Origin of the sequence: Vibrio sp. SALL6, assembly GCF_002002385.1 — a bacterium.
Taxonomy (GTDB): domain Bacteria; phylum Pseudomonadota; class Gammaproteobacteria; order Enterobacterales; family Vibrionaceae; genus Vibrio; species Vibrio parahaemolyticus.
Genome location: NZ_MQVK01000006.1, coordinates 57672 through 113665, shown reverse-complemented (window position 1 = coordinate 113665; position 55994 = coordinate 57672). Strand labels below are relative to the sequence as shown.

Here is a 55994-nt window from a genome sequence, read left to right as displayed (position 1 = left end):
CAAAGCCAACCTGATATTGCCTTTCTCGATATTCGTATGCCCGTGTTAGATGGCATGAGTTTGGCGCAAAAACTCAATCGTTTGGCCAACCCGCCTTTGATCGTGTTTGTTACTGCTTATGATGACTATGCCATTAAAGCGTTTGAGCAAAATGCGGCAGATTACCTGCTCAAACCCATTTCCGACGCTCGTTTGCAGACGACCTGTGAACGAGTCAAAGCTCGACTCAGCCAACGAGGAAGCCACAACAGCCATGTTCAGATGAATAGTTTGTTGGAACAACTGCAACAGTTGTCTGCGCCTCAAACACCGCAATACTTACAGTGGATAAAAGCCACGCAAGGTGACGATATTCATCTCATCGCGACGTCTGATGTGCTGTATTTCAAAGCGGAAGAAAAATACGTTTCGGTGTATGCACAGCAAGGGAAGGGGGAAGTGCAAGAATATTTGATCCGCACATCGCTCAAAGAGTTGATTGGGCAGCTAAACCCAGAGCAGTTTTGGCAAGTGCATCGCTCAAGCGTGGTGCAAGTGTCTAAAATCAGTAAAGTAAACAAAGACTTTGCAGGAAGAATGTTTGTTTATGTTGGTGAAAATAAGCTGCCAGTGAGCCGCGCTTCTCAAAGTTTGTTTAAAGGCATGTAACTTTTCCCTAATCCGTTGCTGCTCACTCTTTACACTGTAAACTCGCCCCACATCATCTAAATTATCAAGGAAGATAAATGAGTTATCGTGTGACTTTATTAAATGCGACGGGAGCGTTGTCTCCTGTTGCTGACTATTTGTATGAACAGCTGAATAGCCTGAGTCTGCAACTCGCCGATCATTTTGAACTGACCAATATTGATGTCACCATCAGTCCATTTGGTCACGGTGATGCGCCGCAAAGTGGCATTGGTGGTTACTGCTTGAGCCCCTATCGAGTTGAAGTTTTGCTAGACACTCAGCGCACGGATATAAAAACCGTCATTGAAAACGAACTGGCTGCAGTGCTCGCGCATGAATTGCATCATCTGTTTCGGATGCGAGCGGGAGAAAATGGGCTCACTCTGGGAGAGGTGTTGATCATGGAAGGCTTGGCTTGCCATTTTGAACGTCAGGTCAACGGCGGCATCATTCCGAGTTTGTTTGAGTTGATAAAAGACCGCGACTGGCGGCCGTTTTACACAGAGATGAAAGATAAGTTAACGAGCTTGGATTACAACTTTGATGCTTACTTTTTGGGAAGCGATGAAAGCCGCTGGCCGAAGTACATGGGGTATTGGGTGGGGTATAACCTAGTCGCGGAATACCTAGCTAATTTTCATGGTTCTGAACTCGATTTGGTCGGTGCCAAAGCCGAGATTTTCTATCAATAATTCTATCTAATCCAAGAATTCCTACTAATCATCAACACAAAAAAAGCGCCTAAGTCAGAAGAGATTAGGCGCTTTTTCTTATCTTGGAGCGGATAGAGGCGACTATTCGCTGATCGTCACTTTTTCAATAATGATAGGTTCGCATGGCACATCATCGTGACCCTGCTTTGATGTCGTTTTCACTTTCGCGATGCGATTAACCACATCCATGCCTGCTGTCACTTTTCCAAATACCGCGTAGCCCCAACCCAAGTTGGTGGTGGCGGTGTGATCTAAGAAATCATTGTCTTCCAAGTTAATGAAGAACTGCGCAGTTGCTGAGTGCGGCGCGTCGGTACGTGCCATCGCAATTGTGCCGACGGTGTTTTTTAGGCCACGGTTCGCTTCGTTTGCGATTGGTGCGCGGGTTGGTTTTTCTGTCATGTCCTCAGTGTGACCGCCACCTTGAATCATAAAACCGTCGATAACGCGGTGGAAAATCGTGCCGTTGTAGAAGCCCTCTTCACAGTATTTTTTGAAGTTTTTTGAGCTTACTGGCGCTCGTTCCAAGTTCAGTTCAATTTCGATGTCACCGAAATTGGTGGTCATAATAATCATGTCGATTTGCCCTTGTGGGTGCTAAGTTGGCGGCATTATAGCGAAGTCGTTTCTAGGCCGTAACAAAAACAGCGACGTCATGGCGTCGCTGTTTTTATTTGTCGGTTAGCCTGTTGGATTAAACCGTGAAACGACCAACCAAGTCGTAGAGCTCGTTGGCTTTGTGATTGAGGTTTTGGCTTCCCGAGCGGTTTTGGTTGGCAAGGCTTGCCGATTGACTACTTTGCTGCGAAATGACCTCAACACGTTGAGAGATTTCTTGTCCCACTTGGCTCTGTTCTTCGGTTGCAGTGGCGATCAGCGTGTTCATGTCCATAATGTTGGCAATCGCTGCTTGAATGTCTTGCAACGCAACCGAGGCGGCGCGCGCCTCTTCTACCGTTGCTTCACCGCGCGCTTGGCTTGATTCCATCGCACGTACAGCGGCATCTGAGCCAGATTTTAGTTGCTCAATCATTTTATGGATATCGCCCGTACTGTCTTGAGTGCGGCTTGCAAGCTTGCGGACTTCATCTGCTACTACCGCGAATCCACGCCCTTGTTCGCCAGCTCGCGCAGCTTCAATCGCGGCGTTTAGCGCAAGCAAATTAGTTTGCTCGGCAATATCTTGAATCACTTCTAAAGACGATGAGATGTTTTGAACGTCGCTTTCTAAACGGGCAATCACAGTGCTCGCCTCTGAAACTTCGCTTGCCAGCTCTTCGACAGAATTCGCAGCGGAATCGACGATGTGTTTCGCTTGTTGAGCGTTTTCATCGGCGTGTCGCGCTGATTCTGCTGCTTGGTTAGCGTTGTTCGAAATCTCATGCGCGGTGGCTGTCATTTCCGTCATCGCTGCGGCAACTTGCTCGGTTTCTTCACGTTGACCGCCAGCGAGTTCGTCGACTTGAGAGGCGCGTTGCGACATGTTGTTGGTTTCTGCGACGACTTCTTCACCAACTTGAGTCACGCTCTTGATGATGCCCTGTAGGCTTTCAACAAAGATATTGAAGTTGTGCGCTAACTGTTTGAACTCAGGTACGTTGGATTCGTGCATGCGCGCCGTAAGGTCGGCATCGCCTTGCGCGAAGGATTGGATCGAGGCATCAAACTGTTCGATTGGTCGCATGATGCTACGATTCACAAACACGGCGAAGATAGCAACTACGGCAGCGATAGAAACGCAGAACAGCGCGATGGCCACTAGAGTCGTGTTGAGCGCGTCATGGGCTGAGGCTTCCATTTCTGCAATGACGGCATCAATGTCATCAGTGTAGAAGCCGGTACCGATCATTAAATCCCACTCAGGAATGAACATTGAGTAGCTCAATTTCGGTAGCGCCTCTGTTTGTCCTAGTTTCGGGAAGTAATAGGTAGTGAATTCACCCGTTTTGGCGTTTTTCAGCAAGTCTTGAATCAGGTAATTACCTTTCTTGTCTTGCAGGTTATAGAAGTTTTCACCGATGCCTTTGTCGTTCTTGCCGACCACAACACGGACGCCTTTGGAGTTGTAACCGAAGATGTAGCCCGTTTCACCAAATTCCAGCTCTCGTAAAACGGGAAGAGCTTCTTCTAATGTCGCATTTTTCTTGAGTAGCGGTTCAATCGCCGAGCGAGCCATCTGAACATAGTTTTTCAGCTCGGCTTTTTTCATCGCCATCATGGTGGTGTGGGTCTGATCAATTTGCTGTTGGTTATAAGCGTTAGTTTGCAGGTAGGTGAACCACATCATACCTAGTGCAATGGTGAGTACTGGAATGATGGAAAGAATATACAGTCGCTTTCTTATGGTTAGATTCATAGAGACTTCCTTACTTCTCGGCGCAGCGTTACGAAAAGGCAAAATTCAATCGATTTGCCGGATAAATATATGGCTATTTATTTTTGTAGTGATTGCAGATTAACCGACTTAGTAGGAGAGAAGTACTGGAAATGCACGATTTATCGCGAGCGTATTAACATTTTCAAGCGTGATCACAATTACCGAGAGCAGCGGCCAGAATTACAACGAGAAGTGCCCGTTAACCAATATGAGATGCGATACCTATTTTGGGCGAAGCGCAGATAAAGCCAGTCCGCAACAGGTCTAATGAGTGGCCAGCGCAGTGGTGCATACAACCAACCTCGTCCAACAAGCTGCCAAGCTCTGTAGGTCACATCCAGCCCGAGGAGTAAATTCCCGTGGTTGTCCAAGGCATGCAGAATGGTGTTGGCACGATCAGGGTCGATTTGCGGGTAGGCCGAAAAAGCGTCGCTGTAAATATCAACGGTGTTTATCTCTTGCTTATGATCGTGTTGGCGTAATGCCTTCATCTCTTTGGCGCACAGTGGGCAAGTGCCGTCGTAGAAAATAGTCAGTTTAGTCATATCAATTCGTCATTGCATTGGGGCTGCTTGATGGTTTCTCGCTGTTTTTACGTGGCGATGCTTCTTTGGGTTCATTGTGCTGCAGGTAGTGCTGCCAGTTAGTGCGAATGTTTTCGTAATTGTATTGGCAGAAGTCTTTGCGATCTCGAAGGTAGTCTTTTTCTACTTCGTCGAGTAACGATTTGTACTGTTCAGGATCGCTGCCATACACCAAGCACAAAGTGGAGAAGTAACGCTGTAGGTCAAAACTGTGTTCGTCAATGTACTCGCCGAAATCGTAATAGTCGGGTCTGTCATCGGACTCAAACGCAAACATGTCGGCGGCACTGATGGCCATATCGGCGCCATCGTCTAAATAGTCGATCAGTAAAATAGTGGCGAAATTGTCAACGGCATCTTCTTCTTTCCCCAACACAGGGATGCTTTGATCCTCGATGTACGCATGCCCAGCTTCATGCAGCAAAGTGTGTAATAAGGTATCTAATGCACCAGTCTTTGGCGATTTTCCGTAGCGATCTTCATATTGGTTGTTGGAGAAGTAATTGAGCGACTCCAAGTAAAACGTATAAGGAATATGGATGGTGTGCGTGTCGGGATCGTACATAGGGCCATCTTCGCCGCCATAAATCAGAGTGAGCGGTTTACGAAAAGGGAAGTAGGCTTGAGAAAGTCGAACAAAAATCGGGTTCACATCGCTGCTTTGAATGGATTGCTCGGCAAGTTTGTCATGGGTTGTTTCTGCGGGCATGTACTCGATACGAATATTGTTCGCCGCGTTGGCAGAAGCGGCACAGAGTAATAGCGCAGGGAGAAGCGATAGAATTTTCATGTTGAGCTCTTGTTATTTGAATGGCTTGCATAAAAATTATACATGTTTTTGGCGAATGAATAATCGGGATTGGCGTTTGTCACTCTGCGCCAATTCGTTTTATAGTTCGCCTAAAGGAGATCACTATGCCTAATCCACTGTTGTTACAACCCCGAATCCAATAGGCGTTGTTGACTGAGAACGCAGCAACAACGCCACGAGAAATCGTTCCGTGGCAAAATTTTACTCTCTATTGAAGAGGCAAATGCCATGACTAAACATTGGTCTAAAGTTCAGTATCTGCACCAAGTGGTGCAAAACGCCAACATCCATATTAAAGGTACTCACAGTTATTACAGCGATTGCTGGGATAATGGTTTTGAGCAATCCGTCGTTCGTTATCTGCTGGGGGATGAAATCAGCAAGCAGTGGCAACCCCGTTGGGAAGTCGACCAACTCTATATTGGTGATTATGTTTGTATCGCCGCAGAAGCGGTGATTTTAATGGGTGGCAACCACAATCATCGAACCGATTGGTTCTGCTTGTATCCGTTTCTTGATGATGTCGAACGTTCCTATCAAAGCCGGGGCGACACGATTATCGGAGATGCTGTTTGGATTGGAATGCGCGCGATGATCATGCCAGGTGTTACGATTGGAGAGGGCGCGGTGATTGCCGCAAACAGTGTCGTGACGAAAAACGTGCCGCCGTACACCGTGGTAGCGGGCGCTCCTGCTAAGCCGATCAAAACTCGTTTTGACTCAGAGACGATAGATAAGTTATTGGCTCTTAAGATGTATTCTTGGGATGAGGCTAAGTTTAACGCGCTTCGCTCTTTTATCTGTGGAAATGATATTGAGCAGTTAATCATTGCGGAAAGTAACTATAAAGATGGCGAATGTCACTGAAATGAGGAAAATTATCAGCGATATGTTATAATCTCGCTCCGTTGTGACGAAAACTATTGTTGCAGCTTGTGCGTTTCCTTGGCATCGATTCGTTTAAATCACCATGAGTCAGAGTTGAAAAACTACGATAGGAACAAGCAAACTCAATTGTTTGAACGCGATCTCGGCGTTTTGACGGTTACAGCGGGAAGGAACTTTGTTCGATAGTAATCGACGCATTCTGTTTAAGTAAGGGAGCCCATTGCGCGGTTCAGAAAGTGTCACTAGAACTTACTCACAACATTATACCCGGCGCATTGACCACGCGTTTTTGGTTGAGGCAAAGGGCATTTGAAGGAGCTGTAAAGGCTCCTTTCACATTTAAGGGCGGCAAACAGCAAACCATTGGCACAATGCTTAACAAGCGCCCTTAAACTAGCCTAAGGCGCATGACACCATCTAATGAGTATTTTCGGAAATAAAGCGAGAAAATTTGCTATTGAATGAAGGTTAAACTAACACTCAATCATTACGGAGGATGAAGAGAACAATAATAAGAGGCGATATGAATCATTTAATATCTGTAGGTGCACTGGAATCCTTCTTGGTTGCGATCAGTGTGCTTTTCTTGGGGCATTTTATTAATGCTAAGTTACCGATTTTAAAGAAGTTCAATATACCTGAGCCGATTGTAGGTGGCCTTATCGTAGCCTGCATCATTACTGCTCTTCATTTTAACGGTGTCGACTTAGAGTTTGATCTACCGTTACAAAACACCTTTATGCTGATGTTCTTTGCCACGGTTGGTTTAGCGGCAAACTACACTCAGTTGATGAAAGGAGGCGCGAAGGTTTTTATCTTCTTAGCGGTCGCGTCTTTCTATATCATCATTCAAAACGGTGTCGGCGTGTCACTTGCGGCGGCATTGGGTTTAGACCCATTAATGGGGTTAATCGCGGGTTCGATTACTCTGTCTGGTGGTCACGGCACGGGGGCGGCGTGGTCACAAACTTTCCAAGACGTGTACGGATTAAATAACGTTCTGGAAATCGCGATGGCATCGGCCACTTTTGGTTTGATCATCGGCGGTATCATTGGTAGCCCAGTGGCTCAACGCCTAGTGGAAAAACATGGTATCGAATCTGAGTACGGTCGTGGTGGTAGAGATGCCAAAACCCACGAGAAGTTCCCAGAGCTGGTGACGTACAACGAGTACGAAGAAGACAAAGTAACGGCGAAAAAGGTCGTGGAAAAACTCTTCTTCTTACTGATTTGTGTGACGGGTGCGAAGTACGTTGAACAGTGGGTGAGTACCTACGAAATTTCTTGGTTGATGATTCCTGATTTCGTTTATGCACTCTTCATTGGTGTGATTATTACGAACTTCTTAGAGGTGACTAAGATTCGTAAGCTGGACGCTGAAACCGTCGATATGCTCGGTACGGTGTCGCTGTCTCTGTTCTTGGCAATGGCTCTCATGAGCTTGAAGCTGTGGAACATCTTTGATTTGGCGATCCCATTCTTAGTGATTCTGGCGATTCAGTCGGTGATTTTGGCCATCTTCACCTATTACGTGACCTTTAAGGTAATGGGCAGCAACTACGATGCGGCGGTTATCTCGGGTGGTCACTGTGGTTTTGGTTTGGGTGCGACGCCAACAGCGGTGATGAACATGGGTTCTATCGTTAACCGTTTTGGTCCTTCACCTCAGGCATTTATGGTGGTACCAATTGTTGGCGCATTCTTTATCGACATCGTCAACTTAATCATCTTGCAAGGTTACATTTCTTTCCTTGGCTAGACGATTGGATAGATGAGCCCCTAAGGGTAAAAAATAAAAACGGTCACAACGCAGGTTGTGACCGTTTTTTTTATGTCTCGATTTTTGTTCGAGCCGTTGTTTATTGAATGGTTCGGCTGAACTTCAAACTTGCCGTCCACGCCAGTATCCCAATAAAGGCGTAGATGCCGACGTTGGCCCAACCCGCTTCAGGAATCGCACTGAATGGGTTAGAGGCGATGATCGCATGCAGAGGCAAATAGAGCACGGCTGAGAAGAACTGATCCAACCCGTAGTAACCAAACATCGCAATTGGCATCCAACGTAGCGCATAAATCGCGATGAAGAGAATCACCAACGGCGAGTTTACCTTCTGCGAAATTGCCATTGCGCAAAGTGCTAGTGGCAGCATCAACACGCCTGCGAGCGCCATTCTTGCTAAGAACTCCACCCAGTGCAGCAGCACGTAACCAAGCGAAGTTTGACGATAGAGCAAAGCCAGTTGTTGGTCGGTCGAAATATTGAGTAACCACAGCATAAAATCAGCCGCCAAAACGAGGCCAGAACACACCAGCGGGATCACCAACAAACCAAACGTCAGTTTCACGAGGTGCGTTTTTAGATCGCTAACTGGCATACTGCGCCAAAACATAATGCTGCCTTCGGCACGCTCTTTACGCAGCGTTCTAGGGAAGTACTGAATGGCAAGCAACATAGACAGCAAACCAGCGCCACCTGTGATCAGCATGTTGACGTCATCCCCAAGTTCTTTGTGAATATCACTCACATCGCCACCGAGGCTCATTTCGAAAAACATATTGTGTTGCAACGTGGTGTTACTCATCAAACTAATAAAAAGCAACGCTCCACACGCCAACATAAACAAAGGTAAGCGCAATACTAGTGGGTTTTCTAACCACTCTTTACGCAACATTGCGACGACAGAGCGCATTATGCTGCCTCCTTTTGTAACGCTAAAAACAGATCCGCCAGTTTTACACCATGCACATCGCCAAGCCCTGCCGCTTGATCAGCGTATTGTGAAGACAATAGCCATTTCGTTGTGCCCAATCCTTTTTGAGAAGAGAGTGGGTGCATCGCTTCAATTTGCGCACGGTGTTCGTCATTGGCATCGAGAATAAAGTAGTCTTCACTGATGCTGTCCATTGAGGTTTGCAGCACCGGGCGACCGTGTTTAAGAATCAACACATCGGTTAACAGATGCTCGATCTCGGAAACTTCATGGCTGGTGATGATAAGAACGCGTTCACCATCGTGAAACCATTCCAGTAAATGACGGTAGAAGGTGTCGCGGTAAACCAAATCCAAACCAAGAGTTGGTTCATCCAAAATCAGGATTTGTGTATTGGTTGCGATAACAATGGCAAGGTGCAATTGCACTTTCATCCCTTTCGAAAGGGCTCTGATTTTCGCACGTGGTTTGATGTCGGTTTGACGAAGCAGCGCATCCGCTTTGCTGCGATTGAAACCCGGGTGAACCCCTTCGGTATAACTCAGAAGCTGAGAGACCGTCATCCAATCTGGCAAAACATTCACATCCGAGATGTACGACAAATTCTGCATGATCTTGTCACGCTGCATCATGGGCTCGAAGCCATTGATACGAATAGTCCCTTCGTAGTCGTGGGCGCCGAGTAGGGCGTTAATAAGCGTCGACTTACCCGCGCCATTGTGGCCGAGTAAACCAAGCACTTGACCAGCATGTAAGTCAAAACTCACATCATGAAGCGCCTCTCCTTGTTGGCGGTACTGCTTGGAGACGTTTTTTACACTGACTAATGCGCTCATTGGTCACCTTTCATATGGGGGTTGAGTTGCTGGACAAGTTCATCAACTGACATGTCCAGACGTTGTAATGTATCGGCTATTTGAGGAATTTGCTGTTCAAGAAAGCGAGCCTTTTCCGCAGAGCGCAATTGTTGAATTGCCCCTTGTGCGACAAACATGCCTTGGCCACGTTTTTTCTCCACCAGTCCTTCATCAACAAGTAACTGATAGCCTTTCATGACGGTAAGGTGGTTAATTTTCATATCGGCAGAGATGCTGCGGACAGAGGGTAAAGCCTCGCCTTCTTTCCAGACGCCCTGCAATATTTGTTGGGTGATCTGATCAGCCAACTGGCGAAAAATCGGTTGGCGATCATGCCAATGCGTCATGATAAACATCCTATGGCTGAATTGGTGTTATATATATGTATAACACTGGGTTTGAGAAATAGAAAGAATTAATCTTTTTGCCATCACACAACAGCGTGTTTATGGAGTCCGTTTTCGACACGTTGCACTGAATATTTGCACGCAATCGGATGCGTTTTTTCTATTTCAAATTGATATAAAAACAACCACTTCTCATAAGTTGAGAATCCGCAATTAGAGGTACTTCAGAGCGTGAGAAACTTACGACAAAATTCGCATTTATCACTGAGTGAGAATTTATTGAATATTAAAATTAAAACATTCTTATTTAGTGAGAATTAGAGTGGAATTCACCCTAGAAAAATAAGGACTCAATAGGCAACCTGATTGGATTCGTTACCTATCTCTCGTTGAAGCATTACTCAGCGGATGAGAAAAAGGAAAAAAGAGGTTTTATGAATCATGTTATTTCAATCGGCCCACAGGAGTCGTTTCTCGTCGCTATTTGTGTGTTGTTCCTAGGGCAATTTATCAACACCAAACTTCCAATTTTAAAAAAATTTAATATCCCAGAACCGATTGTTGGTGGGTTAGTCATCGCCTGTGTGATTACCGCAATGCACTTTAATGGCGTTGATTTATCCTTCGATTTACCACTGCAAAACACCTTTATGTTGATGTTTTTTGCCACCGTTGGATTAGCGGCAAACTACACCCAGCTGATCAAAGGTGGTGCGAAGGTGTTTATTTTTCTCGCGGTGGCATCAGCGTACATTCTTATTCAAAACGCCGTTGGTGTGTCTTTGGCGACCGCATTGGGCTTAGATCCGCTAATGGGCTTAATTGCGGGTTCCATTACGCTTTCTGGTGGTCACGGAACAGGCGCAGCTTGGTCGCAGACTTTCCAAGATATGTACGGGCTACATAACGTACTTGAGGTTGCGATGGCATCTGCGACGTTTGGCTTGGTGATTGGCGGCATCATCGGCAGTCCAGTGGCACAGCGTTTGATAGACAAAAACAACCTAGAGTCGGAATACGGCCGTACAAATCAAAGTCACCAACGTTTTCCTGAACTCGTGACTTATAACGAGCACGAAGAAGACCGAGTTACTGCAAAGAAAGTGGTCGAAAGCTTGTCGATTATTTTGTTGTGTGTGACAGGGGCGGGTTATCTAGAAAACTGGGTGAGCAGCTTTGGCATCAAATGGTTGATGATTCCAGACTTTGTTTACGCGTTGTTTATTGGTGTGGTGATCACCAACATCATGGAAGTGACGAAAGTTCGCAAAGTCGACTTAGAAACCGTGGATATTCTCGGTACGGTTTCATTGTCGCTGTTCCTAGCAATGGCGCTAATGAGCCTAAAACTGTGGAACATTTTTGACCTAGCCATTCCGTTCTTGATCATCCTTGCCGTGCAGTCGGCAATTCTCGCGGTGTTCGCTTACTACGTGACATTCCGCGTCATGGGCAGCAACTACGACGCGGCGGTAATTTCTAGTGGACACTGTGGTTTTGGTTTGGGGGCGACCCCAACAGCCGTGATGAACATGGGGTCTATCGTGAACCGTTTCGGCCCGTCACCACAGGCGTTTATGGTAGTGCCGATTGTCGGTGCATTCTTCATCGACATCGTTAACTTAGTGATTTTGCAAGGCTGCATCGCCTTTATCAAATAATCGGCGAAAGGCGTAACCACGCCAATTTTAGAATCATTTAAAGCCAAAGCCAGTCGTAAAAGACTGGCTTTTTTGTTTCTTGGTATGAATCTTTCTCATTCTTGCTTCAAGCAATGAAATCAATGCGTTAATATCATTCACAGGATGTTATTTTCCCAGCAGCAGGAGGCTCCACACATGTCAGAAAAAATATCGACATCAGCATTAGCGAAAATGCGCAATATTGACGCCAAGCTGCTGTTTTCAGATCTCAAACGTGCCGGTTACATCACTCGCCAAGGGGAAAAATGGATCCTGACGGAAGAGGGCGCTAAGTTCGGCGGTGAATATGTTGACCACCCCAAGTTTGGGCAGTTTATTGTCTGGCCTACGAACTTGCATATTGAGCTGAATCCTACCTCTGGGAAAACACTGAGTGCCACACAACTTGGCGATAAACTTCGCCTTAATGCCAAGCGAATCAACCAATTGTTGAGTGAGCTAGGCTGGATAAGTAAATCGGAAGACGGATGGCAAGTCACCGAAGCGGGCATTCGAGCAGGTGGTCAACAGCGTGCAGACAAAGAATCACAAAACACCTTTGTGGTTTGGCACGATGTCGTTTTGCGCAACAAGCGCTTGAAGCAATCTGTAGTGGAGTTTTTGGGGCAAGATGCGGAGTCGCACTCCACCGACAAATCCTACTCCAGTTTTCGTCAAAAATTCGAAGCCAAACACCGGACTTTGGATGGGCACTATGTTCGTTCAAAAGGGGAGTTACTAATTGATAACTGGTTGTATTTGGCTGGAATTGTCCATGCTTACGAGCGACAAGTCCCGATAGAACAAGAAGTGATGAGCGATTTTTATCTTCCTGCTGGCAAGCTGTACCTTCAGTTTTGGGGAAGTGATAGCGGAGAGACGCCAGAAAAAGAGCGAGAAGCCATTCGTGCGGTGTATCAGCAACACAACTTCAATTTGATCGAAGTAGAGCCAAGTGAACTAGACAAGCTGGATGAAGTATTGCCAAAACGTCTGCGCCAATTTGGCATCCAAGCGTACTGAGGTTCTTCTCAAATGAATGAAGATGCTTGCGATGTGATGGTATTTGTCATGCCCAGAAACGAAAAAACCCGTGATGATTCACGGGTTTTGTGTTTTTAGCGGTTATCTTGGCTTATTGCCCGAATGATTAGAAACCTTTGATGTTTTCCGCTTCTAGCTCAGAGAAGTACTTAACTGTCTTCACTTTAAGCTCTTGTTGTGAAGGCTCGTCACATACGATCACTGCTTTAGGGTGCAGCTGAAGAGCAGAAACTGTCCATAGGTGGTTTACACAACCTTCAACAGCCGCTTCTAGTGCAAGTGCTTTGTTGTGACCAGTCACTAGGATCATCACTTCTTCTGCGTCTAGTAGTGTGCCTACACCGATAGTCAGTGCGTATTTAGGAACTTGGTTGATGTCACCATCAAAGAAGCGAGAGTTCGCGATACGAGTATCTTCAGTTAGTGTCTTGATGCGAGTGCGAGAAGACAGAGAAGACGCTGGCTCGTTGAATGCGATGTGACCGTCGTTACCTACGCCGCCCATGAATAGGTTGATTTTGCCGTAAGACTTGATTTTGTCTTCGTAGCGTTTGCATTCTGCTTCGTGGTTGTCAGTGTTGCCGTTCAACAGGTTGATATTTTCTTCTTGAATATCAATGTGGTTGAAGAAGTTGTTGTACATGAATGAACGGTATGACTCTGGGTGATCCGCAGGGATACCGATGTATTCATCCATGTTGAAAGTGACAACGTGTTTGAAACTTACTTCACCAGCTTGGTAAAGCTCGATCAGTGCTTTGTAAGTTGCTAGAGGAGTGCCACCAGTTGGTAGACCCAGAACGAATGGACGCTCAGCAGTAGGTTTGAAATCGTTGATACGCTTAGCGATGTGCGCAGCTGCCCACTTACCTACTTGTGCTGCTCGAGTTAACGGGATAAGTCTCATTTTGTGCCCCTAGTTATTGGAATTTAAGATGTACTGAAACATTAATTCGCATTATAAAATAAGTAATGGCGAACTGCTATTGTTTTAGGTCAAAAATTTGCTTTTTCTTTAACCAATGTTGCCTTTTGCAACCAGTTTTACGTTTGCTTTACGCTAAATTGTTAACTTGTGAGCGTTTTTTGGTCACTTGAGTTCATTGATAGATGCGTAAAATTTATGGCTTGAATTAAGTTATAAAGTAAACATCAAGCGTCGATGTTCTGGGTTTATTGGATGGTAAGTGGCGGAAAAAATTCAAATATTTTGATCTCACTCAACCTCGTACATGGCAGGTAAATCATTCCTTAACCATAATTACAGCGTGTGAACAGGTAGGGATATCACTATGAAAAACGAATTGGATCCAAGCAAAGTGCTACAAGCGTACGAAAACGTCATGAACAACGGCTCGCCAACGGAGTTCGGTAAGATCTATGAAGGTGTGGAGGCGTTCTCGGATTACGATGGTTACAACGTCTTTTTAAGAGGCAACGGCGTGGAGCTGAAAGTGGGTTTCCACAACACGTATCACCTAGAGTACGAGCAGGAGCACTTAAAAGAAACGTTTTTGAAAAAGATTGCGATGCTGGCGAAATAGGTCGACATTTCCCATGCACCAAAATCGCAGATATTAAAAAAGCCCTCGGGAGAACGCGCCCTTGGGCTTTAGGAGAAGAAATGGGTCAGAAGCGTTCACTCACACCGAATGATGAACGTTTGTTGAACATCTGACGTTTGGTTATTTCTTATTAATCGTCTTCAGCCAAACTCTCTTCTGCATAGTCGTCAGCCGCATCTGGTTTGTTGCGACCGTTTAGCGTATGGAAGCGCTTACGACCACGAGCCAGTTGGGTGTATTTTAACCAAGTGCGCTCGATTTTAGTTTTCGCTTTGCCTGGGTTTTCTAGCACCTTGACGAAGTGTTTCTCTTCGCTATTCTCAGGTGTTAACTCGCCTGACTCTAAGCCAAGCATAGTATCCCCATAAATTGTTAGGATTTCCTCTTCCGAAAGAGTAAAATCGCCAGACTTTGCAAAGCCGCGTGGGAATTTTACGTTGTCGTAAAAACGTTTTTTGCCATGACGGAATTCAGTGTCAGACATGTCAACAGCCTCTGTAACCGTTATTGATGAATGTAGTGAACTACGGCGAAAATTAGGCGCAAAGCTAACAAAAGAAAAACAAAACTTTTTTGTCGTCAAGATTTTAATTAATTGTTAATCTGGTTTGATATTAACCAGGAGTTGGTTTATGGATGTTAAGGTCTTTAGAACATTTTTAGAGCTGGCAAAGGTTCGTCACTTCGGACGCGCAGCTGAGAACCTGTATATTACGCAAGCAGCGGTCAGTGCCCGCATCAAACAATTGGAAAGTTACTTCGATACGCAATTGTTTATTCGTGATCGAAATAACATAAAGCTGACCTCAGCAGGGGAACGCTTAATCAGTTATGCCGAAGTTATGGTCACCACATTGCAGCAAGCAAAACTGGAATTATCACTTGAAGATGGAAAAGCATTACAGCTCACCATGGGTGGTACGCCGAACATTTGGGATGCGTATTTGCAAAACTGTTTGAGTATTGTGACGGATTCTTTCGGCGGTTACGGCTTTATGGCCGAGGTGATGGGCCGTGAAATGCTAAGCCGTAGCTTATTAGAGCGCACGTTAGATATGGCATTTGCGTTTGACCAAATCAAAGCTGATGAGCTTAATTGTAAAAAAGTCGCGGATGTTGTCCTTGTGTTGGTTTCTACCGAGCAAGATTCATTAGATACGGTGTTTGAGCACAAATATGTGTATGTGGATTGGGGAACACGCTTCGCTTCTGAGCACTCTGAGCGTCACCCTAAAATTCCGGCTCCGTACCTGCGTACATCGACTGCGCGTATTGCTTTGGACTTCATTTTAGAGAAAGGCGGCGCGGCGTATCTGCCGGTGTCTCTCGTAGAGCCGTTTATTGCGAATGGGCAGCTCTACAAGGTGTCTGGAGTGGAAGATTGGTACCGACCTATCTACTTAAGCTATCGCAAAGCCAGCACGTCTGTAGAAGCAATTAAACAGGTCGAAGAGATTGTGAAAGAAATCGATCCTCTCACGGCTTACAGCTTGCAACAGATTGGGTCTGCATCATCGGACGCAAACCATTAACGCTTGGCGTCAATGAAAACGGAAAAATGAAAAGCCCCCTTGGCGTTTGCCTTGGGGGCTTTCTTTTTAAGCGAGATTTATCACCGGATAGCGATAGTTCGATATCTATGAACCGATAGTTACGGCAAGTCAAAGATTAGCGCAGTAACTGATTGATTGGTCAGGTTACGAAATGTCACCTTGCTCTGTGCTTCGATTTTAGCGCCATCACCGCCCGTTAGCAGGGTGTTGTCGATATGCAGCTCTCCGGATACTTGATGAACGTAAACATTTCTTCCAGAGTGGATGTCGAAGGCGAGTTCGCGATTCGGCTCCAAAATCAATTGATACAAATACGCATCTTGTTTGATGTGCAGTGTGCCACTCTCTCCCGTTGGGGTTGCAATGGTGGTTAACCCTGCATTACGTCCAAAATCTTTTTGCTGGTAGCCCGGTTTATTCCCAAAGGTGTTAGGTTGAATCCAAATTTGCAAAAAGCGTAAAGGGTCTGTTTCTGATGCGTTGTATTCGCTGTGGTAAATGCCTTTACCTGCCGACATCAGCTGAAACTCTCCCGCAGGTAACGTTTGTACATTGCCTTCACTGTCTTTGTGCGCAATAACACCTTCTAGCACATAACTGATGATCTCCATGTCGCTGTGACCATGAGTATCAAAGCCTGCGTTGGGTTGAACTAAGTCATCGTTGATGACTCGCAGTTCAGAAAAGCCCATATGTTTTGGATCGTAGTAGCTACCAAAAGAAAACGTATGTTTGCTGTCTAGCCAGCCAAAGTTTGCTCGACCTCGGTCTTCGGCGTGTCGTATGGTGATCATCAGTGCCTCCAGTGTCCGTGGTTAGGAGAATTTTTTGTTTAGGAAATTATCTAACGCCGCTTTACCTGCGCCAGAAAAGGCCAATGAAACACTTGCTGCTAGCAGAGCTAGGCCAAATTCGTAGCCGTTGTTTGCCATAAATAAGCCGTTTTCGAAGTGCACTGAGAAAATCGCCACAACCATAGTGAATGAGAGTGCGACTGCCGCAGGGCGTGTCAGCAAACCAAGTAGAATAAACAAGCCGCCGAAAAATTCTGCGCTACCAGCAAGAAATGCCATCAATACGCCAGGGCCAAGTCCAATTGATGCCATCCATTGTCCTGTGCCTTCCAAGCCGTAGCCGCCAAACCAACCAAACAGTTTCTGAGCGCCGTGCGCCATAAAGATGATGCCGATAGGGATACGTAGTGCCAGTGCGCTGTAACCTGATTGTGATGTCGTGATTTTGTGTAAAAGTGCTTTCATGGTGCTGTCCTCGATATGTTTGTTTCAGTGGGAGTGTGTCTGCTCCTGAGCTGTTGAGAACAGTTTAGGCGTGGTTGATGAGGTTATTAATTGGCTTTATTTGACCTTCTCGTTCAATAAATTCGAATTAGTATATTTTAACGTTTTTGCTCAGACGCTTATCTGTAATTTATTGGGAGTAAGATTGGCTAATTTAGCGGTTTTAACGACAACTAAGTCGTAAATTTCGATGGATTTGGTCTGTGAGAGAAAAGATATTGTTGATCAAAACGCACAAAAAAAAGAGCACAGGGGGCTGTGCTCATTGCTTTCACGATTACAAGGGAGAAAGGTGTGTCCAAAGTAGAAGATCAAAGGTTCATCAAACTTTCTAACGACTCCTCGACATTGTTGTAGTGATAGGTCCGAATATTCACGCCATCTGTGGCATTGATTTGAATTTCTGAAATTTCGTTACCTGAGTCACGTTCGATGATCCCAATGGAGTGATCAACGGATTTACTGGTAATAACCTTTTGGTTTCTTAGTACAATTACGCAAGTATGTAAGTCCATGCCAATTCCCTTTAGCCGACGTTGTTGTGATGTTCTGGATTTAACTTTAGTGTACAAATTCGCTAATGCCAATAAATCTCAATATTGAGTTCCGAAAATGGCTAATCTTCATTTGTTCTGCGTTCTACAATGAAGTTATATCGAGTTGTTTTCACAGAATGCACGAGCAAGGATCGCTTCATGTTTATCCATCCTCATACATCGTTGACCTTCGAGCAGTGCCAAAAGGCGCGAGTGTCGCGAGATAGCCGTTTTGATGGTCGATTTTACGTCGCGGTAAAAACCACAGGGATTTTCTGCCGACCGATTTGTCCGGCGAACCTACCCAAAGAAGAAAATGTAGAGTACTTCACCGATAAAGCCCAAGCACTTAAAGCGGGTTATCGTCCTTGTTTGCGTTGTCGTCCAGACAGCGCACCGGGATCGTGGGCATGGAAAGGCGTAGAAACAACATTTCAACGCGCGATTTCGTTGATTGATCGAGGAGAGCTGCATCACCATTCGGTGTCTGAACTGGCAGAGCGCGTTGGTATTTCTGATCGTTACTTGCGTATGTTGTTCGAGCAGTATCTCGGCATGTCACCAAAACAGTACGCGCAATATCAGCAGTTAATGTTCGCCAAACAGTTGCTGCATTCCAGTTCGATGTCGGTTACGGAAGTCGGCTTCGCCGCTGGTTTTAACAGCACGCGCCGTTTCAACGATGCATTCCAAAAGTTTCTGAAGCTCACGCCTTCTCAAGTTCGTCGAAGAGAATTTGATGGCGTGAGCACGAATCGAATTGCGTTGTCTTATCGTGGTGAGTTGAATTGGCAACACATGCTGGATTTTTACCGACTAAGAGCCATTGAGGGCGTGGAGCGGGTGAGCGGCGAGAGTTACCAACGCAACGTTTGTCTGGATAACAGCAAAGCGTGGTTTAAGGCGAACAAAGGTGAAGGAAACCTTGAGCTTGAATTCGAAATTGAAGAAGTTGCGAAGCTGCAAAATTTAGTGTCTGGAGTGCGGCGTATGTTCGATCTCGACACCGATATCTGTACTGTCGAGCAGCATTTGGATTATGTGGCACCGGGGCTTGTTTCGAACCGAGGCATTCGGATTCCTGGAGTGTGGAATGCTTGGGAAGCCGGGGTTAGAGCCATTCTTGGTCAACAAGTGTCGGTCAAGGCCGCGATAGGCCAGCTTAACTTATTGGTAAAAATGCTCTGTGGTGATGCTGACAAGCGCTTTTTCCCGACACCAGATGCGATTGCGAATGCCGACGTGAGTTTTTTGCGGATGCCGCAAAGTCGTAAAGAGACATTGGTGCGTTTCGCTCAGTTTATGCAAAGCAACGCGGAGACGGATCCGCAACAATGGTTAGCGTTGAAAGGCATTGGACCTTGGACGGTTAGTTATGCTCAACTGCGTGGGCAATCCCAACCCGATTGCTTTTTAGATAAAGACTTAGTGGTGAAAAAAGCGATGCAGCGCTACCCATCACTCAATACGCACACCGCAGCCCCTTGGGGAAGCTACGCGACGTTTCACTTATGGAATCAATCATGAACACAGTTTATACCGAGATGCCGAGCCCACTAGGTGCGGTCACTATCCAATCTAACGCTGAGGGCTTACTTGGCATTTGGTTTGAGACTTGTACCACCAAGCCAAGTGAATTGGGGCGAAGAGATGATCAGCATCCGATTTTGCGCCAAGCCGTCACCCAGTTGGACGAATACTTTTCGGGTCTGCGCAACGAATTTGATTTGCCTTTGGCAGCGACTGGTACCGATTTTCAAAATCAAGTGTGGCATGCGTTAACGACCATTCCATACGGCGAGACGTGGAGCTATCAAGATCTCGCCAACGCGATTGGCAACCCGAAAGCCGTGCGTGCGGTTGGGTTAGCAAATGGCAAGAACCCTATTTCCATTGTGGTGCCTTGTCATCGCGTTATTGGTAAAAGTGGCAAACTGACTGGGTATGCTGGTGGGGTAGAACGCAAACAACGTTTGCTCGCATTAGAGCAAGGTACACCACTTTAAGTGAGGCGATTCTCATATTGTTGTTTGGCGTGCAACGCACGGTTGAGAATTGTGTAGAGTGGTTTGTTTACGAACAAGATAACAAAGGATAACAAGGGCATGTTTTTCAAAATGGATTTTGATGCATTCATGAGTGAGTGTTGGCAGCTGCACGAGGAAAAGCCAGAACAGGTTTATGCTCAGCTAGAAACGGCGCTGAATGAGGTGGAAGCGCTCAGCCAAGTTGAGCGAATAGTTGCACTGATGCTACACACCGCAATTGGTCACCTTGAGCATCCCGAACGATTTCTTGCCTGTTTAGACCGCTTAGATGATCGCGCCATTACCGAGAGTTTGGCGTTTCAACGTAGCATCGCCGTTGCACGCTTTTTTGTCGATGACACTGAGGATGTGGCATTGCTAGAGGAGCAAGATCAGCGTCGCGTGTTCTCTCTTATTGCGAACGAACTTTCTGCTCTTACTCAGCTTGAACCAGCAAGTCAATGGTTGGCGAAAGCCGCATTAGGAATGACACCACACGATGCAGAAGAGGTGCTAGCGCGTTCGATCGCAATCACCGCAAACAACTTGGCTTGTCAGTATGAAGAGCTCTCAGAGCGTACTGACGAGCAGAAAGCGAGGATGTTAGAGTCTGCAAGGCTAGCACTGGATTATTGGAAAATAGCGGGCGGTTGGATGCAGGAAGAGCGCGCAGAATATCGTTTGGCGATGAGCTTGCTGAAAGCCGATGCACCTAAAGAAGCCAAAGTGCATGCTGAACGATGTGAAGCCATTTGTCTGCAAAACGGCGGCGATGCGTTTGAGCTTTTTTATGCGCATGACTTATTGATGCAAGTGCATTTTCAACTTAGCCAGCAATGCAAAAAACAATTGGATGCGCAGGTGCAGCAATATTGCACAACCAGCGAACTGGCGTAGGTTTACCGCCACAGCAAAAAGCCCCGAGCTAATGGCTAGGGGCTTTTTGGCTGTCTAAACACTTTCGTATTTCTAGGTGTTGATTATGCCGTTTGCGGTTTTGGCTGGTATCGTCCAGGTTTGTGGTTCATCGCCAAAATCAAGTTGGTCGCAATGGCACCAAGAACGGAGAGAGCGATAAGGTGCACATCCACAATAAACAGCGACATCACCACGATGGCACAATCGAGCGCCATCTGAATTTTGCCCGCTCGAATCCCAAAGCGTTCCTGAAGGTACAAGGCCAAAATGTTAAAGCCGCCCAAACTCATCTTGTGACGAAATATCACCAGCATACCAATACCGATCAATCCACCGCCCAACAACGCTGCGTAAAAAGGTTCGATTCGGGAAATTTCGATCACGTGGTGCAGATGGTCGACCGCGAAGGAGACAATAGAAACGGCAATAAAGGTATTAACCGTAAACCTCCAGCCCATGCGCATCACAGACAGAATATAAAAAGGGAGGTTAAGGGCGAAAAATATTTGACCAAAACTGAAGTCACTGACTTTGGTCAGAAAGATGGCCAAGCCAGCAGTGCCGCCAGTCAGTAATCCTACTTTGCTGAAAAATATCACCCCAAGTGACACCAACGCGCTACCGAGCGTCAGAGCCAAGAGGTTTTCTCTTAGGCTATGATCTTTATCCATAAAACAATTTCCTTGGTTTAAAAACCGCGGCGGAGACAATCTGCCTATCGAACGCGGTAAACAGTCACCAAAATAGCGACTAATAAATCGACCGATAAAATGTCGCGAAAAGTGACCAATGTCGAGTTTTTGGACAAGATTATGATGATGTTAAGCTGTTTAACATAATGTACACATGAATAAAAACAACAAGGAAAAGCGATGATTAAGCAAGTTGGCAACACTCAAATTAACCCCCTGCATCGACTGACCTGTCACTGCGGAAAAGTCGAACTGGAACTGACGTTACCCAACGGAATTGAAAAGCTGAGACGCTGTGATTGCTCTATGTGTCGTCGTCGAGGTGCGATTGTGGCTTCAGTACCTTTGAGTGGTATTCGTATTGTTCAAGGTGACGATGTTTTAAAGCTCTACCAATTTAATACGCATACCGCGAAGCATTTTTTCTGTAGTGAATGTGGCATTTACACACACCATCAACGCCGATCAGATCCAAGTGAGTACGGTTACAACGTGGGATGTTTAGAGGGCGTTAACCCGTACGAATTGGGTGATATTGAAGTGATGGATGGCGTTAACCATCCATCGGATCGTTAGACTAAGTAGCTAGGCGTGTCATTGGGATTAGGTAAACAAGCCGCCGTTCATCCACAAATGAGCGGCAATACTGGCGGCGTAGCCCAGAGCGATCACGGGCGTCCATTTTAAATGGCCAAAGAAAGTGTATTGGCCACGCGCTGCGCCCATTAAAGCCACACCCGCGGCAGAACCAATCGACAACAAACTACCCCCTACGCCCGCAGTGAGCGTAACAAGCAACCAGTTACCAGTGGACATGCTTGGGTCCATCGTTAGTACCGCAAACATGACCGGAATGTTATCGACAATGGCAGAAAGCACACCGACCATCACGTTCGCCCAAACCGGATTCCATTGGGTGTACATGACGTTTGAAACCAATTCGAGATAACCGAGCAAGCTCAAGCCACCTACGCACATCACGACGCCATAGAAGAACAGCAAGGTATCCCATTCGGCGCGAGAAACACGATGGAATACGTCAAACGGTACGACAGAGCCTAAACGTTTCAGCGCATGATCGTCCCCATTCGCAATCGCCATGGCCGCTTTTTTCGCGAGCGAATGTTTGAGGGTTTTTCTTAAGAAGTACCCGAAGAATTGTAGGTACGCCAAGCCCATCATCATGCCAACCACGGGTGGGAAGTGAAGAACAGCATGGAAGGAGACAGCCGTAGCGATCGTGAGGACAAACAGCAGCACAATGCGCCTTGCGCCACGTTTTAATTCGACATGCTCGTGGATGGTATTGGGTTTGGTGTTCGGTACAAAAAGGGACATTAAAAACGCTGGCACGACATAGTTGATTAGAGAAGGGACAAACAAAGGCATGAATTCAGAGAACCGCACGTGCCCGGCTTGCCAAACCATCAAGGTTGTAATGTCACCAAATGGGCTGAATGCCCCGCCCGCGTTGGCTGCGATAACGATGTTGATGCAAGCAAGATTGACGAACCTTGGATTGTCGCCAGACACTTTCATTACCACCGCGCACATCAAAAGGGCCGTGGTTAAGTTATCTGCGATTGGAGAAATAACAAACGCCAGAAAGCCCGTCAGCCAAAACAGCTTTTTGAACCCGAACCCTTTCCCGACCATCCACGCTTGTAGAGCATCAAAGAGTTTGCGCTCTTCCATCGCGTTTATGTAGGTCATTGCGACGAGCAAAAACAGCAGCAGCTCGGCGTACTCAAGTAGGTTATGTTCCAACGCCGCTTTTGCCACGTCTTGCTGGTGGTGCTGGGCGAAGGTGTAACCAATCAAAATCCAAATCAGACCTGCCGCGAGAAGTACAGGTTTGGATTTTCTCATCTTCAAATACTCTTCGAGCATGACCAGAATATAAGCGATCGAGAAAAGAATGAGAGCGATATAGCCTACGGCGGAGTTCACCAGATTAAGATCACCGGATGCCGCTGCAAAGCTGGACCTTGAGAACAACAAACAGCAGAAAGCCACAATAGGATAGATTGGCATAGACATTTCTCCCTTGTCTTGTTGGAGAAATATTAGCCATAAATTAAGGGGTTAGTTGTGAGAGAGCTCGAATTAACAGTAGGAGTTAAGATTTGGGTAGCTTGCGCCACTATTTTCTGAGTGACGCAATGCTCGCCGCGCCAAATAAGATCGCAACAGCGTATAAACCATAAGTTAGCCAATGGCTAATTTCTAGAAAAGGAATGAGTCCCTGACCTGCCCACATACAGCCTCCGTTTAATGAGCAATGTTGTAATAGTCGGGTCAATCTAAAGCAAATGAACAATGTTTTTTGTGAGTGACGGCAAATTCTGAAGGATTAGAAAGTCAAATTTTGGTGAGTGAGAGAGAACTCTCACTTTAAAAATCAATACGCTAACACTTTAGTGTTAGCGTATTGCTGAATCCATTTAGCGGAGTAGGGCTTTTTTCAGTGGGGATGCTTCAATTGCCCTTACCAACAACAAGGTCACGACGAGAGTGGCAGGAAACAAGAAGGCATCTTTTGCTAAGTCTTGTAATCCTAAAAAGCCCGCTATGTTCATCATGACAATAATGACCAACAGATGGCTCACGTAAACGCCTAAAACACTTGGGGCCCACTTGAATACCCATGGCATGTTGCCAAAATTAGGATGAACTAACAGCCACATGAACACGCCGAGCGACCAAATGACGGTGCCAAACAAGAAGTCGTTAGAGTTGAAGGCCACATCGTATTGCATCAACCAGTAGGCTTCACCAAAGTGCAGAGCCATACCGAGGAGAATCAGGCGAATGGTGTTGTTGCGTGACCAAAGCCACTGTTTTTCTCGAATCAAGTAGCCAAGTACCACAAGCAAGGTACTGAAAAATGGCCCATTACGAGTGAAAAACGGAGCAGGTAAATCGGTGAGAGGTGCATAGCTGCCTGCCAAAACACCATAGACGTAAAGCAGCACTGCTGTTGGAAGCAGTAACTGCGTCATGCCAATTCGAACTAAGCAGGCGATGATAGCGACCGCAATCACCAATGCTGGAATAAACCACAGGTGGACAAGCCCGCCTTCTAGTAATGAATTCAGTGGTGCAGACGCTAAGTATCCCCAGTAGCCTTGTCGTTCAGCAAGGTATCCCGCTTCTGCTACGACTTGCCATTGGAACGGCATGAGTAAGCTGATCACGCTCCAAACCAACCAAATTTTCATTAGAGGTTTCGCATAGTTGGCTAAAGTTTCGAGTGGATTGCTGCTCAGCTTAGGTTGGATAAGGTAACCAGAAATAAGGAAAAAAAGTGGAACCGCAAAACGAGCGAGCTGATTAAGAAGATAACCAACCCAAGGTACGCCATCCCACTGCCAATAAGTGAGGGCCATTTGGCAATGCAGCCCGACAATTGCCACCATGGCAATGATGCGTGCAAATTCTAAACTGGCTATTTTTCGGTTTGTCGCCATACGTTACTTACCTAAATGAATAAAAAACTTCAGCGAAAGTAACAGTTCGCGACGCACTTCATGCATGAAAAAATCAACACATTGCAGCTTGAACCTTAGCAATGTCTGAATTTAAGACTCACTTCAAACTTCTTGATTCCGCATCTATTAACCCACTCAATAGGTCGATCTTAGCGAGAAAATGACATGGATAGATGGTTAGACCAGTTAACTCTTCATTGCAAAAAAGAACGACCGTGCTAAAACTACAGTTATGAAAAAAGGAAAAGTAACGAAAGAGTTCATTCTGCAGCGCGCATTTGAAATTGCCAGTGAAGACGGCTTAGAAAGCCTCACCATTGGCGAACTAGCGAAGCAGTGTGGCATGTCCAAAAGTGGTCTGTTTGCTCACTTTAATTCCAAGTTGAATTTGCAGCTTTCCGTGCTTGAGTACGCAAACCAAGTGTTTGCTGAAAGAGTGATTGAACCTGCACGCGGGCTTGGTGATGGTAATATTGAGCGGAAAATCCGAGGGTTGTTGGATTCTTGGATGACGTGGAACCATTCATTTCAAGGCAGCTGTATGTTCCTTGATGCGTGGAATGATGCCGCAGACAAAAATTGTCCGTTACAAGCGGCATTACGTAAAGCGATTGATACTTGGTTAAGTTATCTAGAAATTCAAATTGCGAAAGGCAAAGAAAACCAAGAGTTTATAAGCGACTTAGATACTCGTCAGGCGACGTTCGATTTATACGGGCAGTACCTGAGCGCGCATGTTTTCTATTCGATCAAAGGTGAGGAAGAGAGCTTACGCCTATTTTGGCAAGGCATCGACAACTTGCTTGCTCGATGGAGAGGTTAACACCGTCTACGGGTAACGAAGATTCATTTTAAAGAGCGACAGAGTTCGCTCTTTCTTATCAGTATAAAAAGCACGACCGTTCTATTTTTGCTAAGTGTGCTGATAACTAAGGAAAAGATCATGAGTGAGAAAATCTATTTTAATACCTCGCAGCGTTTTAGTGTGAAGCGCAGTCTCGTCAACATCAGTACCCGCTTGCACCACACATTAGCCCCATCGCATGCGAAGAAAACGGCGCGAAAACTGCTGCTTACTCCAGCGCGTACGCAACCAAAAAATGCGGAGCCACAAGGATTAGTTAAAGCAGAAATCCAAGGGCACACTGGGGCTATCAAAACGTATTCGTTGGGTCAGGGGCCTGTGTGGGTTCTGACTCATGGTTGGTCGGGCACGGCGAGCCAGTTTTATCCGTTGATGGAACATATCGCGGCTTGTGGATTTACAGCGTTGGCTTACGATCATCCAGCACATGGTGAAAGTGATGGTCAATATGGCCATATTCCGGGCTTTGTGCGTGGCTTGGAAGAGGTTCTCGACTCGGTAGAAGAAGGCGTCGCCGGATTGGTTGGACATAGTATGGGAACGGCGTCTGCACTTGAGTGCCGTCATCATAAGTTGGAAAACAAGCCACTGCTATTGATTGCGCCAGTGTTGAATTACGTAGAGAACTTGTTTGGCAGCATTGCGCGTTCTGGCTATTCAATGAAACTGTTCAAAGCGGTGGTATCGGAAGTGGAAGATCAGTATGGCTACCCATTGCAATCGATCGACCCTCTGAAGCGACTCTCGGAGCGAGCGGCACCCACGATCATCGTGCATGATGAGAAAGATAAATTCACTAAACACAGTATTTCCGCTCAAGCCGCTGACGAGATTGAAAATGTTGAGTTGGTGACAACACAAGGTCAAGGCCATGGGCGAGTCATGAAGTGTGAGCAAGTATTTAGCGGCTTCGACCGCTTGATTGAACGCGTGTAGTTATTGGCTTAATGATGTTTAATCACAATGAAAAAAGAAAGGACAGCCGGGGGCTGTCCTTTTTCGTTTTTAGCTTTAGCTTTAGCTTTAGCTTCTGTGAGTGCAAGGTTTACACTCAGAATGTTAGGCTTAGTTACAGTTAGCTACGCCAACTTCTTTCCATACACCCCATTCGCCAGACTTGCTTGGATCGTCACCCTGAGTCCACCATTTCGCTTCCCACGTTTTACCTGCGTGAGTCACTTGGTTGCCACCTGTGTACACTGCGCTCGCATCCCATGCGTTGTCACAAGTACCTGGGTTTGGATCGGTTGTGTGCTGTGCAACAACCACTGTCGCGCTTGCCGATGAAGACGCTTTACCGTCGCTCACACTTACAGTGAAACTTAGGCTTGTGTCTTGCGGGTATTCCGCAGCAGTGAATGTCACTTTAGAGCCGTTTACCGTTGCGTTTAGACCTTGAGGCAGAGTCCAGTTGAAAGTAAGAGTATCGTTGTCTGCATCGCTAGACGCAGATGCATCTACAACCACAACGTCACCAGCGTTTGCTGTTGCTGGAGCAACAACTTGCGCTACTGGTGCGTTGTTCACTGGGTCAACCACACCTGCTGGCTTCACAGTTACTACAACAAGGTCAGATGCCGTTGCACCTTCGTTGTCAGTCACTGTCAGCTTGAAAGTTAATTGCTCTTCAACAGTAACTTCTGCTGCATCAAAGCTTGCTTTCGCTGTGTTTGCGCCTGCTAGTACCACTGCTGTGCCAGATACTTGTTCCCACGCGTAACTCGCGATAGTGCCGTCAGAGTCTTTCGATAGGCTACCATCTAGAACCACACTTGCAGGGCCAGTTACCGATTGATCTGCGCCAGCTGCTGCGGTTGGTTTACGGTTTGGTTGAGGAACCACACCGCCAGCCATACCTTCGTGCATTGCGTTGAGAATGTCGCCGTTATCAGCGTCGATTTCCCAAGAGAATAGACCCGCAAGACCCAGAGATTTCGCGTAGCTACCTTTTGCTAGCACTGAGCGATGGTCATCAAATGTGATCAACTCACCCGTTGTACGGTTCCATACCCATGGTGCTTCAGCTTGTGCATCGTAGCCGTACTCGAAGCCGTTAATGCCAGTGTTGTTTGCACCTAGCATGAATGACTTAATGCCTTTGTAGTCGATTACGCCATCTTCCCAAACACCTTGTGCAGTGCTGCCTTTCAGTTTACCTGTCGCAGTACCTGTCATTGGGTCATTTGGATCAGTGAGCGTATCTGGTGTTACGCCTTCCCAGCCACGGCCATACATTGCAGTACCAAGGACTAGCTTGTTCGCAGGAACGCCTTGAGCAAGAAGAAGTTGGATACCGTTATCTGCTGTGTACGCAGGGCCTTTGTAAGCTTCGCCGTTTTCATCTACGCCGCTGCCGTCACATTGACCAGGGCGCATGAACGAACCACAGTAAAGTGCTGTTTGGTGACCAGGAACGTTGTTCCAGCCGCCGTAGAAGTCGTAAGTCATCGCGAAGATGTAGTCCATGTATTGAACGGCATCTGCGTAGTTTACGTCTTCAATCTTGTCGTAGCCGACACCGATTGCTGAAGTTAGCTCGTAAGTACGGCCAGTTTCTGCTTCTAGCTCATCTAGCATTGCGCGCAGTTCACGCATCAATGCAACGTAAGCTGGACCATCGTTTACTGGGTCGCCTTTATCTGCTGCAGCACCGCCGCCACCAGGGAATTCCCAGTCAATATCTACACCATCGTAGAATTTCCAAGTTTTCAGGAATTTCTTAACCGAGGCCACGAATGTGTCGCGGTTCGCTTTATTAACGAAATCGTAGAATGGGTCAGACAGTGTCCAGCCACCGATAGATGGGATGATTTTTAGATCAGGGTTACGTTGTTTCAATGCCATTAGCATTGCGTAGTTACCCTTGATAGGCGTGCTGTACTCGTGGCCAGCTTGCGGGAAGCTCTTCTGGTAAGCGGCCCATGGGTCATGAATTACCACTTCGTAATCAGGCACACCGCGACATGCAGTTTGAAGAGCGTTAAAGCTGTTACCACCAACAGACTTAACAGATTCGTTTGGACCACAGATTGGAATAAAGCCGTAAAGGATGTGAGTTAAGTTGTCGGCTGGCATATTGTCTACGGTGTAGTTACGACCATAGATGCCCCATTCAACAAAGTACGTACCCATCACGACGCTAGGGTCGGTGTTGTATGTTTTGTTGTTTGGATCAACGTTCATCGTTAGTGGCTTCAAGTGAGAGCCATCTGTATCCGCGATGGTGATTTCTGCAGGAGCACTTTTCGAACAGCCTGTAGCATCACACGCTTCAATTTCCATTTGGTACAAGCCGCCTTGGCCGTAATCAAATGTTGCTGTGGTTTGGCCGCCAGTGATAGCGCCTGTTGCGACTTTTACGCCATCAAAATAGATGTTGTAAGTGTCGCCAGGTGTACCGCTCCACTGGTTGAATTTAACGGTGATTTTAGCTTGGTCATGGTATTTCACCATGTCGTAGTAGCCAGATGTGGTTTCCATAGCCAGTTCAATTTTAGAAAATTGAAGGTTATTAGAACCGTACATATCGACACTTGGTGCGGTCGGAGCTGCGACTGCAGCACCTGATAGCGCTAAAGCAACCCCAGCTGCACATAGGTTAAATCGAATCATAACTTCTCTCTCAATCCTTGGATTCATGTTCTTTCGTGAACATAAGCTGCTCTTGCACCAGATAAGATGATCAGATTTACACCACGTGCAAAAGCATCACACTCAGCATTTCAGAGAGTTTTTTTTCGTCAAAAAAAATTAAAACGGTTTTCGAGTCACATGAGAGAACTTAAATAAAACCCACACTCTGTTACACGGAAAATGTAAGACCGAGTCAATAATTTATAAATATTTGGCAGGAATTAAATTAATTGTTTACTCAATTTGGGTGGGTATAAATGCGACGAATATCTTATTTGATTGTTTATTAAGGTTTTATTTCATCGCGTAGAAGTGCCTTAGGACGGTAAAATAGTGGTAAAAAACGTGCTAGTCGCGACTGAAATGTTCACTCAGAGCGGCTCGTCGTTTTGATGCTGCGCCCACTTCTGAACCTTGAACAGTATGCTCAAATCCCTTTCGAATGAATCGCTGATCTGGGATTCGAGGTTCAATTCGGCGTATTTGTGGTGACAGATGAGAGCCAGAAAGTTGATACGCAGTTTCACCTAATCCGGTATTTAAGGTGATGACTTTGCCATCAAACGCAAATTCCGTCGTGATCAAACGATGATTTCGATACACCCCATCGGAGGTAAAAATAAGGCGTTCGGTTTGATAAGGTGGAGCACCAATTTCGATCCACTCACCATAGACGTGTTCGGGGTCGATGTAATCTTGGTAGGAGACGTGGAGCTGATAAGCGAAAAAAGCCACCAAACTGCAGACAAAAATAACGAACGCACTTTTTACCATCTTAAGCTGGTGTCGAGCCCAAAATGAAAGTTGCGGTTCTTTATCTTGTTTCCTTTTCCTGCGAGCGGGTATGGCCATGAGTACTCTTATCGTCCTTTTTTAATATGGTGGAAACCTTCCGCACTAAAAACAAACAATCTCGCCGTTGCGACCCAGAAACTATGATCTAATGTCCACTTTTACAATCGGATACACTATTACTGATTGATTTGTCGTTAATGATTGACTCCTTAGTGATTAAGAATGGGCTGCAAATTTCGAATTATTCTTTCCTGTTGCGTTAGCCAAATTCTGAGCTGATTAACTGAGTTCTCAATTCGGTAGAATCTCTGTGCTTTAAAGGCTTGAGTCGCAGAAAAAAACAGGGTAAAAAAGAGCGGACTTTTGATAAGGAAACCAATAATGAGTATTAAGGAAAATAGCTATTTTGCAGGCGGTGTAAAGTCACTAGGTTTTAACCAGCACGGACAGGATGTTAGTGTCGGTGTGATGCTTCCGGGCGAGTACACATTTGGTACGCAGGCTCCTGAGCGCATGACTGTCGTTAAAGGCGCTCTCGTGGTGAAACGCGTAGGTGAAGCCGACTGGACAACCTACAGCTGCGGGGAGTCGTTTGATGTTGAAGGTAACTCATCTTTTGAGCTGCAAGTGAAAGACGCAACGGCTTACTTGTGCGAATACCTATAATCGGTACAAATGCTGAATTGCTTTAAGCCACCTTCGGGTGGCTTTTTTAGTTGCGTAATTTCCTTGAACTGGCGCACGAGATATCGCTTAGAATTCGGTATCTTGGCGCTATTTATGCGCAACTGTGTATATACTTAGTATAAGTACACCCATCAACCAAGGAGGAAGTGATGGCAGTACAACGTAAGCATTCTGATCTCCCTCCTCGCTACGAAGCGAGCGATTTAACGAATGAACAGCGACACCGCTTTACTGAAGTAGCGAACGCGGCGCACAAAAGACGCAAGTTTTACAAACAGGCGATAGAAAAAAGCTTGGTCGGAAAAATGAAGGAGCGAGCTTTTAAGCCAGTGATTGCAACACAACAAGGAAAACCAAGCCGGGCGCGTCAAGCCTTCTGGTTGATCGTGTTTTTAGCGCTTGGGTTGTGGGCGATGCACTTTTTTGCATAATCGGGCGACTCACAGAGGCTTAGCACGCCTCTGTCATCTCAAGCATTGATTCTTGTTGTTTGCGCAGCTCACCAGCATGAGAACAATGTTCGTAAAACGCGTACTGATTTTTACCCGTGTGTTTCGCGGCATACATCGCTTTGTCTGCGCAGCGGGTAAGCTCTGATAAATCGTTGGCGTCTTGTTTATAGATTGCGGCTCCTACGCTCATCGTCAGCTCATTATAGGTATCGTAGTTTTGATATCCCTTTGGGAACAAATTAACGATGCGATCCAAAATGCCATCTAGGTCTTGTTTACTGCGCACATCGTAAAGCATTAACACGAACTCATCGCCTGCGAAGCGCGCAATGGAGTAGTCATGTTTATCGGTTTTTCGGTCGCTGTTACGAATGCTTTTCTTCAATCGAGTTGCAAATGCTTTCAACACTTGGTCGCCAACATCGTGGCCATAGGTGTCGTTGATGTACTTAAAATTGTCGATATCGAGAAAAACCAACGCGGTGACACTGCGTTCGTCTGAGTGGTCAATGTCGTGCAGTTTTGCTCTAGCCCACGTTTCAAAGCTCCAACGATTCGCTAAGCCCGTCAGTTGGTCTAGGTAGGCTAACTCCTCAATCCCTTCTCGGTAAAGGGTTTGAATGTAGCTGACGACTTTTGCGTAGTAGTAGGAGAAGGTATGGCAGACAAAACTGATGGCTATCAAGGTGAACATGAATCGGCGTTCGATCATATCGCCAGTGGCAGGTAAGCCGTCTAAAAACGTAATGCCAAAGAAAACCAAAATCATGTAGGTAGCGCTAAAGAGTAAACCGACTTTGAACTCGTTAATCAAAATGATGGTTGCGACGATGGGGTAGAGCCACAATAACTTTCCGGAGGGCGCATCATTAAAAAGAAGCAGTAATAACCCCTCAAACATGATGACGGCGCTGAGCAGTAAATCGGCATATTTGTGATGCCTTTGTACTTTTATGAGATAGCAAATCCCTAAGCAGGCGATGGCACTGAAGGCATGCAAAACGCTTAACCCCCAATGATTTTCGAGCGATTGGACGATAGCGCCGTACACCAATAGTGTGGCGGCAATGCTAGAACACAGAAAAACGATTTTCTTTTTTCTCGTCGAGCGGATATCCGCCATTTCTTCTAGGCGAGCCCCGGCCAATGTCGACATCTTCTATCCCTACTTAAATTGATATGTACGTCTATTCTAGGCGGTATTTTAGCGATAAATAGAATAACAAAATCGCCAAATGTGAACTTAGTCATGTTGCGAGGTGATTGAATCTTGTAAGGAATTTTCTGGGTGTGACGACGCCAAGGGTTTTGTTTATTACGATATCTATCGATATGTTGCCTGCAATATGGTGATGACGGTTACAAAGTTACCTTGATGTGTGCACGTTGATAAATACAGATAATGCATAAAAACGGCTGTTAGCGAGTCGATTCTCAATTCGCTGAATGGCGTCATTTAACGGCGTTAAGCCACTTATCAACCGCGTACCTATTGAACTCATTGTTCGTCAGTCGATGATCTCTAAGCTCTGTCAATGAGTCGCGTGGGCTTGAAAAGTCATTAGAAATATTTTCCTCAAATGACAGGAATTATTGTTGTCGTTGTGACCAATCTCCGACTAAAATCCGCGCTGAATCTCAGTTTCATCTCAAACGAATCCCGAATTACTTTTTATAGACTGCCTCACAGTTCTCTGCGAGGCAGTTTTAGTTGTTGGAAAGGTTAAAAACATGCCTAAAAGCCAAAACATCAACCAACGAATGTCCATCGTGGCATTAGCTTGGCCGATTCTTGTCGAAATTTTGCTACGGACGGCTTTAGGAACCAGTGACGTGTTCATGCTGAGTGGCTACTCGGACAAAGCCGTATCCGCTGTTGGTGTGATCACGCAGATTACCTTTTTCTTAATCATCGTTTCGACGTTTGTCAGCAGCGGAACGGGGATTTTGATTGCCCAATACAATGGCGCAGGGCGCGAGCAAGAGTCTGTGAATGTCGGCGTAGCAAGTATTGCGCTGTCTGTGATCATCGGTGTGCTATTGAGTGTGATTGCCGTGCTTGGCGCGATATTCCTGCTCCCGTATTACGGTTTGGAGGCACAAGTCGAGCAATACGCACGTGAATATTTGCTGATCAGCGGAGCGATGACGTTCAACGTCACCATAGGCATAGTCTTTACGACCATTCTGCGTAGCCATGGCTATTCACGCTCCCCAATGGTGGTGAACTTGATCTCGGGTGTGTTCAACATCATTGGTAACTATATTGCGCTTTACCAGCCATTCGGTTTACCTGTGTATGGTGTGCAAGGTGTAGCAATAGCAACCGTCGTCAGCCAAGTCATCGGTACGTTAATGTTATGGTTTATTCTCGCTCGCAGCAGCATTGAACTACCGATGTCGACCATGAAACAAGTGCCCGCAGAGGTTTACAAAAAGATCTTAAAAATCGGCGGTATGAACGCGGGTGAAGTGCTGTCTTACAACGTGGCGCAAATCTGCATTGTGTACTTTGTGGTGCAAATGGGGACGGCATCGTTGGCGGCTTTCACTTATGCGCAAAACATTGCCCGTTTCTCGTTTGCTTTCGCGTTGGCAATTGGTCAGGCAGCGCAAATTCAGACTGGTTACTACATCGGTAAAGGTTGGGTGAGCAGCATTTTAAAACGTGTACAAATCTACTTCTTAGTGGGATTTGTGGCATCAACGGCGGCAACCACACTGATTTACCTGTTTAGAGAAGAGATTCTGCGCGTATTTACCGATCAACCAGAGATACTCGCATTGGCAGGTTCGTTAGTCATGGGCTCAATTTTGCTCGAAGCCGGACGTGTGTTTAACCTGATTTTTATCGCGGGGCTCAAAGGCGCGGGTGACATCAAGTTCCCAGTGCAAATGGGGATTTTGAGTATGTGGGGACTAGGCGTGCTTTTCTCTTACATCTTTGGCATCCACTTGGGTTATGGCGTTTTAGGGGCTTGGATGGCAATCGCACTCGATGAATGGGTGCGTGGTATCATCATGGCAAGGCGTTGGCGTTCTCAGGTGTGGACCAAGTTTAAGGTGAGCTAACGGTTTTCGGTATTGCGCATCTCGTTTATTCTGTTGTTAGAAACCCAAAAAGGCACTGTTAGTCAGTGCCTTTTTGTTATTTAAAATCTGGAAGACGTTAGAATTCGCACTCAGCTTTGAACACCATGCGCTCTTTGCTGTATGGATGATCCAGCTCTAGCATCTCAGCATGCAGGTGTAAGCGATTCGCTTTTTCGCCGTATAAACCATCACCAACCATCGGCATGTTTAACCCCATGTGATGAGCACTGTGTACACGTAGTTGGTGAGTTCGCCCGGTTTTCGGATACATGTATACCTTGCTGCGTCCATCTTTGACGTCAATCAGTTGCCAGTAGGTTTCTGCATGTTTCCCGTGTTCAAAACACACCAGTTGACGTGGGCGGTCGTCTGGGTCGCCACGCATTGGCAGTGAAATTTCCCCTTCAGGCTCGTTTAATACGCCTTCGAGCAGTGCCATATAACGTTTTTGTACGCCGCGAGCCATAAACTGTTTTTGCAGACTTTTGTTCGCGCGCTTGGTTAAGGCAAACACCAAAATGCCAGAGGTCGCCATGTCGAGGCGATGAATCACAAACGGCCCTTCCACATCAGGGAACATCGCTTGTAGGCGCGTATAAGCAGAGTCCTTGATAGTTTTACCTGGCACTGAAAGTAAGCCCGAGGGCTTGTTGACGACGACCATAGCGTCGTCTTGGTAGATTATCTCTAGCTCTTTGTCTTCTGCCCAATTCTCCGCCAATGGGTTGGGTTCGACGTCCAGCCCTTGCATCATATGACCTAAAATCGGCTGACATTTGCTATTACACGATGGGTAGAACTTTTTGTGTTGGCGAACTTCAGACTTTGGCGACACACCCCACCAAAATTCTGCCAGCGCCAACGGTTTGAATCCGTGTTTAAACGCGTATTGAAGCAGTTTTGGCGCAGCACATTCCCCTGCACCTGCTGGTGGTATTGGGTTTGTGGTGTCCGCAAAAATGTCCACCAAGTCGCGTGTTTCGCCATGGCTGTTTAGAAAGCGGTATTGTTTATGCAGTTTGTGCTGTAAAGCGTTGGAGAGCGTTTTGCGCTGTTCTTTCAGATGAGCAAGTTGCTGCTCTAACTCGGCCAATCGCGCTTCTTTGATTGCAAGCTTTTCATCCCACGCTTGCTTTAAGTATTTGAGAACGTTTTTCTCAGCGACACTTTGCTTACCCAACTCATCCAACAAGATTTTGAGATCATCGGCATTGAGCGTTTGCTCGCCCTGTTGGCGCTGTCGCTTGCGTGCTGCTCGGCCGTCAATCATCACTTGGCGCTGTGTTTGCTCCTCTTGCTGATAAGCGGCTCGGTCGGCTTGTATTTGCGCTTTAAGCTCCGCCAATTCCGGATTCGCAGCACAGGTTTTGTACTCCGCATTGGCGGCGTTGATGGCATCCGTTTCTGCGCGGAAGAAGCCTTCATCGGTCAGCATGTCGTACACAGGAGGGACAAATCCTGGAATCAAGTTTTGGTCAGCAATTTTGCCAGAAAACGCACTTAAAAAGCCGAGATCGCCTTGAGAGCTTTCTACTAGTAATACGCCAAACATTTTGCCTCGCCCCGTTTCTTCATTAACCAAACCAAAATCGTGTTCGAAGTCGGTTTGCGCTAATAAGTGCTGTTGCAATTGCTTTGCAGCCATAACGCAAAGAGGATGCGGCGTGTAGTAGAACGGAAACGTAAACTGCGTTGGTAATTCATAGTCAGAAGTATCAGCAGTAAAACGAGTAAAACAATGTTCAGGCGAGTGCATGGTGGGTATCCGCGCGAGTAAAAAATCGAGCGAGGATTGTACCTGTTTGAGTCAGGATTGCCATGTCGGTGTTGGCACTCGCTCTTGGATTAAGAACAAGAGCGAGTGGGGAAGCGCTTATTGCAGTTTTTGTAATGCCAGCTTCCACTGTGCCGGTTTGTCGTAGTAGGCCGAGTGCGGCAAGGTCAGGTACTCGCCATTTACTTCTGCAATCAGGGTTGGATAACCACCAACGTGTAACTGGCGCATCAACTGTCGGCTAGAGCGAATTTTCTCATCTAGATCGGCTTCGCTTAACGTCATGTTTTGCTCCCACACATCGTTTGCTAAACCTAGCGATTCTGCAATGGCTTTGAGCGTCGATGCTTCATTCACTTTTAACCCGAGCTGATAATGCGCGGATTGGATGGCCTTTAGCATGTGCCATGGATTCAGCCCCATTTTCTCCGCACTCAAGATCGCTTGTGTTGGTAGATAAGAATCAAGAACAAACGCATCTTCGCTTTTCACGCGTTGCAGATATGCTTCACCAAACGTTGCTCCGGTTTCGGTTGCGATACGAGCGTCACTGTTAATGATGTGCTGACGAAATTCAGATTCAATCGCGCGTTTCTCAATCATACCGCCGGGATGAAGCTCTACCTTAAATTGAGAGGTGTCCATCAAGGCTTCGATGAGTGGTGATGCCCCGTAGCACCAACCACACATGGGATCGAAGAAGTAATGCACGGTTACCATGACATTTCACCAGTATGCACTTTTGCACCGATTTCTAGCGCGATTGGCAATTGAGCTTCTGGGTATTTCGCTGACATGGTGTCAATGAGTTGAGCGCTGTTATTGCTGTGTTTTTTCGCTTGCTGAAAATCCTGCAAGTATTGTTGCGAGTAGCGAATGGTGTCTGCATTCAGCTTTGTGCCTGCTTTCATGTGACCAGGAATGACCACTTGAGGTTTAAGCGCAAGCATCTCGCTAAGTTGTTGCTCCCAAGCATTGATGGCGGTTTGGTCAGCGGCATCGGCCATCCACAAATGTACGTTTGAGTACACGGTTACGTTACCTAGAATCGCTTTGTTATCTGGAATCCATAGGTAAGGGCGGTGTGCTGATGTGCCATGGTTACCACGAATTTCAATCTTATGACCTTCTAGCTCTAATGATGCTTTATCGTACGCGACAGGGATCACTGGTTTTACCGGTGCGTTTGCGCCCAGCTTTGGTCCCCAGTACGCCAGCTTTCCAGCCAATTTCTCTTTAATAATTTTTTGAACCGCAGGCGTTGCGATGATCTGCGCATCAGGGAACTGTTGGTGTAAGGCCTCTGCGCCAAAGTAGTAGTCTGGGTCCGCTTGGCTGATAAAAATGGTTTTAAGCGTTTTGCCTGAGTCCAACACTTTAGCGGCAATGCGCATCGCGTCAGCTTTGGTGAAGCCAGTGTCGATGACCATGGCGTCAGTCTCACCGTATACCAAGGTTGAGTTAACGTGGAAGCTGTTACCGTCGGCGTTGTAAACCTCAAGAGTAAGGGGAGAGTGGTTTGCCGCTAGGACAGGGCTTGCCATTAAAATGGATGCAGCAATCAAAGTGAATTTTTTCATAATAAGCTCCTAAAGAATTTGGGGCCAAGCGACGATGGCTTGGGAACGGGAGCTATATTAGAAAATTGATACGCTCGGAAAAATACACAATAATGTGCATCACTATTTCTTATTTCGAGCAAATGTATGGACAGAGTAACGGCAGCAAAAGTATTTGTGGATGTGGTGTATTCTGGCAGTTTTACCGCGACCGCAGAGCGGTTAGACATGTCTCGGCCAATGGTGACTCGTTATGTAGAGGCGATGGAGAACTGGCTGCAAACTCGTTTGTTGCACCGCACCACGCGCAAGGTGTCACTCACCACCGCAGGGGAGCGCAGCTTGCCTCAGATTGAGCGCTGGTTAAAACAGGCCGATACGTTGACGTCGAACATTGCCGTTGATGGTGAGCTGTCCGGAAAAATCCGTCTCGCGTCTAGCACTTCATTTGGATTCTCACAGTTGATCCCAGCAGTAAACAGTTTTATGCAAAAGCACCCCAAAGTGCATATCGACATAGATCTGCAAGATTCAGTGAGTGATCTAACCGAGCAACGCATCGATCTGGCAATCCGAATTGCGTCAGATCCCGATCCTTCTTTGATTGGTAAGCCGATTGCGGTGTGTGAATCGGTGTTGGTGGCATCGCCACAATACTTGCAAACTCACCACGCGATCGCGCATCCGCGAGATTTATCTTCACACGACTGTTTGGGTTACAAAAACTTTGAGCGTCATGTGTGGCATTTGTCTCAGGGCGATCAGTTCGAATCGGTGGGAATTGAGTGTCGCCTAACCAGCAATGAGGCCACGGCGTTATTGCATGGCGCTTTACAAGGCATGGGTATTTCGATGCTGCCAACCTATTTGAGTAATATCTATCTGCAATCGGGTCAGCTTGAGTCGGTGTTGCCGGATTGGAAGCCAAATGATCTCAACATTTACGCGCTGTATTCATCGCGTAAACACTTGTCTCCTGCGGTGAGAGCCTTCATCGATCACAGTGAAGATTACTTTAAACTGCACCCTTGGTAATCGCGAAAGGCGTCGTTATCCCGACTTGAGATTCATACAAGATCCTGTACCTTACATGGATATATTTTTCGCAGCGTCATTTAGAGTTTTAGTTAATGTCACAAGTTCGCATCAAATTTATTGCTTCCGATATGGATGGCACTTTGCTTGACCAATACGGTCGTTTGGATCCAGAGTTTTTCGACCTGTTTTTGCAACTGGAAGAGCAAGGCATTTTGTTCTCCGCTGCGTCTGGTCGTCAGTATTACAGTCTGCGAGACACGTTCGCGCCAATCAAAGATCGAGTGTTGTATGTGGCCGAAAACGGCACCTTGGTGATGTACCAAGACAAAGAGCTCTACAGTTGTACCATTCCTAAAGCGGAAGTGGCGGAGATTGTGCAAGCGGCTCGTGAAATTGACGGAGCGAACATCGTATTGTGTGGCAAGCGCTCTGCGTACATCGAAACGCATGATCAGCAATCACTGGAAGAGTTTCAAAAGTACTACCACCGCTGTGAAACGGTGGCGGATTTGCTTGAGGTCGAAGACGAGTTCATCAAGGTAGCGATTTGTCACTTTGACGGTTCGGAAGAGCTCCTGTTCCCGACTATGAACGCGAAGTTTGGCGCAACGCATAAAGTTGTAGTGAGCGCAAAAATTTGGCTGGATGTGATGAATGCCGAGGCGTCTAAAGGCGCGGCCATTAAGCATCTTCAAGAGACGATGAATTTTACTCCGGCAGAAACCATGACGTTTGGTGATTACCTCAACGACCTCGAAATGCTGCAAGTCAGTGAGCATTCGTACGCGGTTGCCAACGCGCACGAAGAGATTAAGAAAATCGCTCGTTATTCTGCGCCAAGCAACCAAGAGGCTGGGGTACTCAAAGTGATTAAAGAGAAAGTGTTAGCGAAGTAACGCCCTCCTTTCGATGTTACTTTCTTCTTAACGTAAAAAGCCCCGCAGTACATGCGGGGCTTTGTTTTTTTTGTGTGTGATGGGAGGGGGTAGTAATGTTTCCGTTTTTTAGCGCACGTAGTTGGCAGTTGCGCTGACCAAAAAGTGCTGCAACTTTCCATCCGATTTTGGTACCCACAAGTCGTTGTGGTATTGGTAGATACGGCCATTGACGGTCACAGACAAGGTGTTATCACCCGTTTGTTCCATGCGAATAAACTGATCCGAAGTGACCAAAAACGGCTCTTGTTCTTCAATGCTCTGACCCGTTGCCAATACGAAGTAGCCGAATCGGTTACCAGCATCCGGATCGGTTGAGTAGATTCGATGTCCAACGAGGCTGTAGTCGTCGTTGAGTGCCTGCTCAAGCGTTTTTTGCCCGATGGTTTCGTGCGATGGGATAAATACCCAAGCCAACACACCTGCCGCAATGACTGCCAGTAGAAGCAGTACTTGCATGAACTTTCTCATCATAAATACCGTTTAACGTTGAAATTTCATTTTGTACATGCGCTTATCCGCTATGCTGATAAGAAAGTCAACATTATCGCTGTCACTTGGGTAGTGCGCGACGCCAATACTGGTCGACAGTGACGATACGTTGTTCGCGTTTAGAACCGGAGTATCAAACACGGAATGGATGTGTTTTTTCGCCTCCTCTGCATCGACGTCTGAGGACTCAATTACGACAGCAAACTCGTCTCCACCCATCCGATAGGTACTGAAGCTATCAATATTCATGTCTTTCAATCGCTTGGCAATTTCGCACAACACCGTATCACCAGCTTGGTGGCCGTACGTGTCATTCACGTTTTTGAACCCGTTTAGATCCAACAGGCACAAAGAAAAAGCCGTTCGGTTGCGGGTGTTATTTCTCAACGTGACAAACAGAGCATTTCGGTTGCCAAGGCCAGTAAGGGGGTCACTCAACGCCAGCTTACGATGGAAGTGCGATTCTCTGTAGAAGAAGTAAGTCAGCGACAAAATCGACAAGACGAAAGTGGCAAACAGCATGTATTGCGCTTTCATCAATCGTTGGCTTTCATCTTTTTGTGTCTCGTACACTTGGCTGGTTAAGCGAAAGTTCTGGTTCACAAACTCCACCAAGTTTAAATACAGCGTTTGAGTGGCGCGATAAAACTGAGCTGCCGCTTGGCTGTCGCCGGTTTTGGCTTCCACCAACAGTGGTTCTAACTCTTTAAACTCATTAAACAGTTGCAAAAAATATTGTTGAATGTGATTGCGAGAAAAAAAGGTGTAGACGTCTTTACTATTTATTAATAAATCAAAACGGCTCCAAGCAAGCTCATACTGAAGTTCTGCACCTTCTATTTTTAAAACATTTTCGTCCAGTCGACGTGCTTCACTGACGAGCTCAGAAAGTTCTTTCGATAACTGGAATAAAAACCATGTCGCTTGTTTTTGCTCATCAGTAAAACTTTGCGCTAAGACCCGAGTTTGTTGGAGCAATATGACATTTGCGAGCAATAAAGAAGTGGCAAAAACCAAAAGGAGCATTTTGCTGGTCGTCGAATAATTTTTTTGTTTAATTGGGTAAGCTTCTGATAACTTCATTATTTTTGTTTTATTTTCATCTCATTAACTTGCCATACCATTTGGGCATGATATTCATTGTGATCCAATTCAGGAAATTGACTAAGAGGGTATATCACCCAGTAAGGGCCTTTATTTCTCACTTTGATGTAATGATGATCTTGCTGGTACGCCAAAATTGGCTGATAACGAACAATATCTTTGCGAGATAAGGTGGAGTGATAGTTGTTTAAACTGCCGATATCGACTTGCTCTGGGATGCTTCCATAAACATGAGTCAGCAGCGTGCTGAGCTTTACACCAAGAAACTCTGAAGATTGTTGAATCCAAGGTAAATCAGTGGTGTAGCTGGTGGTTGGGAGAGATTGAAGCTCTTCCAGTTTAAGTGTGACGCTAGGTTGCTGAGGACTACTAAAAGTAATGGAATTGGCAGAAAGGAATGGTGCGAACAGCAGCAAACTGAGTGATACAATTTTTTTCATCATACGCCCTTTTGTTTTTTATTCTTTTTACCGAGCTAGAACAAAAAGTTGCTAGCGGTAAATTATTTATGATTTTAATGACAAAGCCAACCGTATGAGATTTTATAATATGTTATGTTTGAAAAGTAACTGTAGGTTTACTTCACGTCAAGGTTCTTTAGTGACTTCTTAATTAAAAGGTCATTAAAAAGAAATTATTATCGAGTTATATGACGATTTAACGTCATTTAGCCGAATTTCAATGAAAATCCATACCATTCTCACTTAATGAACTCTCGCTCAGAACTAAGATTGAATTTAAGATTTAAATAATGAGCTCAACATGTTTGGTGTACGTTGGATTTTATTGGAATAATTGCACTTATTTATTAAATACGTCATACAATAAAGCCACCTAATTTGGTGGCTTTATTTTTATATATCATCAAGTTATTTTCATTGTTATTTACGCAAATAAATATTTTGCGTGAAAGTTTAAATGATTGTCTATAAAGCTCGATATAAAGTAATAACTGTGGTCGTAGCCAGATTGCATTCTCAGATTCAATTCTGAACCGTGTTGTTTTGCTGCGGCTAATAAGACTTCCGGTTTGAGTTGCTCACTCAAGAAACCGTCCGCATCGCCTTGATCAACCAAAATTGGTAAGGGTGATTTTTCTTTCTTCAAAAGCTCACTTGCATCGTATTGCTTCCAACTTTCGATATCACTGCCCAAGTATGCGGTGAATGCTTTTTGTCCCCACGGACACTGCATTGGGTTGCTGATTGGGCTAAATGCTGAAATCGAGCGGTATAGTGTCGGATTCTTAAGGCCAATGGTGAGCGCACCGTGTCCGCCCATGCTGTGGCCAGAGATTGATTTCACATCCGATACTGGGAAGTTGGCTTCGATGATGGCTGGCAGCTCTTGCGTGACGTAGTCGTACATATGGTAATGCAGTGACCACGGTGCTTGAGTGGCGTTGAGGTAAAAGCCTGCGCCTTGGCCTAAGTCGTAACTTGCATCATCGGCAACGCCTTCACCACGCGGGCTGGTGTCCGGAGCAATGATGGCAATCCCAAGTTCTGCCGCCATACGAAATGCGCCAGCTTTCTGCATAAAGTTTTCATCGGTGCAGGTTAAGCCCGACAACCAGTACAAAGCGGGTACTGGGTTGGATTTGGTTGCATTCGGCGGCAAGAAAATCGCAAAACGCATGGTGCAGTTCAACGCTTTAGAATCGTGCGTATATTGTTTGTGCCAACCGCCAAACACTTTGGTTTGGCTTACATTTTCAATGGTCATGGATAAACTCTCTAACAACAGAATGAATTCAGGCTCCCCCTACGGAGAGCCTGAGTTAGCATTACTTATCCATATGGATAACGGTACGGATGCTCTTACCTTCGTGCATCAGATCAAACGCTTTGTTTACGTCTTCCAAGCCCATCGTGTGAGTAATGAACTCTTGTAAGCCAAACTCACCCGCCATGTAGCGGTTTACGATTTCTGGAAGCTCAGAGCGACCTTTCACGCCACCGAACGCACTGCCGCGCCATACACGACCCGTAACCAGCTGGAATGGACGAGTTGAGATCTCTTGACCCGCACCCGCAACACCGATGATCACCGACTCACCCCAACCTTTGTGACAGCACTCAAGCGCTTGACGCATTACGTTGACGTTACCGATACATTCGAATGAGTAATCCACACCACCATCCGTCATTTCAACAATCACTTCTTGAATTGGTTTGTCGAATTTTTGTGGGTTGATGACGTCTGTAGCACCAAGTTGTTTAGCTAGGTCGAATTTGCTTTCGTTGATGTCGATACCGATGATGCGGCTTGCACCTGCCATGCGCGCACCGATGATCGCTGAAAGACCGATGCCGCCCAGACCAAAGATCGCAACCGTGTCGCCTTTTTCAACTTTTGCAGTGTTCAGAACCGCGCCCATACCAGTCGTTACGCCACAACCTAGTAGACACACTTCTTCAAGAGGCGCTTGCTTGTTCACTTTGGCTAATGAAATTTCAGGCAGCACTGTGTACTCAGAGAAAGTAGAACAACCCATGTAGTGGAAGATGGGTTCACCGTTGATAGAAAAACGGCTTGTACCATCTGGCATCAGACCTTTACCTTGTGTTTCACGAACGGCCTGACAAAGGTTGGTTTTGCCCGATTTACAGAACTTACACTCGCCACATTCAGCGGTGTAAAGAGGAATCACGTGGTCGCCAACCTCAACGCTGGTAACACCTTCGCCAACCATTTCAACAATACCGCCGCCTTCGTGACCAAGAATCGAAGGGAAGATGCCTTCTGGATCGTCGCCTGACAGAGTGAACGCATCAGTATGACAAACACCTGTCGCGACGATGCGCACTAGCACTTCACCCGCTTTAGGAAGCTGTACATCCACTTCTTCCATTTTCAGTGGCTCGCCAGCCGCCCACGCAACCATTGCCTTGGATTTTATGTGAGTTTGACCAGGTTTGATTTCAAGAGTCATTGGATTTTCCTTTATATTCTCAGTATATGGAGTGACGTAATAAGCGTAGTTAAGGTTTGCTTCCTGCGCTGCGTCGTTTTGTTGGTGTCCATTCTAGGTGTTTCAATAAAAATGATAATCCGTCCATTTTGAAAATGATTTTTACATATACGTAATAATGTTAAAGTGAGTGGACAACAAGAGTGTGATGCCTCCTCAAAACAGAAGGGAAAACGGAAAAGGCGATTGACCTGAGGTTAGGTAGAGGGACTAGAGTAGAAAACAATCAACCCATCAGATAAGTAAGAGTGATTATGAATAAGACGGATCTGAACGCCTATTTAACCAAGCTCGGTTTGCCGAGTGAGTTACCCGCCGATTTGGAGTCATTGCACAAGATTCACGTAGCGCAGCACCGTTGCCTGCCGTTTGAGAACTTTGATATTTCGTTGCAGCGTGGCATCTCTGTTGAGATTGAAGACATCATTCAAAAAACCGTGTATCACTCCCGTGGTGGCTACTGCTTTGAACTGAATGGCTTAATGCTCGATGTGCTTAAGACCCTCGGGTTTGAAGCGCGCAGCTTACTTGGGCGTGTTCACGTGATGGGGACGCCGACAGGTCGCAGCCATCAAATCACGTTGGTGACGCTGGATGAACAAGCATGGATTGTCGATGTAGGCTTTGGCTCCAATACGCCGCGCGCGCCATTGCCGTTTATCCTCAACCAAGTGATTCAGACGGATTTACAAACCTTCCGCTTTGTTGAAGATGCCCAGTTTGGTTACTTCCTTCAAGTGTTGTCAACGGACGGAACGGACACATGGAACAACCTTTATAGCTTCGATTTAGAGTTTGTGTTTGCAGGTGACATCGCGTGTGGCAACTTTTTTACCTCCACTTCTCCCAACTCGCGTTTTACCAGCGCAAGAGTCGCGGCGAAAGCAACAGAAAGTGGGTTGGTGACATTGCTTAACTACACACTCAAATACACCAGCCAAGGTGAGCACACAGAATTAGAGTTAGAGCCGGGCCAAGCCTATCTGGATGCATTGAAAGAATACTTCGGCATTGAGCTTGATGCGCAGTACGGCGAGCTTCGTCCGTTGCCTGACGCGTAAAATTCTGACGTTTTCAAAGCGTAGCGCGACGAGAACATTTTCATCACTATTTGTCTAAAAGAGGTCGACAGGAATACAGCATGGCGAATTGGGAAGGGGTCAGCGAATTTGTTGCTGTGGCGGAAACCAACAGTTTTACCGGAGCAGCAGCTAAGCTGAAAACATCGGTGGCACAAATCAGTCGTCGGGTATCGGCACTTGAAGAACGACTTGCGGTGAAATTGCTGCATCGCACGACGCGAAAAGTCTCCCTGTCTGAAGCTGGACAACTCTATTACCAGCAGTGTAAACATTTGGTGGAAGGGTTAGAACTGGCCGAGCTTGCCGTAACGCAAATGCAGACCGAACCGCGCGGTTTGCTGCGCGTGACGGCTCCTGTGACGTATGGGGAAATGAATCTCGCGCCGCTTTTGCATCAGTTTTTGGAAAAGTACCCGCGTGTGGATCTTGATTTAGTGCTGACCAACCAAAAGCTGGATTTGATTGAGCAAGGTGTGGACGTGGCGATTCGTCTTGGCCGCTTGCAAGATTCCAGCATGATCGCCAAGCGTCTTTCCTCACGTCAAACCTACGTGTGTGCCAGTCCGATGTATTTGGAGCGTTTTGGTGAGCCACATACGTTGTCGGAATTGGGACGGCATCAATGCTTGGTTGGCTCGGTCGACTACTGGCACTTTAAGGAAAATAAACGCGATAAATCTTTACGCGTGTCGGGACGGATTAAATGCAACAGCGGTTTTGCTTTGGTGGACGCAGCGAAACGCGGGCTTGGTTTAGTGCAGCTGCCGGATTACTACGTTCAAGAAGCATTAGATAGTGGTGAGTTAGTCGAGGTGCTGACCGATTACCGCGACGATCGCGAAGGCATTTGGGCGCTGTATCCGCAAAGTCGCAATTTGTCGCCAAAAGTGAGGTTATTGATCGACTTTTTGGCGCAAGAGTTGGCGTGATCAGCGCATCAACTGACGCAACGTGACATCCGGAAGCGCGGTCAGTTTTTTACTTTGCACCAAGAACAATTCCGCGCACGCCAAGGCATCACTGGCGGCAGAGTGCGATAAGTACCCCGGCAGGTGATAATAGCGGCGCAAATCGTCCAACTGATAACTGCTGTGCGCGCCGCTTTTCCCTGCATAGCTAAACTGCTTTTCGATTTGCAGAGTGTCGATAAAATACGCGGGGAAATCCTCTACTTGGTAGCGAGAGGAAAAATAAGCGTGAATGAAGGCTTTTTCAATGCAGCATCCGTGGGCGAGCACCACTTTTCCTGTGATGCGTTCCAACAACCGATTCATACCTTCATCCAATGGCAGTCCTTTGGCGAGATCTTGCGGAGTTAAGCCATTAATTTGCGCTGTTTCTGGTTTGATGAATTGTCCATGACAAATGTACCACTCTTTGGAGCTGGCGATATCAATGCCGTCCAGCGTTAGGTCAACCACGCCAATCGATAAGATTTTATCACCTTGCGCGTCCACGCCTGTGGTTTCAAAGTCCAACGCAACAAAACTCAAATCCTTCAAGGTCGTTGAGTCATCCACCAAAGGCTGTTGAAGATAGTCTTTCAGCACGATTGGCCAATCGTCGACAACGTGAATGGCTTGGCGTTTTTGCTCAGGAGAGAGCGGCGTTTCCCACCGCTTAAACCAACGTTTAATCATGGTTACGCCCCTTTCACAAACTTCAGTTTCGCGACATCTTGCAGCTCACTGATGATCTTAAATGCATCTTTTAAGTGCTTGCGTTCAAAGCTACTGAAATCATCGGGTGCGATGTGGTTGTCAGGTGTGGTGCCTGCCAGAATCGCATTGAGTTGATGACGGAAACGTACCTGAGTAATAAAGCGATAAGCGCCAATGATGTTTTCGACACTGTCTTTCGACAATGTGCCGTGCTGGGCTGCGTAGCGAAAACGCTCTTCTGTGCCAGTTAACGAGCCGCCAGCGGCAAGACTGAAAATACGCGCCAGATCGATGATCAGATTCAAGGCGTACTTTTTGATGTTTAATGTGTTGCTGTTTTCCCCACCTTTTTCCAACACCAAATTGTTGAAAATGCCAAGTGGCGGCTGAGTGTCAATCGCATCGCGCACCAAAGCCGGAATAAAGCTCGGGCTCTTTTGAATGCAGTCATGCAAGTGTTGTTGGATTTGGTCGACAAACTCGCGGTTGCCGTGAATGGCTCGTACTTCAAGGAATACGCTAATGCTCAATAGTTTGTTGTATTCTGGGCTGGCCACCCATTTCTGATAGTACTCTTTCCAACGACGAATTGGCTGACACCACTTTGGTGACGCCGCCATGTACTTGCCGTCACAAAGCGGATAGCCGCACGTCGCTAAACCATTACACACCCGCATAGCAAGGTGAGTGAAGTACAGTTTATGTTCTTCGGTGGCGTCATCGGAAAGCACAATCGCACTGTCTTGGTCTGACAGCATGTGCACTTCGTTACGGGCGTGAGAGCCTGCAACCAACCACGCGTAATCACACGGCGGTGGGCCCAACAGTTCTTCATTGAGCTGGATGATGCGGCGCGTGAAAGCGTCCATGATCATTGACATCACTCGACCCTGAATTTCCGCACTCACACCGCTTTCCACCAACGCTTGGAAAATGGTTTGACGTTCTTCTTTCAACGCCGCCAGCGCGTTGAGTGAACTCGCGTATTTGATTTTCTCAATTAAGAACAAAGACTGCGTGCGGTGGTTATGCACTAAATGTGTTGTCGTTAGAAGTCCTTTCACTTGCTTGCCATGTACCACGGGCAAACAGCGAATGTTGTATTGCAGCATCAAGGAAATGGCTTGAATCACTTTAGCATCGTCTTCGATCAACACGGGGTTTGGTGTCATCACATCGGCAATGGGTTGATTGGTATCCATGTCTTGTGCGACGACCGATTTCGTCATATCTCGGTCGGTGACTAAGCCAATAATCTCGCCTTCTTTCATCACAACGGCACAGGAGCTGCGTTGTTTGCCGCACATGGTTTGCGCCACACTGCGGATAGAGTCGTTCACATCGACAATCGCAATGTTTTCGCTGGCGATCTCGCCAACGGTACGAAAGAACAGCCCTTTTTCTTCTTTTCGACAAACGTACTTCACCGCAGAACTCAAGCGCACATTGGCTTGGGCGGCAAAATAGTCGGCAAATTCTGGGTGTTCTTCGCTGACCAGTTTTAGCTCAGAATGGGGGATCAAATAGAGCAATGAATCTTCAATCGCTTCCGCTTGGTAACCATCTTCGGCATTTTCGAGTGGGTCGAGGAAAGTAAAACCAAATTGGTCATCTTGCCCAAGGCGCGCACGCAGTTCGCCATTAGGCGTGCGCTGTTCAATGGCGCCGGTTCGGATGATGTAGAGGTAACGTTGATCGCACAAGGCGCTAAAACCGATGGTTTCACCCCTCACGAGGTACTTGACCTTGACGGAGTTCGCGATGCTTTCAACCACAGGTTCTGGCAGTTTATCAAAGGGGTCAATTTTGATTAAAAAGTCGAAGATGTTTGGAGTGACGGATGTGCCCATGGTTTACCTTTAAAATGAACCGGTGTTTCAACATTGTTCTAAGTGGCAAAAAAAGCAGCCTCGCGGCTGCCTCTTGTTTCTGATTATGCCGGGTAATCGTGGTAACCCAATTGCTCAGAAATGTTTTTACCTGCTTGATGCAGTAAGCCGACGTAATATTCCATTCTCTCTTCATCGAAACGGATGGTTGGGAATGAGATAGACAAGCCAGCAATGATTTGACCAAAGCGGTCATAAATCGGCGCAGCGATACAACGAAGACCTGGTTCTTGCTCTTCGTTATCTTCTGCATAGTGGAAATCGCGCACTTTCGCCAATTCTTCTAGCACTTGATCAGTATTTTCCAATGTTTTTTCTGTGTGCTTAATGAACTCGACATCGCTCAATACGTCACGAACGAAGCTTTCATCGCGCTCAGAAAGCAGCACTTTACCAATCGCAGTACTGTAGAGCGGATTGCGACGACCGATGCGCGATTGCATGCGTAGGTTGTAGCCAGAGTCGATTTTGTGGATGTAAATGATGGCATTTTCATCCAGCGCACCAAGGTGCAAGGCTTCGTTGGTTTGTTCTGAAATGTGGCGCATTTCTTTGTCGGCCAGTTCGATCAGATCGACGTACTCAAGCGATTTTGCGCCCAACTCGAACAACTTAAGTGTTAGAGAGTACTTATCCGCTTCGCCTTCTTGAGACACGTAACCGAGCGATTTCATGGTTTGCAGAAAACGGTAAGTAGTCGCTTTCGACATCATTAGACGTTGTGAAAGCTCTGAAACGCCGATGGCTTTCTGTTCACCAAGTGCTTGAAGAATATGAAAAACCTTAAGTACTGACGAAACTGCTTCAGGCTGAGTCGACTTTTCCATTGTTGCCCCTTTCATTCTTAGTTTTCTGCATTATATCGCTGAAAAATTTAAGAACCAGTATTTTTAAAATGCCTTTTCAAAAATTTGAAACCGCGCAATTAAAGAATCCAGAAAAACAAGATCACAATCAATATTTTTAAAACGCCTTTTCAAAAAAAATTGCAAACAGTTTCTTTTTGGGTCAGGATGAATGCATACAAAGTGACATGGCCAAGACGCCAAATCACGACATTACCTACTATTGAGGAAAACGACATGATTCTTGATTCATTTAACCTTGAGGGAAAAGTGGCCATTGTTACTGGTTGTGACACTGGTCTTGGTCAAGGTATGGCGCTTGGTCTAGCAAAAGCGGGCTGTGACATTGTTGGCGTAAACATCAGCGAACCAACAGAAACGATTGAGAAAGTAGAGGCTGAAGGCCGTAAGTTCGTCGATATCCGCGCTAACTTAATGAAACTAGACGACATCCCAACTATCGTTGACCGCGCAGTAACCGAACTTGGTCGCATTGATATCCTAGTGAACAACGCGGGCATCATTCGTCGTAACGACGCCATCGAGTTTTCTGAGCAAGATTGGGATGACGTAATGAACATCAACGTGAAGTCTGTGTTCTTTATGTCTCAAGCGGTTGCAAAACAGTTCATCGCGCAAGGTGAAGGCGGCAAGATCATCAACATCGCATCAATGCTTTCTTTCCAAGGCGGTATTCGCGTGCCTTCTTACACTGCGTCTAAGAGTGGCGTAATGGGTGTGACTCGCCTAATGGCGAACGAATGGGCAAGCCACGGCATCAACGTAAACGCGATTGCTCCGGGTTACATGGCAACCAACAACACAGCGGCATTGCGTGCCGATGAACAGCGCAACAAAGAAATCGTAGACCGTATTCCTGCTGCTCGCTGGGGTACGCCAGAAGATCTAGCTGGCCCTTGTGTATTCCTAGCATCTAAAGCTGCGGATTACATCAACGGCTACACCATCGCAGTAGATGGTGGCTGGCTAGCGCGCTAATCGAGTTGCGAGAAGGTGATGGTGGATACCTCGATATTAGCGCAAGCTTTAGGGTTTATTAGTTTTGGTTTGGGATTCTCCGTCTTCTACCAGAAGAATGACAGGCACCTAAAAATCTTGATGCTGATTTTTAACCTCAATCATCTTCTCCACTTTTTATTGCTGGGTTCGATGGTCTCTGCGCTGAGCGCATTGCTGTCGGCGCTCAGAACGACCACGGCGATTTTTGTCTCGTCGAAACGAGTTGCTGCTGTCTTTATTGTGATCAGTTTAGTCAGTGGCTTTTGGGTAGCAGAGCAATGGCGTGATTTATGGCCGATTATCGGGACGGTGATTGGTACATACTCGGTGTTCTGCTTGTCAGGGATCAGGATGCGCATTGGCTTTTTGCTCGGCGCGTCTTGCTGGCTAACCAATAATATTCTGGTGGGTTCCATTGGTGGAACGCTGTTAGAAATGACCGTGATCGTGATGAATTTATTGACGATTTATCGCTTACATCGTCAGCAATCAGAATCCATGATTAATCAATCAAGTTATTAGGTGAACCATGTTCGTATTTAACCAAGACATTCCGATGGAAGATCTCGGCGAAGGGATTTCACGCAAAGTACTGGCACATAGCGACAACATGATGTCGGTAGAAGTGCACTTTGAAGAAGGTGCAATTGGTGCGATGCACTCACACCCGCACGAGCAGCTGACTTACGTGCTTTCTGGTGAGTTTGAATTCACCATCGGTGATGAGAAAAAAATCGTCAAAACGGGCGATACTATGTACAAAGAGCCAAACATTGAGCATGGCTGTGTTTGTCTGAAAGCGGGTGTACTTATCGATACTTTCACCCCAATGCGCAAAGATTTTGTTTAAGAATTGAAATTTGAATGCGGAGTTTCCGCAGGAGTAACACATGAAAATTGCACTAATGATGGAAAACAGCCAAGCAGCGAAAAACGCAATGGTGGCTGGTGAGCTTAACTCAGTAGCAGGTGGCCTTGGTCACGATGTTTTCAATGTTGGTATGACGGATGAAAACGACCATCACCTAACTTACATTCACCTAGGTATCATGGCGAGCATTCTGCTGAACTCAAAAGCTGTGGACTTCGTGGTAACTGGTTGTGGTACTGGCCAAGGTGCATTGATGTCTTGCAACCTACACCCTGGCGTTGTTTGTGGTTACTGCCTAGAGCCATCAGACGCGTTCCTGTTCAACCAAATCAATAACGGCAACGCGATTTCTCTAGCATTTGCTAAAGGTTTTGGTTGGGCGGGTGAATTGAACGTTCGTTACATCTTCGAAAAAGCGTTCACAGGCAAGCGCGGCGAAGGTTACCCAATTGAGCGAGCAGCACCTCAGCAAGCGAATGCAGCTATCCTAAACAACGTGAAATCAGCGGTAGCAAAAGACGTGGTTGAAGGTCTACGTGCTATCGACCAAGAGCTAGTGAAAACTGCAGTAGGCAGCACGCAATTCCAAGAGTGTTTCTTTGCGCACTGCCAAGTACCTGAAATTGCAGAATATGTGAAGTCGCTACTAGACTAGGCACTCATTTTATCGGGAAATAGGTTAAGGCCAGCCATTGTGCTGGCTTTTTTTGTTTTTAAGCCGGAGAGAATGCCATGCACGTTGCGCCGATTACTTCACTACAGACTTGGTTTCCTGAGCATCTCGTTTTGCCTTTGTGGTCTGAGCCTCAAATCCCCTCCCATCTGGTGCAAAGTTATCAAGAAAGAAATCCGAACGAGTTGTTACCAGATCGCGCAGTGTTTGAGATCACGCATCCCGAAATTGTCGTGTTTGAACCAGAGCAATCCAACGGGATTGGTATTTTATTGATGCCCGGTGGTGGTTATCAGCGAGTCTCGGTGGATAAAGAAGGGGCGGACAGCGCACACGTGTTGAACCAAGCAGGTTTTACCGTGTTTGTGATGACCTATCGCATGCCAAACGAAGGGCACGAATTTGGATCTTGGACGCCACTGGCGGACGCGCAGCGAGCAATGCGTTTGGTGCGTCGGTTGCCTTTGGCGTCTCACTTATCATCGATTGGTGTTTTAGGTTTCTCGGCTGGCGGACACGTTGCAGCGAGCTTAGCGACGAATCACGCATTGGATATTTATCCTCTTCAAGATGAGGCGGAGCGTGTATCTGCCAAGCCCGATTTTTGCGCTTTGATGTACCCGGTGATCAGTATGAACATCGATATTGCGCACATGGGCTCGCGTGCCGAGTTACTGGCTAATTTGGAACGTGAATCTGACCTTCTCCGATTTTCGCTAGAAAAACAGGTGACGTCAGACATGCCGCCTTGTTTTCTTTTACATGCCAGTGACGATACTGCTGTGAGTGCGGAAAACAGCCTCGTGTTTTGGCAAGCACTTCGCCAGCACGAAATCTCGACCGAAATGCACTTGTTTGAGCAAGGTAAACACGGTTTTGGCATTCGCGATGCACAAGGTTTGCCTGTCGCGGCGTGGCCGCAATTGCTCTCTGCATGGCTACAAAATCTGGCCGAGAAAGCACGCAGATAGATCAAGCTCACGAAATAAATGAACCGTTGTTTTATTTTTATTGTTAACTGGTTTTGTAATTGCAATAATGGCGGCATCAAATACTGAGGAGACTTCCCATGAACCCAATCAGTCGTGTCGCCATCATCGGCGAATGTATGGTGGAGCTTAAAAAACATGACGGCGTGCTACAGCAAGGTTTTGGCGGTGATACGCTCAATACCGCGGTGTACCTTTCTCGTTTAACCAAACAACACGGGGTCGAAACTTCGTATGTGACGGGATTAGGGCATGATCCGTTTAGTCGTGAAATGCTAACGGCATGGCGTGAAGAGGGGATCAATACGGACATGGTCTACCTTTCTGAAGATAAATTGCCAGGCATCTACGCGATTGAAACCGCCGAAGATGGCGAGCGTAGCTTCTTTTACTGGCGTAATGATGCGGCAGCAAAATACTGGTTGCGTGAACGAGCATTGTTGTCGTTGGTGAAAGATCTTTGTCAGCATCAAATGATCTACCTGAGTGGTATTAGCTTGGCGATCATCTCGGACGATTGTCGTCAGATGTTGATTGAGCTGCTAACAATGTGCCGTAAAGAAGGTGTGAAAATCGCATTCGATAACAACTTCCGCCCTAAGCTCTGGCCTAACATCGAGCAAGCTCGTGATTTTTACTCAAAGATCCTCAGCGTCACCGACATGGCATTTTTGACCTTCGATGACGAGGTCATGCTGTGGGGAGATAAGCACGAAGATGAAGCGATCAGCCGTACGAAAAACTTTGGCGTGAAAGAGATCATCGTGAAACGTGGCGCGGACGACTGTTTTGTTGTAACACAAGATCAACAACACACCGTTGCGGCCTTGAAGGTTGATGCTGTGGTGGATACCACGGCGGCGGGTGATTCTTTTAGTGCGGGTTATCTTGCAAAACGAATTTTAGGCGGAGACGTTGCTGAGTCTGCGCTTGCTGGCCACAAAGTGGCTGGCACGGTTATTCAACATCGCGGCGCGATCATTCCAAGCCAAGCGATGCCAACTATTTAAGGAACGATGAAATGAAAGATCTGAACCAACAACTTTCAGAAATTAAAGTAGTCCCTGTTATCGCGATCAAAGACGCAGGCAAGGCAGTGAAACTGGCACAAGTGCTGATTGAAAATGGCCTGCCATGTGCTGAAGTGACGTTCCGTACTGAGGATGCCGCTTTAGCGATCAAAAACATGCGCGAAGCGTACCCAGAGATGCTGATTGGCGCGGGAACTGTGCTGACAAGCGCGCAAGTGGATGAAGCGATTGATGCGGGCGTGGACTTCATTGTGAGCCCAGGTTTCAACCCAACTACAGTGAAATACTGCCAACAGCGTAACGTGACCATCGTCCCTGGTGTCAACAACCCAAGCTTGGTTGAACAAGCAATGGAAATGGGTCTGCGTACGCTGAAGTTTTTCCCAGCAGAACCGTCAGGCGGCGTCGCGATGCTAAAAGCATTGTCTGCGGTTTACCCTGTAAAATTCATGCCAACCGGTGGCGTGAGCCCAAGCAATGTTAAAGATTACTTGTCTATTTCTTCAGTCTTAGCGTGTGGCGGTACTTGGATGGTACCCGGCGATTTGATTGACAACGAGCAATGGGATGAACTGGCGAAGCTGGTTCGTGAAGTTGCGGGAATTATCGAATAATTCCTCACCCCGGTTAGCGCCGAGAACTATCGTAGATAGTCGAACGATCTTTTGAGCAATTTGCCAACGCCTACGGCTCCACCGTAGGCGTTTTTTTATGTGCAGTTTTGGCGAGTTAAAAATCCAACTTTCCATTAGGCGCGACACAAAACAACGCGCCCACACGATTTACTTACCCATTTACTTACTTAGTTTTTTGTTTCTGCCAAGCACGTTTAGAGTGCTGGGTAGGTTGTAGTAGGAACAAGCTAAACAGCAACACGATGCAGCCAATTGCGACAAAGATGGATTGAGAAGAGCCCGCTAACACGACGCCGGCAAGAATCAGTAACATGCCCGCCAACGCTGTGATGGAGCCGACGTAAAGTCCTTGCTTATGATTGATAGGGGACAGCTCCTCGTCGCTGATCGGTGTGGCTAGTTGAATCGCAAGTGCAGTGCGACTTTGCTGGATTGATGGTGGCTCTTTGGCATAAAAGACCTGCGTAAACAGGAAGAAGCCTCCCGTCACCAGTAAATGAACGGCAAGCGTTGCGACCACGGACAGGTCTTTGCTTTCTCTTGGCGTTAATGGCGAGGAAGAGAGCCACTGTACATCAAAGATAAACATCATAAAGAGCGATACTGCGCATCCGACCATAACGGTGGCCCATCCCGACCAGTTTGGTGTTTTCAAGCTGACAAGCGCAAGCAGAGATGGGATGTTGATTGGCATCTGAATGAACGCCGCGAACACAATCATCATGTCGAACAAGCTGTACGACTCAACAGACGCCAGCAGCAAAGCTGTGACCGTGGCTAATACGCCAGATACTATCGTCGCAATTTTTCCAACCATCAACTGCTGACGACTGGTAGCATTTGGGTTGAACCACACTTGGTAGAGGCTTTTGACCACAATGCCAGCGTTGCGGTTGTGTGCTGATGAAAGCGGCGCAATGGTCGCGGCCACCAATGCCACCATCACCAATCCGAGTAAACCTTGAGGCATGTAATGTTGGATGTAGTAAAGATAAGCGGCGTTGTTCGCACTCTGCTCTAGTGCAGGATAGATCGCCAGTAAATCGATGTTTTGCGCTGCCACGAACCACGCTGGCATAAACCACAGTACAGGGGCAAAAACAAACAGCACACCAGCAACGAATGCGGCCTTGG

Annotated in this window: 58 protein-coding genes (2 of these 58 cut by a window edge); 28 read left to right on the top strand and 30 right to left on the bottom strand. The window is 46.6% G+C overall.

Going from position 1 to position 55994, the window contains the following annotated elements:
* Both BIW15_RS02445 and BIW15_RS02440 read left to right on the top strand, forming a co-directional pair.
* Positions 1-648: the 3' portion of a LytTR family DNA-binding domain-containing protein gene (locus BIW15_RS02445; RefSeq protein WP_077280497.1), read on the top strand. The gene continues 144 nt to the left of window position 1, outside the view; 648 of the gene's 792 nt are visible here — the last part of the coding sequence; the start codon falls outside the window, past its left edge; it ends in the stop codon at positions 646-648.
* A gap of 77 nt (positions 649-725) precedes the next feature.
* Positions 726-1361 carry a DUF2268 domain-containing protein gene (locus BIW15_RS02440; RefSeq protein WP_021484444.1) on the top strand — a complete coding sequence of 212 codons (636 nt, stop codon included), beginning with the start codon at positions 726-728 and terminating at the stop codon, positions 1359-1361.
* A 102-nt stretch (positions 1362-1463) separates the two neighbouring features.
* Here the strand turns inward: BIW15_RS02440 and BIW15_RS02435 are convergent, their stop codons facing one another.
* From BIW15_RS02435 to BIW15_RS02420, 4 genes are all read right to left on the bottom strand, one after another.
* The gene (locus BIW15_RS02435; RefSeq protein ID WP_005481711.1) at positions 1464-1958 is read right to left on the bottom strand and encodes a peptidylprolyl isomerase; all 495 of its coding nucleotides are present in this window, start codon (positions 1956-1958) and stop codon (positions 1464-1466) included.
* Between the two features lie 118 nt (positions 1959-2076).
* Positions 2077-3738, bottom strand: a complete 1662-nt coding sequence (locus BIW15_RS02430) for a methyl-accepting chemotaxis protein (protein WP_077280496.1) — start codon at positions 3736-3738, stop codon at positions 2077-2079.
* A gap of 179 nt (positions 3739-3917) precedes the next feature.
* Entirely contained in the window at positions 3918-4304 is a 387-nt protein-coding gene (locus BIW15_RS02425; protein ID WP_015312742.1) for a thiol-disulfide oxidoreductase DCC family protein, read from the bottom strand.
* Position 4305: 1 nt separating this feature from the next.
* The gene (locus BIW15_RS02420) at positions 4306-5133 is read right to left on the bottom strand and encodes a DUF4344 domain-containing metallopeptidase (protein ID WP_077280495.1); all 828 of its coding nucleotides are present in this window, start codon (positions 5131-5133) and stop codon (positions 4306-4308) included.
* A 249-nt stretch (positions 5134-5382) separates the two neighbouring features.
* Here BIW15_RS02420 and BIW15_RS02415 point away from each other — a divergent pair, with 249 nt between their 5' ends.
* A complete protein-coding gene (locus BIW15_RS02415; RefSeq protein WP_021450405.1) occupies positions 5383-6021 on the top strand; it encodes a CatB-related O-acetyltransferase in 639 nt (212 codons plus the stop codon).
* A 544-nt stretch (positions 6022-6565) separates the two neighbouring features.
* The gene (gene gltS / locus BIW15_RS02405) at positions 6566-7801 is read left to right on the top strand and encodes a sodium/glutamate symporter (protein WP_005464899.1); all 1236 of its coding nucleotides are present in this window, start codon (positions 6566-6568) and stop codon (positions 7799-7801) included.
* A gap of 100 nt (positions 7802-7901) precedes the next feature.
* On the opposite strand, the gene BIW15_RS02400 is transcribed toward gltS (BIW15_RS02405), so the two are convergent.
* The 3 genes from BIW15_RS02400 to BIW15_RS02390 are packed head-to-tail and all read right to left on the bottom strand — an operon-like array spanning position 7902 to position 9957.
* On the bottom strand, positions 7902-8732 hold the full coding sequence (locus tag BIW15_RS02400; protein WP_005497655.1) for a hypothetical protein: 831 nt from the start codon (positions 8730-8732) through the stop codon (positions 7902-7904).
* Positions 8732-9589 (bottom strand): ABC transporter ATP-binding protein, encoded by an 858-nt coding sequence (locus BIW15_RS02395; protein ID WP_005497657.1) that lies wholly within the window; start codon positions 9587-9589, stop codon positions 8732-8734. Before BIW15_RS02395 ends, BIW15_RS02400 begins: the two co-directional genes overlap by 1 nt.
* Entirely contained in the window at positions 9586-9957 is a 372-nt protein-coding gene (locus BIW15_RS02390; RefSeq protein ID WP_005464887.1) for a GntR family transcriptional regulator, read from the bottom strand. Before BIW15_RS02390 ends, BIW15_RS02395 begins: the two co-directional genes overlap by 4 nt.
* Positions 9958-10391: 434 nt before the next feature.
* Here BIW15_RS02390 and gltS (BIW15_RS02385) point away from each other — a divergent pair, with 434 nt between their 5' ends.
* Both gltS (BIW15_RS02385) and BIW15_RS02380 read left to right on the top strand, forming a co-directional pair.
* Positions 10392-11618, top strand: coding sequence for a sodium/glutamate symporter (gene gltS, locus BIW15_RS02385; RefSeq protein WP_005497660.1), 1227 nt, complete (start codon positions 10392-10394; stop codon positions 11616-11618).
* A gap of 177 nt (positions 11619-11795) precedes the next feature.
* Positions 11796-12662 carry a hypothetical protein gene (locus tag BIW15_RS02380; RefSeq protein ID WP_025501016.1) on the top strand — a complete coding sequence of 289 codons (867 nt, stop codon included), beginning with the start codon at positions 11796-11798 and terminating at the stop codon, positions 12660-12662.
* A 127-nt stretch (positions 12663-12789) separates the two neighbouring features.
* Here BIW15_RS02380 and nagB read toward each other — a convergent pair whose 3' ends face one another.
* Complete coding sequence (gene nagB, locus BIW15_RS02370; protein ID WP_005464933.1) at positions 12790-13590, bottom strand: glucosamine-6-phosphate deaminase; 801 nt, start codon at positions 13588-13590, stop codon at positions 12790-12792.
* A gap of 385 nt (positions 13591-13975) precedes the next feature.
* On the opposite strand from nagB, the gene BIW15_RS02365 reads away from it, so the two are divergent.
* On the top strand, positions 13976-14227 hold the full coding sequence (locus BIW15_RS02365; RefSeq protein WP_005464900.1) for a DUF3081 domain-containing protein: 252 nt from the start codon (positions 13976-13978) through the stop codon (positions 14225-14227).
* A 151-nt stretch (positions 14228-14378) separates the two neighbouring features.
* Here BIW15_RS02365 and BIW15_RS02360 read toward each other — a convergent pair whose 3' ends face one another.
* A complete protein-coding gene (locus BIW15_RS02360) occupies positions 14379-14732 on the bottom strand; it encodes a DUF413 domain-containing protein (RefSeq protein WP_005464927.1) in 354 nt (117 codons plus the stop codon).
* 148 nt (positions 14733-14880) lie between these two features.
* Between BIW15_RS02360 and BIW15_RS02355 the strand changes: the two genes are divergently transcribed.
* The gene (locus BIW15_RS02355) at positions 14881-15780 is read left to right on the top strand and encodes a LysR family transcriptional regulator (RefSeq protein ID WP_005464903.1); all 900 of its coding nucleotides are present in this window, start codon (positions 14881-14883) and stop codon (positions 15778-15780) included.
* A 119-nt stretch (positions 15781-15899) separates the two neighbouring features.
* Here BIW15_RS02355 and BIW15_RS02350 read toward each other — a convergent pair whose 3' ends face one another.
* The 3 genes from BIW15_RS02350 to BIW15_RS02340 form a co-directional block, all read right to left on the bottom strand.
* Complete coding sequence (locus tag BIW15_RS02350) at positions 15900-16595, bottom strand: pirin family protein (RefSeq protein WP_077280494.1); 696 nt, start codon at positions 16593-16595, stop codon at positions 15900-15902.
* A 21-nt stretch (positions 16596-16616) separates the two neighbouring features.
* Positions 16617-17060 carry a DoxX family protein gene (locus tag BIW15_RS02345; RefSeq protein WP_005464911.1) on the bottom strand — a complete coding sequence of 148 codons (444 nt, stop codon included), beginning with the start codon at positions 17058-17060 and terminating at the stop codon, positions 16617-16619.
* Positions 17061-17410: 350 nt separating this feature from the next.
* A complete protein-coding gene (locus tag BIW15_RS02340) occupies positions 17411-17614 on the bottom strand; it encodes a hypothetical protein (RefSeq protein ID WP_005464930.1) in 204 nt (67 codons plus the stop codon).
* Between the two features lie 180 nt (positions 17615-17794).
* Here BIW15_RS02340 and BIW15_RS02335 point away from each other — a divergent pair, with 180 nt between their 5' ends.
* The 3 genes from BIW15_RS02335 (at position 17795) to BIW15_RS02320 (ending at position 20559) form a co-directional block, all read left to right on the top strand.
* Positions 17795-19162 (top strand): DNA-3-methyladenine glycosylase 2 family protein, encoded by a 1368-nt coding sequence (locus BIW15_RS02335; RefSeq protein ID WP_029822161.1) that lies wholly within the window; start codon positions 17795-17797, stop codon positions 19160-19162.
* Positions 19159-19641, top strand: coding sequence for a methylated-DNA--[protein]-cysteine S-methyltransferase (locus BIW15_RS02330; RefSeq protein WP_005464913.1), 483 nt, complete (start codon positions 19159-19161; stop codon positions 19639-19641). Before BIW15_RS02335 ends, BIW15_RS02330 begins: the two co-directional genes overlap by 4 nt.
* A 99-nt stretch (positions 19642-19740) precedes the next feature.
* The gene (locus BIW15_RS02320) at positions 19741-20559 is read left to right on the top strand and encodes a hypothetical protein (protein WP_005464915.1); all 819 of its coding nucleotides are present in this window, start codon (positions 19741-19743) and stop codon (positions 20557-20559) included.
* A gap of 83 nt (positions 20560-20642) precedes the next feature.
* Here BIW15_RS02320 and BIW15_RS02315 read toward each other — a convergent pair whose 3' ends face one another.
* Positions 20643-21251 (bottom strand): YitT family protein, encoded by a 609-nt coding sequence (locus tag BIW15_RS02315; protein WP_005464880.1) that lies wholly within the window; start codon positions 21249-21251, stop codon positions 20643-20645.
* 201 nt (positions 21252-21452) lie between these two features.
* Here BIW15_RS02315 and BIW15_RS02310 point away from each other — a divergent pair, with 201 nt between their 5' ends.
* Entirely contained in the window at positions 21453-21848 is a 396-nt protein-coding gene (locus BIW15_RS02310; RefSeq protein WP_077280493.1) for a GFA family protein, read from the top strand.
* Positions 21849-21875: 27 nt separating this feature from the next.
* Here BIW15_RS02310 and nhaD read toward each other — a convergent pair whose 3' ends face one another.
* Both nhaD and BIW15_RS02300 read right to left on the bottom strand, forming a co-directional pair.
* Complete coding sequence (gene nhaD / locus BIW15_RS02305) at positions 21876-23306, bottom strand: sodium:proton antiporter NhaD (RefSeq protein WP_143694953.1); 1431 nt, start codon at positions 23304-23306, stop codon at positions 21876-21878.
* A gap of 410 nt (positions 23307-23716) precedes the next feature.
* The gene (locus BIW15_RS02300) at positions 23717-24742 is read right to left on the bottom strand and encodes an acyltransferase (protein WP_005497674.1); all 1026 of its coding nucleotides are present in this window, start codon (positions 24740-24742) and stop codon (positions 23717-23719) included.
* A 253-nt stretch (positions 24743-24995) separates the two neighbouring features.
* Between BIW15_RS02300 and BIW15_RS02295 the strand changes: the two genes are divergently transcribed.
* Both BIW15_RS02295 and BIW15_RS02290 read left to right on the top strand, forming a co-directional pair.
* Positions 24996-25586 carry a TetR/AcrR family transcriptional regulator gene (locus BIW15_RS02295; protein ID WP_005468576.1) on the top strand — a complete coding sequence of 197 codons (591 nt, stop codon included), beginning with the start codon at positions 24996-24998 and terminating at the stop codon, positions 25584-25586.
* A 120-nt stretch (positions 25587-25706) separates the two neighbouring features.
* Positions 25707-26564 (top strand): alpha/beta fold hydrolase, encoded by an 858-nt coding sequence (locus tag BIW15_RS02290; RefSeq protein ID WP_021450398.1) that lies wholly within the window; start codon positions 25707-25709, stop codon positions 26562-26564.
* A 129-nt stretch (positions 26565-26693) separates the two neighbouring features.
* On the opposite strand, the gene BIW15_RS02285 is transcribed toward BIW15_RS02290, so the two are convergent.
* Entirely contained in the window at positions 26694-29240 is a 2547-nt protein-coding gene (locus BIW15_RS02285; RefSeq protein WP_005497676.1) for a glycosyl hydrolase family 18 protein, read from the bottom strand.
* 369 nt (positions 29241-29609) lie between these two features.
* Positions 29610-30113 (bottom strand): DUF2850 domain-containing protein, encoded by a 504-nt coding sequence (locus BIW15_RS02280; RefSeq protein WP_005497678.1) that lies wholly within the window; start codon positions 30111-30113, stop codon positions 29610-29612.
* 324 nt (positions 30114-30437) lie between these two features.
* Here BIW15_RS02280 and BIW15_RS02275 point away from each other — a divergent pair, with 324 nt between their 5' ends.
* Positions 30438-30722, top strand: coding sequence for a pyrimidine/purine nucleoside phosphorylase (locus BIW15_RS02275; protein ID WP_021452809.1), 285 nt, complete (start codon positions 30438-30440; stop codon positions 30720-30722).
* A 170-nt stretch (positions 30723-30892) separates the two neighbouring features.
* Entirely contained in the window at positions 30893-31174 is a 282-nt protein-coding gene (locus BIW15_RS02270; protein ID WP_025628104.1) for a hypothetical protein, read from the top strand.
* A gap of 19 nt (positions 31175-31193) precedes the next feature.
* On the opposite strand, the gene BIW15_RS02265 is transcribed toward BIW15_RS02270, so the two are convergent.
* A complete protein-coding gene (locus BIW15_RS02265; RefSeq protein ID WP_005464995.1) occupies positions 31194-32351 on the bottom strand; it encodes a GGDEF domain-containing protein in 1158 nt (385 codons plus the stop codon).
* A gap of 575 nt (positions 32352-32926) precedes the next feature.
* Between BIW15_RS02265 and BIW15_RS02255 the strand changes: the two genes are divergently transcribed.
* Positions 32927-34267, top strand: a complete 1341-nt coding sequence (locus BIW15_RS02255; RefSeq protein ID WP_077280492.1) for an MATE family efflux transporter — start codon at positions 32927-32929, stop codon at positions 34265-34267.
* Positions 34268-34364: 97 nt separating this feature from the next.
* Here BIW15_RS02255 and BIW15_RS02250 read toward each other — a convergent pair whose 3' ends face one another.
* The 3 genes from BIW15_RS02250 to BIW15_RS02240 all read right to left on the bottom strand — a co-directional run bounded on the left by BIW15_RS02250 (position 34365) and on the right by BIW15_RS02240 (position 37642).
* Positions 34365-36044, bottom strand: a complete 1680-nt coding sequence (locus BIW15_RS02250; RefSeq protein WP_077280491.1) for a pseudouridine synthase — start codon at positions 36042-36044, stop codon at positions 34365-34367.
* 117 nt (positions 36045-36161) lie between these two features.
* Positions 36162-36782, bottom strand: coding sequence for a DsbA family protein (locus BIW15_RS02245; protein WP_005497686.1), 621 nt, complete (start codon positions 36780-36782; stop codon positions 36162-36164).
* Complete coding sequence (locus tag BIW15_RS02240) at positions 36776-37642, bottom strand: MBL fold metallo-hydrolase (protein ID WP_069502906.1); 867 nt, start codon at positions 37640-37642, stop codon at positions 36776-36778. The genes BIW15_RS02245 and BIW15_RS02240 overlap by 7 nt, the downstream gene beginning before the upstream one ends.
* A 126-nt stretch (positions 37643-37768) precedes the next feature.
* Between BIW15_RS02240 and BIW15_RS02235 the strand changes: the two genes are divergently transcribed.
* Both BIW15_RS02235 and BIW15_RS02230 read left to right on the top strand, forming a co-directional pair.
* Positions 37769-38656: a LysR family transcriptional regulator gene (locus BIW15_RS02235; RefSeq protein WP_005464957.1), complete on the top strand. Its 888-nt coding sequence runs from the start codon at positions 37769-37771 to the stop codon at positions 38654-38656.
* A 95-nt stretch (positions 38657-38751) separates the two neighbouring features.
* A complete protein-coding gene (locus tag BIW15_RS02230; protein ID WP_017447059.1) occupies positions 38752-39555 on the top strand; it encodes a Cof-type HAD-IIB family hydrolase in 804 nt (267 codons plus the stop codon).
* Positions 39556-39663: 108 nt separating this feature from the next.
* Here the strand turns inward: BIW15_RS02230 and BIW15_RS02225 are convergent, their stop codons facing one another.
* The 5 genes from BIW15_RS02225 to BIW15_RS02205 all read right to left on the bottom strand — a co-directional run bounded on the left by BIW15_RS02225 (position 39664) and on the right by BIW15_RS02205 (position 44125).
* Positions 39664-40053 carry a hypothetical protein gene (locus BIW15_RS02225; RefSeq protein ID WP_005464976.1) on the bottom strand — a complete coding sequence of 130 codons (390 nt, stop codon included), beginning with the start codon at positions 40051-40053 and terminating at the stop codon, positions 39664-39666.
* A 24-nt stretch (positions 40054-40077) separates the two neighbouring features.
* Positions 40078-41169 (bottom strand): diguanylate cyclase, encoded by a 1092-nt coding sequence (locus BIW15_RS02220; RefSeq protein ID WP_005464959.1) that lies wholly within the window; start codon positions 41167-41169, stop codon positions 40078-40080.
* Positions 41169-41630, bottom strand: a complete 462-nt coding sequence (locus tag BIW15_RS02215) for an oxidoreductase (RefSeq protein WP_029799660.1) — start codon at positions 41628-41630, stop codon at positions 41169-41171. The genes BIW15_RS02220 and BIW15_RS02215 overlap by 1 nt, the downstream gene beginning before the upstream one ends.
* Before the next feature lie 445 nt (positions 41631-42075).
* Entirely contained in the window at positions 42076-42915 is an 840-nt protein-coding gene (fghA, locus tag BIW15_RS02210; RefSeq protein ID WP_077280490.1) for an S-formylglutathione hydrolase, read from the bottom strand.
* A 61-nt stretch (positions 42916-42976) separates the two neighbouring features.
* On the bottom strand, positions 42977-44125 hold the full coding sequence (locus BIW15_RS02205) for an S-(hydroxymethyl)glutathione dehydrogenase/class III alcohol dehydrogenase (protein ID WP_077280489.1): 1149 nt from the start codon (positions 44123-44125) through the stop codon (positions 42977-42979).
* 293 nt (positions 44126-44418) lie between these two features.
* Here BIW15_RS02205 and BIW15_RS02200 point away from each other — a divergent pair, with 293 nt between their 5' ends.
* Both BIW15_RS02200 and BIW15_RS02195 read left to right on the top strand, forming a co-directional pair.
* Positions 44419-45225, top strand: coding sequence for an arylamine N-acetyltransferase (locus BIW15_RS02200; RefSeq protein WP_077280488.1), 807 nt, complete (start codon positions 44419-44421; stop codon positions 45223-45225).
* Between the two features lie 80 nt (positions 45226-45305).
* Complete coding sequence (locus BIW15_RS02195) at positions 45306-46175, top strand: LysR family transcriptional regulator (protein ID WP_005464972.1); 870 nt, start codon at positions 45306-45308, stop codon at positions 46173-46175.
* Here the strand turns inward: BIW15_RS02195 and BIW15_RS02190 are convergent, their stop codons facing one another.
* The 3 genes from BIW15_RS02190 to kdgR all read right to left on the bottom strand — a co-directional run bounded on the left by BIW15_RS02190 (position 46176) and on the right by kdgR (position 49623).
* Positions 46176-46886: an exonuclease domain-containing protein gene (locus BIW15_RS02190; RefSeq protein ID WP_064484379.1), complete on the bottom strand. Its 711-nt coding sequence runs from the start codon at positions 46884-46886 to the stop codon at positions 46176-46178. It abuts the gene before it with no gap.
* Between the two features lie 2 nt (positions 46887-46888).
* Positions 46889-48757, bottom strand: a complete 1869-nt coding sequence (locus tag BIW15_RS02185) for a DUF294 nucleotidyltransferase-like domain-containing protein (RefSeq protein WP_077280487.1) — start codon at positions 48755-48757, stop codon at positions 46889-46891.
* A gap of 83 nt (positions 48758-48840) precedes the next feature.
* Positions 48841-49623 (bottom strand): DNA-binding transcriptional regulator KdgR, encoded by a 783-nt coding sequence (kdgR, locus tag BIW15_RS02180; protein WP_005460804.1) that lies wholly within the window; start codon positions 49621-49623, stop codon positions 48841-48843.
* Between the two features lie 255 nt (positions 49624-49878).
* On the opposite strand from kdgR, the gene kduD reads away from it, so the two are divergent.
* The 7 genes from kduD to BIW15_RS02145 all read left to right on the top strand — a co-directional run bounded on the left by kduD (position 49879) and on the right by BIW15_RS02145 (position 54839).
* Entirely contained in the window at positions 49879-50640 is a 762-nt protein-coding gene (kduD, locus tag BIW15_RS02175) for a 2-dehydro-3-deoxy-D-gluconate 5-dehydrogenase KduD (RefSeq protein ID WP_005482916.1), read from the top strand.
* A gap of 18 nt (positions 50641-50658) precedes the next feature.
* Positions 50659-51183 carry a YgjV family protein gene (locus BIW15_RS02170; protein ID WP_025501296.1) on the top strand — a complete coding sequence of 175 codons (525 nt, stop codon included), beginning with the start codon at positions 50659-50661 and terminating at the stop codon, positions 51181-51183.
* A gap of 7 nt (positions 51184-51190) precedes the next feature.
* On the top strand, positions 51191-51511 hold the full coding sequence (locus BIW15_RS02165; protein WP_005467181.1) for a cupin domain-containing protein: 321 nt from the start codon (positions 51191-51193) through the stop codon (positions 51509-51511).
* 40 nt (positions 51512-51551) lie between these two features.
* Positions 51552-52187 carry an RpiB/LacA/LacB family sugar-phosphate isomerase gene (locus BIW15_RS02160; RefSeq protein WP_005460779.1) on the top strand — a complete coding sequence of 212 codons (636 nt, stop codon included), beginning with the start codon at positions 51552-51554 and terminating at the stop codon, positions 52185-52187.
* A gap of 77 nt (positions 52188-52264) precedes the next feature.
* On the top strand, positions 52265-53176 hold the full coding sequence (locus BIW15_RS02155) for an alpha/beta hydrolase (RefSeq protein WP_077280486.1): 912 nt from the start codon (positions 52265-52267) through the stop codon (positions 53174-53176).
* Between the two features lie 98 nt (positions 53177-53274).
* Positions 53275-54204 (top strand): sugar kinase, encoded by a 930-nt coding sequence (locus tag BIW15_RS02150; protein ID WP_005482884.1) that lies wholly within the window; start codon positions 53275-53277, stop codon positions 54202-54204.
* An 11-nt stretch (positions 54205-54215) separates the two neighbouring features.
* The gene (locus BIW15_RS02145) at positions 54216-54839 is read left to right on the top strand and encodes a bifunctional 4-hydroxy-2-oxoglutarate aldolase/2-dehydro-3-deoxy-phosphogluconate aldolase (RefSeq protein WP_005460834.1); all 624 of its coding nucleotides are present in this window, start codon (positions 54216-54218) and stop codon (positions 54837-54839) included.
* A 184-nt stretch (positions 54840-55023) separates the two neighbouring features.
* Here BIW15_RS02145 and BIW15_RS02140 read toward each other — a convergent pair whose 3' ends face one another.
* On the bottom strand, positions 55024-55994 hold the 3' portion of the coding sequence (locus BIW15_RS02140) for a sodium:solute symporter family protein (RefSeq protein ID WP_077280485.1). It continues 769 nt past the right edge of the window; the window shows 971 of its 1740 coding nt (coding positions 770-1740); its start codon lies off the right edge, out of view — the gene reads right to left on this strand; the stop codon is at positions 55024-55026.

Bases quoted from the DNA above. Each gene is read 5' to 3' on its own strand.
- BIW15_RS02340 (WP_005464930.1), bottom strand. From the start codon at position 17,614: ATGGACTTACATACTTGCGTAATTGTACTAAGAAACCAAAAGGTTATT.
- gltS (WP_005464899.1), top strand. From the start codon at position 6,566: ATGAATCATTTAATATCTGTAGGTGCACTGGAATCCTTCTTGGTTGCG.
- BIW15_RS02145 (WP_005460834.1), top strand. From the start codon at position 54,216: ATGAAAGATCTGAACCAACAACTTTCAGAAATTAAAGTAGTCCCTGTT.
- BIW15_RS02415 (WP_021450405.1), top strand. From the start codon at position 5,383: ATGACTAAACATTGGTCTAAAGTTCAGTATCTGCACCAAGTGGTGCAA.
- BIW15_RS02400 (WP_005497655.1), bottom strand. From the start codon at position 8,732: ATGCGCTCTGTCGTCGCAATGTTGCGTAAAGAGTGGTTAGAAAACCCA.
- BIW15_RS02335 (WP_029822161.1), top strand. From the start codon at position 17,795: ATGTTTATCCATCCTCATACATCGTTGACCTTCGAGCAGTGCCAAAAG.
- BIW15_RS02425 (WP_015312742.1), bottom strand. From the start codon at position 4,304: ATGACTAAACTGACTATTTTCTACGACGGCACTTGCCCACTGTGCGCC.
- BIW15_RS02230 (WP_017447059.1), top strand. From the start codon at position 38,752: ATGTCACAAGTTCGCATCAAATTTATTGCTTCCGATATGGATGGCACT.
- BIW15_RS02330 (WP_005464913.1), top strand. From the start codon at position 19,159: ATGAACACAGTTTATACCGAGATGCCGAGCCCACTAGGTGCGGTCACT.
- BIW15_RS02240 (WP_069502906.1), bottom strand. From the start codon at position 37,642: ATGAAAAAATTCACTTTGATTGCTGCATCCATTTTAATGGCAAGCCCT.
- BIW15_RS02265 (WP_005464995.1), bottom strand. From the start codon at position 32,351: ATGTCGACATTGGCCGGGGCTCGCCTAGAAGAAATGGCGGATATCCGC.
- nhaD (WP_143694953.1), bottom strand. From the start codon at position 23,306: ATGCCAATCTATCCTATTGTGGCTTTCTGCTGTTTGTTGTTCTCAAGG.
- BIW15_RS02355 (WP_005464903.1), top strand. From the start codon at position 14,881: ATGGATGTTAAGGTCTTTAGAACATTTTTAGAGCTGGCAAAGGTTCGT.
- BIW15_RS02295 (WP_005468576.1), top strand. From the start codon at position 24,996: ATGAAAAAAGGAAAAGTAACGAAAGAGTTCATTCTGCAGCGCGCATTT.
- BIW15_RS02195 (WP_005464972.1), top strand. From the start codon at position 45,306: ATGGCGAATTGGGAAGGGGTCAGCGAATTTGTTGCTGTGGCGGAAACC.
- BIW15_RS02220 (WP_005464959.1), bottom strand. From the start codon at position 41,169: ATGAAGTTATCAGAAGCTTACCCAATTAAACAAAAAAATTATTCGACG.
- BIW15_RS02360 (WP_005464927.1), bottom strand. From the start codon at position 14,732: ATGTCTGACACTGAATTCCGTCATGGCAAAAAACGTTTTTACGACAAC.
- BIW15_RS02395 (WP_005497657.1), bottom strand. From the start codon at position 9,589: ATGAGCGCATTAGTCAGTGTAAAAAACGTCTCCAAGCAGTACCGCCAA.
- BIW15_RS02390 (WP_005464887.1), bottom strand. From the start codon at position 9,957: ATGACGCATTGGCATGATCGCCAACCGATTTTTCGCCAGTTGGCTGAT.
- BIW15_RS02320 (WP_005464915.1), top strand. From the start codon at position 19,741: ATGTTTTTCAAAATGGATTTTGATGCATTCATGAGTGAGTGTTGGCAG.
- BIW15_RS02225 (WP_005464976.1), bottom strand. From the start codon at position 40,053: ATGCAAGTACTGCTTCTACTGGCAGTCATTGCGGCAGGTGTGTTGGCT.
- BIW15_RS02290 (WP_021450398.1), top strand. From the start codon at position 25,707: ATGAGTGAGAAAATCTATTTTAATACCTCGCAGCGTTTTAGTGTGAAG.
- BIW15_RS02205 (WP_077280489.1), bottom strand. From the start codon at position 44,125: ATGACTCTTGAAATCAAACCTGGTCAAACTCACATAAAATCCAAGGCA.
- BIW15_RS02380 (WP_025501016.1), top strand. From the start codon at position 11,796: ATGTCAGAAAAAATATCGACATCAGCATTAGCGAAAATGCGCAATATT.
- BIW15_RS02190 (WP_064484379.1), bottom strand. From the start codon at position 46,886: ATGATTAAACGTTGGTTTAAGCGGTGGGAAACGCCGCTCTCTCCTGAG.
- BIW15_RS02300 (WP_005497674.1), bottom strand. From the start codon at position 24,742: ATGGCGACAAACCGAAAAATAGCCAGTTTAGAATTTGCACGCATCATT.
- BIW15_RS02160 (WP_005460779.1), top strand. From the start codon at position 51,552: ATGAAAATTGCACTAATGATGGAAAACAGCCAAGCAGCGAAAAACGCA.
- BIW15_RS02250 (WP_077280491.1), bottom strand. From the start codon at position 36,044: ATGCACTCGCCTGAACATTGTTTTACTCGTTTTACTGCTGATACTTCT.
- BIW15_RS02430 (WP_077280496.1), bottom strand. From the start codon at position 3,738: ATGAATCTAACCATAAGAAAGCGACTGTATATTCTTTCCATCATTCCA.
- BIW15_RS02280 (WP_005497678.1), bottom strand. From the start codon at position 30,113: ATGGCCATACCCGCTCGCAGGAAAAGGAAACAAGATAAAGAACCGCAA.
- BIW15_RS02440 (WP_021484444.1), top strand. From the start codon at position 726: ATGAGTTATCGTGTGACTTTATTAAATGCGACGGGAGCGTTGTCTCCT.
- BIW15_RS02275 (WP_021452809.1), top strand. From the start codon at position 30,438: ATGAGTATTAAGGAAAATAGCTATTTTGCAGGCGGTGTAAAGTCACTA.
- BIW15_RS02245 (WP_005497686.1), bottom strand. From the start codon at position 36,782: ATGGTAACCGTGCATTACTTCTTCGATCCCATGTGTGGTTGGTGCTAC.
- BIW15_RS02350 (WP_077280494.1), bottom strand. From the start codon at position 16,595: ATGATCACCATACGACACGCCGAAGACCGAGGTCGAGCAAACTTTGGC.
- BIW15_RS02155 (WP_077280486.1), top strand. From the start codon at position 52,265: ATGCACGTTGCGCCGATTACTTCACTACAGACTTGGTTTCCTGAGCAT.
- BIW15_RS02420 (WP_077280495.1), bottom strand. From the start codon at position 5,133: ATGAAAATTCTATCGCTTCTCCCTGCGCTATTACTCTGTGCCGCTTCT.
- BIW15_RS02285 (WP_005497676.1), bottom strand. From the start codon at position 29,240: ATGATTCGATTTAACCTATGTGCAGCTGGGGTTGCTTTAGCGCTATCA.
- BIW15_RS02365 (WP_005464900.1), top strand. From the start codon at position 13,976: ATGAAAAACGAATTGGATCCAAGCAAAGTGCTACAAGCGTACGAAAAC.
- BIW15_RS02215 (WP_029799660.1), bottom strand. From the start codon at position 41,630: ATGAAAAAAATTGTATCACTCAGTTTGCTGCTGTTCGCACCATTCCTT.
- BIW15_RS02255 (WP_077280492.1), top strand. From the start codon at position 32,927: ATGCCTAAAAGCCAAAACATCAACCAACGAATGTCCATCGTGGCATTA.
- kduD (WP_005482916.1), top strand. From the start codon at position 49,879: ATGATTCTTGATTCATTTAACCTTGAGGGAAAAGTGGCCATTGTTACT.
- BIW15_RS02165 (WP_005467181.1), top strand. From the start codon at position 51,191: ATGTTCGTATTTAACCAAGACATTCCGATGGAAGATCTCGGCGAAGGG.
- BIW15_RS02345 (WP_005464911.1), bottom strand. From the start codon at position 17,060: ATGAAAGCACTTTTACACAAAATCACGACATCACAATCAGGTTACAGC.
- BIW15_RS02150 (WP_005482884.1), top strand. From the start codon at position 53,275: ATGAACCCAATCAGTCGTGTCGCCATCATCGGCGAATGTATGGTGGAG.
- BIW15_RS02235 (WP_005464957.1), top strand. From the start codon at position 37,769: ATGGACAGAGTAACGGCAGCAAAAGTATTTGTGGATGTGGTGTATTCT.
- BIW15_RS02270 (WP_025628104.1), top strand. From the start codon at position 30,893: ATGGCAGTACAACGTAAGCATTCTGATCTCCCTCCTCGCTACGAAGCG.
- BIW15_RS02170 (WP_025501296.1), top strand. From the start codon at position 50,659: ATGGTGGATACCTCGATATTAGCGCAAGCTTTAGGGTTTATTAGTTTT.
- BIW15_RS02315 (WP_005464880.1), bottom strand. From the start codon at position 21,251: ATGGATAAAGATCATAGCCTAAGAGAAAACCTCTTGGCTCTGACGCTC.
- nagB (WP_005464933.1), bottom strand. From the start codon at position 13,590: ATGAGACTTATCCCGTTAACTCGAGCAGCACAAGTAGGTAAGTGGGCA.
- BIW15_RS02185 (WP_077280487.1), bottom strand. From the start codon at position 48,757: ATGGGCACATCCGTCACTCCAAACATCTTCGACTTTTTAATCAAAATT.
- gltS (WP_005497660.1), top strand. From the start codon at position 10,392: ATGAATCATGTTATTTCAATCGGCCCACAGGAGTCGTTTCTCGTCGCT.
- BIW15_RS02200 (WP_077280488.1), top strand. From the start codon at position 44,419: ATGAATAAGACGGATCTGAACGCCTATTTAACCAAGCTCGGTTTGCCG.
- BIW15_RS02310 (WP_077280493.1), top strand. From the start codon at position 21,453: ATGATTAAGCAAGTTGGCAACACTCAAATTAACCCCCTGCATCGACTG.
- kdgR (WP_005460804.1), bottom strand. From the start codon at position 49,623: ATGGAAAAGTCGACTCAGCCTGAAGCAGTTTCGTCAGTACTTAAGGTT.
- BIW15_RS02435 (WP_005481711.1), bottom strand. From the start codon at position 1,958: ATGATTATTATGACCACCAATTTCGGTGACATCGAAATTGAACTGAAC.
- fghA (WP_077280490.1), bottom strand. From the start codon at position 42,915: ATGACCATTGAAAATGTAAGCCAAACCAAAGTGTTTGGCGGTTGGCAC.